The following is a 57,671-nucleotide window of genomic DNA, read 5'->3' as shown; positions in this document are numbered from 1 at the left end:
CAAGCACTATATTAAAATTATAAAATCTGAATATAAAGGGTATCTTATTTTTTCCATATTAAATACTCAATTACAATGATTCAAATTCTATTTATCATAATTTTCTCTTTTTAAATAATTCAGATCTAGTTATAAATATTAAAAAAGACCTGCAATCTCTTCTCCCAATGCATCAATTTTCTAACATTCTTCGCCACTGAGTATATTTACTTGCAAATTAATTCTATAATGATGATGTCATTCAATTTGCAGCTGATTTGTAATTGATTTGCAGCTGATTTGTAGTTGATTTGCAACAGATTTGTTGTTGATTTGCAGCTGATTTGTTGTTGATTTGCAGCTGATTTGTAGTTGATATGCAGCTGATTCGTAGTTGAATTTATTCTTAATAAAGTCTCAATTTAAATGCTAATATATCCAAAAAAGCCTCAATAGAAATACGAATATATCCTAAAAAGTCTCAATCATAATGCGAATTTATTCAATAAAGTCTCAATTCAAATACGACATTCTTTTATTTGTTAAAATGCTAATATAATCAATGAATATTCCGAAAGAAAATCTTCGAAAGATTGTAGAAGAGCAATATACCATGATTATCCATAAGCCCGTTGGGATTCCGCGTGAAGAATTATCAGCAATTAAAGAAAAAAAGAAATTATCACATGTAATTGTCATAACAGGGCTCCGTAGGTGTGGAAAATCTACTTTCTTACGGCAAATCATGCATTTTTATTATCAGGATCAGAATTTTTACTATCTTAATTTTGATGATGAACGATTGGCAGGTTGTAGATCTGAAGATTTTGATATGATTTATGAGGTTTTACTTGAACAATTCGGAGATCATCAAGTGTTTTTCTTTGATGAGATACAAAACGTGCCTAAATTTGAACGGTTTATTCGTCGGTTGCACGATTTAGGAAATAAAATTTATATCACTGGTTCAAACGCTACACTTCTTAGCAGCGAAATTTCCAGTAAATTAACGGGCCGTCATTTAGATATTGAGCTTTTTCCTTTTTCTTTTCGCGAATATCTCAAAATGAAGAATGTAGAAATTAATAATTCTTTACTTTATACAACGAGAGGGAGGGGAAAGGCCATTAAATTATTTGATGAGTATTTGCATAGAGGAGGAATGCCTGAATTTCTAACAACAAATAACTACGAGATATTACAGCGGTTGTATGATGACATTCTTATCAAAGATATTGCTGTGCGCTTTAAAATTCAACATGTCCGTGAGCTCAGCGAAATTGTCAAGTATCTATTTTCTAACATTGGGCAAAAAACAAATTACTCTAGATTAAGTAAATTTGTTAATGTCAGAAGTCCTAACACAGTAAAAAATTACCTATACTATCTTCAACTCACTTATTTAGGTTTTTTAATTCCCAAATTGGATTATAGTGTCAAAAAACAAATTGTTTCAAGCCAGAAATTTTATGCAATAGATTTAGGTATAGTAGAAAATATTTCTGCAAAATTATCTAAAGATCTTGGTTGGGCATTGGAGAATTTAGTATTTCTTTCTTTACGAAAAAGAAATCCTTTATCTAATATTTTTTATCATGATAATGGTTCAGAATGTGATTTTGTGATTCAAAATGAGTTGAAAGTTCAAGAGGCGATTCAAGTTACATATTATTTAGATGAACATAACAGGAAGAGAGAAATTCAAGGGCTTTTAAAGATCATGAAAGATTTTAAACTGAAATCCGGCTTAATTCTTACCTATGAGCAAGAAGAAGAAGTTAACACCCCAATTGGAGTTATTTACATTAGTCCTGTTTGGAAATGGTTATTAAGTTTATAATGATCTTCTATATTACAAATCATATTCCCGCTTTGGCATTATTATTTAAGATTTTTTGAAGTTTTCCATCAAACCCCTCTTCGAAAAAAACTTGATTATGTAAAATATTGTATCGAATCGAATGATTTTTTAAGAATTCTCGATATTCAGGATATTTTTCTCGATATTCTTTATAATAATCATTTGAAATAATATAACCATTGTTCGCTTTGGCAAAACTAAGTATAAACCAATCATCATCTTTTCCTTTAGGCGCCTGATTTACATTTGAATGTTTTAATAAAGAGTTGTAAGTACCGACTTCAATTTCGGCAATATGATGTCGAATTCCTGCTCCAAATAAAATGAAAATTCTATCTTCAGGAATACCTTTTTTAATTAATTCTTGTTTGCATTTTAGAACGTCTGAGATTCTTGCGTATTTTGAATTAGAGTTATTACGGGAAATGTTAGATCCGTCAAGAATAAATGAATAATCCATGTTTTGTGATGAATTTTGAGATTGTGTGAAAGAGGAGGCGAAAGATAAAGTGTGGGATGAACTGCTAGATGAAATGTGTGATGAAGTGTGTGATGAAGTGCGAGATGATGAGGGAGGTGAATAGTTTATTATTTTTTGAGGTATTAAATTGGTTTTATTAAGAGCAAGATCTAGTGTTTTTTCATAAGGATAATTGATTTCTTGATAATATCCAGAAAGATCAACTTGATTATAGAAATCACGGATAATTTCAAAATTATTTTCAAGTATTGTCAATTTTTCAGATGGCCCATTTTTCTTTTCCAAATCAATCGTAGCTTGAAGAGTAGAGTAAATACTTGATAAATCTTCTTTTAGTGGAAGAATATTAATAAATTTTATAATACTTCCATCATCAATTTTCTTTCGCTGAAATTCATATAAATTCATACTGTGTTCATGATCTAATAAAGCATAAGATTCGTCCAAGATTACAATGTTATATCTTGCTACATTGGAAGCAATTGAAATGATTGCTCGACAATAAGCATATGTTTTTTCACCGCTTGAGAAATCATCAAGATCTCTTCGTTCTTCAAATCCTTCATGAGTTTCAAATATAATAGTTTTCTCAGCAATATCAAATCTTTTAATTTTTCGATATTCTTTAAAAACATAGTCAAAAAATTCCTTTTTTCCATAAATATTACGAAAGATCTCATCAAATTGAGAAGTAATTAATGAGAGATTCTTTGAATTCTTTGGTTTTGAACCCTTAATAATGCGTGAAATATCATCTTGAAGACTTTTCAATCTTTTATATAATTCTTCTGTGTTTTTTTGATATTTAGAGAATTTTGATTTAAAACTATTAATAAAATTGAGGAATTCGCCCTTCTTTTTATATCCAAATTTTTCAGATGTAGTCTGAACTTTATTATTTAGCAAACTAATTTTTTCTTTAATTTCTTGAATTTTCTGCTTTTCATCTTCCATTTTTTTCTTATGGATGATAAATTTATCTGATTCTTTTTTTTTACTCATACGGGTATTTTGAATTATTTTTTCACAGATATCCAGTGAATCTATTTCAGATTTTATTTCCTTTTTCTTTAATTCGCTTTTTATACTAATTTCTGTTGGAAATTTTTCGAGTTTTTGTTTTATTTCTTTAAGTTTTTGAATTTCTCCAATTAGTTCTTGTTGCTGAGATTCTAATTCTTTGATACGAGTATGAACTTCCTTTTCTTTAAATTGAAGTCTATTGAATTGTTCCTCCAGGTCTAAATAATCATCAATATTTTTATGAACTCCTTTTTGTTTTAATTTTACAGATTTGATTTCATTCGATATTTTTGAATATTCAGTTAATTTTTCGAGTATATCTTTTTTTGTTCTGATATCATTATTTAGCGATACTATTTGTTCCTGGTATTTTTTAAGAGCAGGTTCTTCTTTAAAGGTCAAGTTAGCGGAATTTACAATGCAGTATAAATCATAAAATGAAAATTGTATTGAATTATCAGGTTGATTAGCATTAGAAAAAGAGAATATTTTTTCATCTTTCATTTCAGTTGTACTAGCTTGGCTACAAATATCTCGCATTTTAGTAATATAAGATTTCATTTGTAATATTCGAGAATTTTCTGAATTCAGTTTTTCAATTTTCTTTTTAGTTGTATTAATTTCAATTTGTAAATCTCGGATATTTTTTGATGTCTGATTTTTAATAATATTAATTTGATCTATTGTGATATTATACTTTAAAGCAAGTATTTCTATGATTTTATTTTGTTTATTTTGTAATTTTTGGATTTTTGTAAGAATATTTTTTTCATTTTTATCTAATTTCTTTTCAAACTCTTGTATTTTCGATTTAATTGCATTTTGTTCACTGTAATCTTTATTTATTTTTTCTTGGATTGATTTTGATTGCTGAATTTTTACATTCAGTGTTTTTTCTATTCTTTCAGGATTATTTTTTAATAAAAATTCTAATTTTTCAAGTAGATTCAATTGTTCTTCTTGAAATTTTATTTTACTTTCACGTGTTTTTATAATTGTCTTAAGATTATCATGTGAATCTAAATGTTCGTTAAATTCTTGTTGTAATTTAAGATATTCTTCGAGGTCTGGTTGATTTGTATTATTTTTAAACCAAATCTCAAAATTTTTCAAGAATTCTAATTTTTTTTCTAATTTTTGAAGTTTTTCATCGATTTTACTTTTAAAAATATCTTGAAAAAACAAGATTTGTTGCTGTAAACTTTCATTTCCCCGAATTGTTCTTAAATATATCATTTTTTTTAAATCTTGAAATGAGATCTCTTCATTATTTTTGTAAAACTTACCTAAAGTAAGCGGGTTAGCTCGATTATACTTTCGATCATATTTCCAGAGATATGGTTGTAAATGAACTTTAAAAATTAGTGATTTTGAAACATGGAACTGAATTTTACATTCTTGAATGATTTGGGATAATTTTAAAAATTGTTCTTCATTTTTAAATGTATATTCTCCTGCGGCAATTTCCATTAAAGTAGATGCCATAGATTTTCCTACACCGTTTTTTCCATGAATTGTTATTATGTTTTCAGGAGAAATCTTAGGGATCGTAGATTTCCCTTTAGTATCTATTTCAATCCCAATCATTTCTGTCATATTCAATCCTCCAATTCTTTCAAGTATTTCATAAATTCTTCATTTGAGGTATTTGAAAAACCATTAAAATCAATAATTGAATCCATAAATTCTTGATAAATTTCCTTTAATTCAAATTTCTTCATTGCGTTTTGAATAAATTGATCAGTAATATCTTCATAATCCAATTTAATCTCACTTTCTTTTATATTTCTAAATCACAATGGTTATTTATAATAATATTTAATCAATTTCGTTTAAAATATATACGTATAAAAAATCAAGATTAATAATTCTACTATTCGGCAATATATTCTTCTGCTTTGAGCGGTAACAATCGATCTTTCTCAATAATGCCTATCTCCCTTGCTTTATGATTGATCATCCATAGTTCTGAATATACTGAAGGTTTCTTTTCCTTTTCATGATATAGAGTTTTTGAAAATGTATCAGGTAAACGAAATTTTCCTTGATTAATATCATCAATTACACCAAAAACAAAATTAGCAGAGATAATTGCGCGTTTTGAACCAAATTTAATCAATTTAAACATATTTTGGTGTTGATATTGATCACATTTATATTTAAAATGAAAAATATGGTTTTCTTCGATAAACATAGGCATACCGCAATACATACATCTTTTTAAATAACCTTTAGGTCGCAAATAACGAATTTCATCAAGTAAGAAATACTTAAATTTTGTATATCCATATCGTAAAGGAAATCCTGATTTACATCGAAATTTTACAATTTCTGGCCTTTCTTTTTCTATTTGTGTAAGATAAGTACTTATTCTATGAATTGATACATCTTCTAAACAAATATTTCCTTTCTCATAAAAAAAATCTGATCGAATATAATCATAAATCTCATATGATGAACAAGGTGAGAATTCTTTCAGAATCGAGAGCAATAAATCTTTCATTATCTCTTCCCTAATTACCAATAAACTCATACCTATATAAATTAGACTTAAGTTCAAATGAGTCTAATCTACACATAACAATGATGTATTCACAAATAAATTGACAGAAACCTTTTTGAATTGACTATTCTTAGTATTAATGAGAACCAAATGGCGATGCTCACACAGTTTATCTTTACTCTTTATCCCCACGAATCGACAGGTCCCTACTTTCTTCAACCATATGCTTATATTTTCCGAGGCATTTTCATGAATTGGCTTAAAGCCTTTAATTCTACTGTTGGTGATGATCTCCACAAAAAGCAACCTAAAGATTCAAATCTCTTTATGCTTGAATATGCTCTTCAACAAGAACTTCACTATGCATTTAGTTCAAATCAAAATCCTACTACGAATTCTTCACGAACCCATCAAAGAAATCGATCTCATTCTCGTCGTTCCATGGTTAATAAAATTATATATAAAATATCTTCATTAGATGATTCTATTTCTCAAGCGCTTCTAAATTTTCTGCTACAACAACGAGACACTACCATTCAGTATGCAATGCAAAAGGCAATAATTGCTCAAGTTGAAATTAGACAGAAAAGCCTTATCGATTTAATAAAAACAGAAAATAGACCAAAATCTTTGAAAATTAGATTTCTTACACCTACTGCTTTCAGTATCCGTGGAAAAAAGACCATGATGCGTTTACCCCTTCCCGAATATTTATTTCCGAATTTAGCAAAGTTATGGGATAGTATTTTCGAAGAGACAGATTATCAAATTCCAGATTCATTTTTTGAATGGGTAAATCAACATGTTTCAATCTCGTCATTTCAATTAAAGACTCACGCTTGGGATATGGGTAAAGACATTAAATTCACTGGCGCTTCTGGCTGGATAAAATATATTAATGACGATTCGGATAATCCATTAAGTGTATGGCTAGATGTTTTAACCAGGTTCGGAGAAGATATGAATACAGGAAATGGCAGGACTGCAGGATTCGGACAATTCAAAGTAATTAATAGTTCTAACTGAATCAGTTGAATCATTCTTTGGGTAATTAGATCAAAAAAGTATTTGGTAATGCGCAGTATTTTGTATAGAATTTTAAATACTTTATATGCCTTTTTTTGATTAATTTTGAACTTTCAGGTTATTGTAATAATTGGCAGTAAGAATTCTGTGTTAAGTTGCTAAGTCTATAGAATTCATGTCTATCTCTAGAAAGTGTGGAACTAGATGTAGGAATGGCAAGGCACTTTTACAAAAAATATAAAAGAGGAACAAAAGAATAGAAAAAACTAATTTACACACAAATATTCAAATCATTTTTTTCTTCAATTCATTTTTTTTTCTTCATTTCATTAAGAGCAAATTGAGCAACTTGGCGATAATACTGTAGAAATTTAATCATATTCATGGGTACTCCTGGAATATCAAGCGGATAAGCCAAAACTTCTTTCCATCTATTTTCCAAGTAGAGCATTCGCATTTCAGATTCGACTAGATTGGGGCATGAAGGGTCTAATTTTTTGATAGTAGAAAGAATTTGCTTAGCTTCAACTATTTTTCGTTGTAATGAAAGGTTAATAAATGAAGAAACTAATAATTTAGCCTTAAATTTTGGTGGAATGTTCTTATTTTTTTTAAGGATATCTTGAATTTTTTTGTTAAACTCTTCGGCTAGTCCATAAAAACCTAATTTATCAGCCAGAATAGCGCCATTATTTAACATTCCCAATTCTTGCATGTTAGATTGAAGAAGTTTTTCCAAACACACTAAGAGTTCATACTGATTTTGTGCAGTGTAAAAAAAACTAGCTAATAAATTCCAATAAATCTGAGGAAGATCTAGTTTTTTCAAATTTTTGGCTTGAAAATCTTTGGAATTTGGAATAAATGCAAAAAGGGGTTCATTATAAATTGGGATAGATTTTATTATTTCAATCCCTTCTGGGACAGCTCCCTGTTGAATAGCAAAAAGCGCATTTTTTGAGGCAAATTCATAATTGTTTTCCTGAAGATATATTTTTGCTAAATAAATAAACGGTATCGCATCAATAATTTGAACATTTATACTTTTTTGAAGAATTTGTTTTGCTTCTGCGAAATTTTTTTGAGAATATTCAAAAACCCCCCAAGCAGTATTATTGAATGGATTTCTGTGATCGATCTTTGAAGCTTTTTTGAAGTAGTTTCGGGCAATTTCTGGTTTATTTTCAAGCGCTGCTAATCGTCCTTTTAATGTGCTAATTTCAGTGAAGATATGAAAAGTCTCAAATAGACCAGGAGTAGGTCCGATAAATTCACCATTTGGAGTATAAAATTCAGTGATTTGATTTATTTGATTATCTACATATTCAAATTGAGCAAGAGATGGAACTATCAATGGTGGATCTAATATCATCATATCTAAACACTTTCGGGCCACTAAATAGTTCCAAGTACAATCAGCAGGTTCAATTTCCAGTGCATTTTTTAAGCATTCAAGTTCTTTATTCGGATTTTGTTTAAATTTATAGTATTTGGCCAAAATATACCACCCATAACTAGCATCTGGGAGATATTTAATGTATAGATGAGCAAACTCAAACATGGCTTCATAATTTTTAAGATGCATCGATACTTTACAAGCAGAATAAAAATAAGAGTTAAGTTTTCGAATTAATCCGTAAGTAAAAAAGAGATTTCGATCAGCAGGATATTTTAATACAAAGGGTTTAGCCCTCAAGATAGTATCCCAAGCATCATGGAAATGGTGAGTCCTCATTTCAATCCAAGCAAGGTTTGAATATGCTTCAACAGATTCAGGATATTTCTCAATAGCTAATCTTAACTGTGCGATTCCTAATTCACCTCGTTTTTCGAATTCTGCACTTTGAAGTTCAATTCCCATTAAGCCATCTAACCATTTTACATATTTTTTATCTGGCTTTGGTTCTAATAATGCAACTTCACTTGTAGCCATTCTCATTCTCAAATCTGCCGATATGGAAACTCTTTTTAATGATTCCTTGAATTCGATCGTTTTTCCCTTTTTATTTTTAGCTGTAAAATAATATTGATATTCATCCTTAAGATTTTCAGGCCTTATTCCACAAATCCACTGATATTCATCCCATATCATAGATTCACGGGACCATTCGGCTGATTCAATTTTTTTATAATAAAGAAATGCATCATGGTATTCCTTTCTAAGGCACATACGGTATTCAAGAATAATTGGTATTGGAGTTGTTTGGACAAAATGAGGGACAGAAATTACTACAACCCCCCTTGAAATTTAATTTTTTTTATATTAGTAATCATCATAATTCCTCGATTATTTAAAAAAAATAGCAATAGACTGCGAATAAGTTTAAGATATGATTTTTGCATTTTGAAGAAAATATGATTAAATATTTCATTACTTTATATAAATATTTTCAAAACAATTCTCAATTTTTCAACAAAATACAAAATAAGATGTAATCATTCTTATATAGTCTTTACATTAATAATAATTTAAGATATGAATGTTTGAGTAATTTTATGGCTTCAACGTCTCAAAACGTTAATTAGATATACCAATTCGGTTCTCATTATCCGTTTTTCAAAAAATTAATTTCTTAAAAAACTTATTCGCACTTGCGAATTCAGTTAGAAACGCGATCGAACTCCTTTTCACTCAACAAGGGTAAAAATGCAGAATAAATGAAATTTTCGCATTGTAATGTTTTTATTGGATATGGGGTCTCTCTATAGGCTACGTATATGAAATGTTAAGCCAGTGGGTAAAGAAATACTTGAACTTTGAACCACTAACATTTAATAATGGCTGAAAATCGAGGGATTTTCTATACTAAACAATTATTAATAATTAATTACATGCCAAACCGAAGTGTAATTGCTTATCTACTAATTGTAAATACCAATATGCAACATAATAATTATCGAAAAAGGCGTGTCCACAATATTTTAAGCCTGTCTCTCATTCCAGTCAATTTACCAGAATTCATTCGATGAATATATTCAATTACTTGTGCTTGTAACTTTGATTCAAAAAGTTTAAAGGATTCTAAATTACCATCCCATCTTTTTAATTCCTCAATAGGATAATTATGTACAAAAGAATCAAGAGCACTCTCTGCTTCATCATGTAAATTAATTTTTTTTAAATTTTGATCCATTAATGCAAAAATCATCAATTCCATTCCCGAATAACTTTTAACAAATACATATATATCGAAGTCTGCAGTGTGAAATGTTAATTCTTGAGAATCTGAGACAAAACTTTCACAAAATGTGTGAATGGCCGAAAGAAATGGCACCATAATATTTTCATTTACATTCTCATCAAATTTTAGAGTGATAAATGGCAATCCAGACTTATTACTGATAACTACTGCTCTTATACCAAAATTAATTGAATCTAATGATGATTGCTTCTCTTTTTCGTGATTTCTTTGTTGTAAATCTGCTTTTATCATTTTATTACTTAAGTTAGGTGATTTCATGATTTTCGATTTATTTGATATATTGGATGATTTTACATTATTTTTAGTTGTGATAATCCCGATTTTTTGAATATTTCGAGTTCTCATATCCACATTTAAATTGGCTTGGCTTTTTATTAGTGGAGATTGATTTATTTGCATAGTATCATGTACTTCAACATATTAAAATATTTAAATTTAAGGGAGAAAATTGCACAACCATATTTATTAATTTTCAGGATAAAATAACCTGCTAAATAAAAAAATGATAGAAAATGTCAAATAAACTTATTCGCCCAAAGAATGAAATTGCAGTATACATCGATCAAGAAATATTTTGTCAATAAATAATTATCCAATAGCAGGAATATAGCGTATTAATTACAAATAGAAAGAAATCGATCTTTATTTTTAAAGAAAAAGTGCGAATAAGTTATTCACTCAGATACTATAAAAAAATGCAATGGATGATTAAGAATATGATTACAATTCAAGTATGAAGTGTACGAGCAAGTGCGAGTAAGTTTTAACAAAAAAAGATCATGAATTATATTTAAAAAATACATCAGAACGAAAAGGTGCGTGATACTCTTTTCTAAGGTGTTTTACGTGATATTCCCCTTCTTTACCCACGTCAATAATTTCAACGCCGCCACAACGAGGACACATTTCGGGTTTATTAGGGAATTCAATTAATATCGAACCGCATCGTGGGCAGAAAAAATGATCATTGGACATAATTCTAGCTAACAATATGATTAATGTTCATATAAATTTGTGCTTTATGAGGAATAAACATATTTGCGGCTAATTTACATTATGGAAATAACGAGAAACATCTCATTTATTCTATATAAGAAATTTTTTCAGAATAAAGACAATTCTGAAGAAAAAATGGGATTTAACTACAAATATAATTAAAAATAGATAAAAAAAAGTAATTAAGAAAGATGAATATATATAAAAAAAAGAAAGATGAAGAAAATTACTCCTTTTGTAGAAAAAAATATTACATAAATCTATCTGATTCGATTTTCCTTTTCCCCTCATTATTACTTTAAATTTTGCTAAAATTAATATTAATTTTGATTCTTTTTGAATAATTTACTCCAAAATTGATGAAAAAAGCCAGTTCCTTCATTCTTTTTCAAATTAGTGGATTTCAAACCTGCAATGTATTGTGACACTTGTTCTTGAAGTTGTTTTTCAAAAGTACGAAAAAGATCTGTATTTCCATCCCAATTTCTAAGAATTTTAGGTGGAAATTCTTTGATAAAAGCATCTAATGCCATTTCTGCTTCTGCTTGAATTTTACTTTTTTTAATTTTCTGATCCATCAGTGAATAAATCATAAGCTCGACATCTTCATATTTTTTCATGAATACGTATAGGTCGATGTCATCTGTTTTAAAATAGAGTTCTTGACTTTTTGCGATAAGATTCGTACAATATGATTGAATAGCAGATATAAAAGGAATCATGATATTTTCATTTAATTCAGAGTCAATTTTTAGAGTAACCAAAGGGATTCCTGAACAATTGCTTATGATCACCGCGCGTATGCCCATTTCTAAAGAGATATTGTTTTTAGAAGGATCAACTGAAGTAAGTTCCATTTATCAAGTTCAAGAGAAAGCAATAGTATTTATTTTTATGTAAACTAATTTACACCTAAACAAATGATAATAGTTGGACTCTAAATTTTTTTTAGTCGACTTGTTAATTAAAATACATAAGCAATAATAATATTGAAAATAATTGTCGAATAAAAATAAAATCAGCGAGGTATCAAAAAAAGAATGCAATTTTGTCCTAACTGCGGAGCAAAAGTTGATGAAATCACCAAATTTTGTCCTTATTGTGGAACTAAACTAAATTTCTCACAAAGTACAACTACAACATCAAGTTCATCAGCCTCATCGATGAATGGAAATTCATCAGAATTTCAAGGAACTTACCAACAACCAATTTCAAACAGTGTTCCCCCAGCAACAGCTTCTTTCGGTGTAGAAAAGAAAGATCGTATAGTAGCTGCACTATTGGCTATCTTTTTAGGAGTTTTCGGAATTCATAAATTCTATTTGGGTAATATCACAATGGGCATTATATATTTGTGTTTATCTTGGACAGGTATAACAGGAATTATTGGATTTATCGAAGGAATTATCTATTTAACAAAAACTGATGAAGAATTCTATCGAGATCACGTATTAGTAATCGAACAAAGAACAGCAAGTCTTTAAACTTATTCGCACAGATATAAATGCTTCATTAAACAATTATTAATTACTTTTTTTAATCTCTTTTTAATCATTTCTTTATGCGAATAAGTGCGAATAAGTTTTCATAATTGCTTTTTCTTGAATGGATAATTAAATTGAATCTAAAATAGAAAAGCAAAAATTTAATTTCTCAATATACTTAATTCCTTTGACTTCGAGAAGGCTATCATTAAAGCAAATTTCGAAGTTAGGTGAGAAAAACAAGTTGTAATAAGAAATATGATAAAATCCTCAAAGATAAATAATCTTTGATAAATCACTAATGTAGCGAGCGTCCATAGTGATCAAAATTTGGAGGAGACCCATATGAAAATGAATTACTTTATTTTACGAAAAGTGGTGGATAACCGCCCAATAGTGGAACAATTTGATGTTACCTTGGACGATTTGCGCGATGGCATGCATCCTGACAGCGTGAAGGAAAAATGCATGTGTTGCTTTTTAGATATTAATTTTGAAGATGAAATTCGTAACATAGAAGATGTAAAAGAGAATGCTGATTTGTTAGATTTAACAGTTCTTTTAGATATTTCTTTAGATACATTAGAAGAAATAATTGAAGATAGCCGCCCGCGCTTAGATGATTATATCTCGTATATGTTAATTTTATTTAAAAATGCAGTAATTCATCCATCTGAGCGAGAAGAAAAGAGGGAGAATCAGATCGGTCTAATTATTTATGAAAATGTTGCAATTTCAATCCATTTAGATGAAGTAATTAATACATCGCGTCTTTTTAATTATTTTCGGAAAAATCCCATGAAACTGATAAAAGGACAAATTACCTATTTAATTTCGCGCTATATGGATTTATTGATTGATCAAACTATCGATGTTATCGATGATTGGCGAAAATTTGCTGAAGAAATCGAATTGCGGATTTTGACCCACCAAAATAGAACAGAGAATGAGATTTTGGATCATTTAATTGGAATTCGTCAATCACTTTTTGATACAGTAAAAATATTACAGGCAGATCGTGAAGTTCTTGTATCTATGACTGATGTATCAATGTCACATTTTGATCCTAATTATATACCTCGAGAATTAGACGACCATATTCGTCATGAAATCGATGAATTAGATATTTTACGACAAAATATATCAGATTTAATGAATCTTTATTTCAATGCTGAATCGAGTAAATTGAATCAAACTTTGGCGCGATTTACCTTTGCTACTTCCGTTTTATTAGTTCCAACGGTAATTTCGGGTATTTTTGGGATGAACAACCCTGGATTTCCATCGATTTCTTTTTGGGTTGCATGCGGTATCATGGCTTTAAGTATGGGAGCACTTTGGGTGTATTTTAAAGTTAAAAAATTATTTTAAAAATCAAATTTCAATCTTTTTCTTTAATGGAATTTTGAAAACTTATTCGCACAATAGCATTTTCTATATTTTTTTTTGCTTTAATCTCGAAATGATTTACGATAATAAAGTTCAATAAATGCCTTAAACTATTTTATTCTGAAGAATCTATGTCTAATACAGCAGAAGCATCAGAATTATCAATCACTGTTGGTTTACTGGGTGCAAATCATCAAATTACCAAATTAGTTGGGGAATCGCTTGGCAGTCCCGGACAGAAGTCTGATTTGCAATTTTATAATCGATTAGATACAAGTCTACAATGTGTGTTTACAGCAGTAGCACCTATTGGATATCCAGATAAAGTTAAGAGTCTTATCCAGACCTGTGCTGAAACAGATATTCATGTTATGTGTGTCGATTGTGAGACAGGAATAACACCAGAAATTGGAGAAATTATGGTAGTGATGGATTTATTTGTTCAATATTATCACATTATGCCTATTGCAATAATAGGGGGAATTACTAAGAAAAATGAATGGCAAAAAGGAAATATCAAAACACAACTGACAAAATTTACAGAACAAACGCATTTGAAAGGAATGAGAATTTTATCGCTGGAGCAAAGACAAGATTATGAACAATTGAAAGAGATATTAATGGAAATGGGGAAAGAAATCGCAGAGACTCGAGCATCGAAATCCTCAGAATTATCGAATGATAAAATAAATGAACCTGTTAAAGTTTTGATTGACCATGTGTTCCCTGTAAAAGGTGTAGGTACCGTAGTGTTGGGTTTGGTAAAGCGAGGAATTGTTCGAATAGGTGAAATGTACGATTTAGCGCCTGTACAAAGCAAAATAATCCTTAGATCGATTCAAAAATTTGATCGAGATTTTAAAACAGCTTATATAGGAGATCGCGTCGGCTTAGCACTTAAAGGAGTAAAAGCAGCAAATTTAGATCGAAATACAGTGTTTTGTTCATTAAATTCAATGGAAAAAACAGCAGAAATAAAGGGCACACTTAATGTATCCCCATTTTTTAAGCCCCAACATCCTAGCGGTTGTATATCCCCTGAAGATACTCGAAATTATCACCTTATAGTTGATTTGGCAATTTCACCCGTAAAGCTCCTTGATGGTGATAATATTGCACCTGGAAAGGCAGGAAAATTGCATCTAAAATTAGATAAGCCGCTTGTTCATGATAAACAAGGACTGCGTGGGATTTTAGCAGAATTTGGACCTTTTCAGAAAAAACTACGAATTGTTGGATATTTTCACCAAAATTAAAATTAATATTAGGACATAATTATTTGATGTATATCACTTATAGCTGTTTTTTTATTGTTTAAATTCTTTACTTTATTAGGAGTTCATAAATGTCCCAGCTAAATATAAGAATAAGTAAAGAAGATCGAGCAATTATAAGCTTAATCGCAAAAAATAGAGGAATATCAGTGGCAGAATTGGTGAGATCTGTATTAATGAAAGAAATATTAGCGGATAAAGTAAATATACTCCTTAATTTAGTAGCAGAAGGAAAACTAAGTAGAAAAAAGGCTTTCCAGCTATCAGGTTTAACATATCGTGAATTTTTAAACGAATGGACAAAAAGAAATATTGAAGAAGTAATTCCTGAAGAAGCATGGAATCGAGGTTTAGAACTGGCACTAAAATTAGATTCTACATCATTTTTAAAAGAAAATAGGTAGAATTCTGGTGTTTTTAACAGATACATGCTTTTGGAATCATATTAGATTTCTTTATCAAGAAACTAATAATAGAATTGATTTTCGGAAAATTATCTATCGGTACCGATGGGGTATTACAAAGGAGATTTTAAAGGAAATTCATAATTTTCAATTAGATTCATTTATTGATATAAAAGAAGCGGTTAAAATAACAATTTCTGAAAATGAATGGAAAATTTTTACACGTAAATACTCATTTTTGACAGATTTAGATAAAGCAGATCAAAGCTTATTATTAGTTGCTCAGCGTGAAAAAGCAGTAATCTTATCCGATGATGGAGAATTATTTTTAGAATCTCAAGCACTAAAGATAGATTGCTTGTTGCTACCATTGTTTCTTATTCACCAAACAAAAATAGGGATGATTTCAAAGAAAACTGGTTATCAATGTCTTCGTTTTTGGGAAAAAAGAAGGAGTTATGCAAAAAAACAAATTGAAAGATGGAAAGGGATACTCTCAAAAATTAACTAATTTCTCTCAGGTTTTCGTGCTACCTAAATTGAAATAATATATCAAATAAAGAAAGTGTATCCCACCAAAGACTAAAACAGGAAGCAATACGGACTTTAATCCTTGAATAACAGCGATAATCAAATCGAGTAGATGCATTGCACCAATTACTACCCATATAATCCAATATTTTCTAAATTCAAGTACTTTTCTCCTTTTCTGCAAGGTTATTTGATAAATTACAACACTTATTACACTCGTTGCAATTATTGAGAGCATGATAATTTCTGCCGTTCTGTTCCCAAACACAGTTGAAAATGGATAAGCATATAATAGAAATAGACTCAAAGGAGAAACCAATAAAAGATCACTTAAAATAACTGCAAAAAATATATAAAGCAAACCGATTGAGATTTTTTCTCCTTTTTTCTCGTAATATTTTCTTCCAATTTGAATGGAGACGGCATAATAAAACATTAAAACGAACCATCCTGCAAAATTGAAGTAAGGAATGCCGTAGAACATATTTTGATAATGAATAGATGGATCCCAAATCCATCTACCTTGAATTGAACTATCAAACACATAGGTATCAGAAACAGCTACTGGATCTAAGGTAAAATCTTGCAGCATTCCAAAGAAACTTACAATAAATGGACGAATCCATTTTTTAAATTGCAGAGATTCAGCAAATAAAGCAGAAGAATAGAAAATTACAGCTTCAAAAAGCGGAATTGAAAGAGGGACGACTCCAACCATCATTAATCTATGTGATGAATAGTTGTATGTTGTGCTAGCGACTCCAAGATTTTCAAAGATAACAGCATATAATACAAATCCACAAATTTCCATTAATCGAATAAATCTTGTGTTCCCGTCATATCTTTTAATAATATCGTAAATAACAGTTATAATTAGGATGAAAGCAAGTATTTCATACACTAACCACGAGATTGGAGTCCTTAACAAATTTAAAATTTCAGGATCGAGAGTGATATTAAAAATCATTTTAATCAATAGAGTTGACAACATATTGAGATATATTGTTCAACATATAGAAAATACAAGCAAGATTATATAAATTTTTTCCAGTGATTCGTGCCTAATTACGGTACCTAGAATATTTATATTGTTCAAGTATCTATCCTTATGTAAGCATGAAAATCAGTCGCCTTATTGTGTTAATTTTTGGGATAGCGGTGCCAATTTATATTTTAATTACATTCCTCACATTTGATTTCCCTTTAGAATGGCTCCCATCTGATTGGGGGTATAACAGTCGAACCATTGATATTATGGTAAATATTGCAGCGCCAATCTTCTACTGCGTTGCTTGGCTGTACTTTAACTTCCTTTTAGGAGATCGAATTGCTCGATCATTAGAAATTATGGAGGGAACATCATCTTCCATTTCTATGCATTATATTATTTTCTATGGAATTAACGCCTTAGTGCTTCTATTTGCATTTTTAATACCTATTTTTACTCCAATAATTGCAATTCTTTCCTTTTCTTCCATGGTATTCAAGATACTTACTTCAAAAACCAGTTGGGAAGATTTGGATGAAAAGACAAAAAAATTCGTGAAAATTGTATCCATTTTGGCAGGAATACCTATTATATTTGTTTCAATTTTTGTAGTTCCTGATTTAATCACGCTTTCAATTTCATATGCTAAAGCTTTTTGGAATGTAGTTGTTAACCCCCTCTTTTGGTTGGTTAAAGCTTTTGGTGCTGCCATACCCATCGGAAATTTTATAAACATTTACCGTCGTGGCGTAGCAGAAGTTGAAGGAAAACGATATGAGCGCTCAAATATCGATATTTTTTTCATAGAACTCGTGATTACTGGATTTCTCTTCTTTTTAGAGTCTCAACAAGTGGAATTTGTGAATTTTCTCTACTATGCAGGTATGGTTTTCTGGATTTTAACATTTTTTATAAATTTAAAGGTAGGTCGTAACCGTGAAGGAAAATTGACAGAAAATCCATTAGGTATAATACTAAACGCAGTATTCTGGGTTGCCTGGTTCATTTTTGGTAAACAAGACCTTGATCCCAGTTTAGATTGGGTAAAATTAGCACTAACAATTCTTTCAGCTGTAATTTTCTTTAGTGCATTTATGCTTATTTTTATCGGTCATCCTGATTTAGATGATTAGGAGGATTAGGCAGATTAGGATCAAATAAAAATATCAAAAAATTTGACAATTAGGTGAATCTTCATATTTTTTTCCCTTTTTAATAATAGACAAACATAGTCTCTAATAGACAAACATTGTCTCATAAAAGAGTAATTTGGGAGTAATTTGGCGGAATTTCTATTTTTGTTCCAATGAAAAGAGAATTAAAATTATTTTATATTTTTTTAAACTTTTATAACATCTAGATGACACACAGATTTAGAATCTTCCCAAAAAATAATTTTAAATAAGGGCGGTTCTACTATGATAGTGTTAAGAAGTACAACAAAGTGAAACACCCGCACCAACAGAAAAAACTCTTGAACGTCAGATACAACGCACGTAAAGAGGTGTCTAATTGACGATTGAAATGAAGACAACTACATTATCAGACATATGCCCAAAATGTGGTTCAAAAATGGTGCCCAGGCGCCGAATCGCCCACAATCGACCAGTCCAAATTCTCCAATGTCGTGTCTGCCGTCATTATGAGGTTATCGATGAAGAGAATTAAGAAAGGTGATTATCCTACTGAAATTTTTTCTTAAAATCATTAAAATAAATATAATCACCATTTTTTATTTCATCTATTGATTCTATAATTGATTTGATTACTTTAGGATTACGTAAATCTTTAGGAAGATTGTTAATAACTAGCTCTTTGCGAGTTTCATAATAAAGATCATGATATTCATTAATTTCTTCAATAATTTCTGGATCGTTAATTGAGGATTTTAAACTTAATAAACTTTCATAAAATTTAATAAAAGCTTTTTGATATGTTTTAAGATCTTTAGAAAATCTTTTTCCATTCAATTTTTTACGCAATAGACTTAAATCGCGATTACTCATCCCTGAACCATATTTATCTTTTAATTTTTTTTGGATCTCACAATAAGAAAGATGATTTTTTAATAATATTAATACAAATTTTTTTTTATCTATTTTTTCTTCTTTTATTAGTTGTTGCATACCATTTTTCACTTTTTTAGTGGTATTTTTTACCTTAAAAATTACCTTAAGGATTATTAACTTTGCTTAAAATTATTTCAGTATACTCGAAATATTTTAATAACTTTAAATATATAAAGTTATTTACTTATTATTATTATTTGGTAATTTTATGGTAATATTTTTAAATATAGATTACCTTTTAAATGCATGTCTTGGAAAATAAGACTTTCTAAAAAATGGCAAAATTTTATCAGAAAATTAGATGAAACCAATCAAAAGATTATTATTCGTGTTTTAGGTGAAATTGAAGCAAATCCTTATGAAAATGATGGAAAAGTTAAAACCAGTGAATTTTCTAAAATTTTTAAAAGAAGAGCAGGGGATTATCGAATTTTATACTTGATAAATAAAAAAATTAAAATTATTGACATTGTTAGGATAGGACATCGAAAAAATGTTTACAATTGAGATCGATGAGATCTCTCAAGGTCTGCTGAATTCTATCCTCAAATAAAAAAAAACCAAAATAGGCTGCAGCAATCAATCAATTCGACAGATCAGTTTTGGTGAAATTATTTCGTAGATTTAACAGCTTAAGAAAATTCACTGCGATTTCTATTGTATCAAAAAGATAATTGTGTTATTCTCTCTTTAATTTCATCCAGTTTCTAACATTATACAACGCGTTATGAAGTGTTCTGTTGAAATATTCACCAATTCAAAAATTTTGGTAGTGGATGATTGCCCATGTCTAAGAAAAATATCCTTTTTTGGAATATTGAACGATTTTGAAAGCACATCTATTACAGATTTATTTGCTTTTCCTTTTAATGGAGGCGATCTAACTGTAATTAGCAGTTCTGAATTTGAAATAATGATTTGGTCTTGACTTGCGTTTGGCTTTACATGAACTTCAAGAATAATATGGTTCAACGCAGATTTAGTTCCTTTTTTTGAAGGATATTTGATAAATTCATAATAATTCTCCGATTTCGTTGCATCTGGGGTGATTTTTTTATTGTTTTGTTTTATTGTTTTTTTTTTCATTAAATCAATCAATCCATTTACTATTCTTTTGTTATTTCTGACCAAATTTGAAATGTATTAACGATTAAATTTCAGCAAATAACTAATCTTCTTGTATTTTAATTTTTCTTATGTATTCATTTCCAAATGATTCAGCGGCTCCTACTAATATCTGATAAGTATCTATATTATCCCAAGGATTAATATAATCAGGAACTTTATTTGCTTTTTGAAGAATTCCCTTAACTTCTAAAATATCGCCTGCTCGGTAGAATCCTACAAATTCGTGCTCATAAACCATTAATCGCTTTACTTGTTTTGCCATTTTTTCCAGATTTGGGGAAGTGTGAAGTACTTTCTTAACCTTTACAGAAAAAAGACCAGGATAATCAAAACCCCATTCATCTGATTCAACCTCAAGTTGAATTCTACACATTCCAAGTGATTCAAACTGAGAAGTAGGAAGAAATAGAGGACATTTTGGCAGATTTTGAAGATTGGGAGCAAATGTAATTGAAATTTTTCTATCTTTATAAAAAAATAGATATGGTTTATAGAATATTTGTTCAAAGCATTCTTCCATGGGGAGCCCAGATTTCAGACTTAATTTTTGCGCGATTGGAAGGATTTCCATTTTGTTATATCTTCTGAGATACGAATTTTCAATTTTTTGAGCATTTCGACCATTTCCATCTAAAGAAGAATATTCTTGATATGAAAAATCGAGGATCTTTCGACAATTTTCATGACCATAAATCATCAAATCTATATCGGATTCAGAATGATGACCTTTCCACAATAAAGAACCTGTTACCCCAATGTTAGAAAGCGAAATATTAAAAATATCACTGATACAGATTGATACTTCAATGCATTCCTTTTCTAAAGAGTCGTAATTTCGTAGTTTTTCCAGCTGTTCTGATAATCCTCCTACAGACCAATCCGTTAATTCATGCAAGCGTTGATCTGGAATCCAGTGTACGGTAATGTCCTTTTTAGGAACCATTATCATTTTTCTTTGAAATATTGTTGAAAATGAAGCATATCTGTTTTCAGCAATATTATTTTTAGCTGAAATGGAGGAATAGTTTGGAAGTATACGATAAAATTGATCTCCAGTATCCTTTTGAATCCAGATACGAAATTTGTGAGGTGATACTTCTTCAAGTGGATTAATTGGAATAAAAACATTATGTTGAATTTTAATTAAATCAGACTTTGACAATCCTTCATTTTCTTTTGATCGGTTAGTAAAAAACTCCGATTTTTCCAGACGACGGTATTTTTCAAGAGCAAAAACACTATCTGACAGATGAATTGAACCAAGAACTTGATAAAGATCTCCATGAACATCTTGGAAGTAATCCCGATCTCGAAATACCATTTTCATCACTGTTTCTTATCTGAATTCTTATTCTTTATTCATAAAAAATTATTCGTTTTAATTTATTCGATTTAATTGGTTATTCTATTCAATAATACATATTAAATTCAGAAAAATCTCGGAGTAATCTTTTTATACTTTATATATTCATCACCATACTGTTCTTCTAACCATATTTCCTCAGCCCATGGAGTAATAATAAAGACCAAGCTTAGTAAAATATTAGTAATCAGCAAGTACAAAGAATTTGCAAGAATAGATAACCCCATAAAAAGAATAATATCTCCCAAATACTGTGGATTTCGTGTAAAGCGATAAGCACCCAATATAATAAATCCATTTTTTATCCCAGATGTGTTGATAATACCAAGTGTTGTTATTCCCCATAAGAAAAGCATGGAGCCTAAAATAATCAAAGGAATGGCAATAAAAAATCTAAATGAACTAGTTATTATCCAATTATTCCAGTCGATAAAAATAAATAATGCATTTATGATGAACACAGCAGTAAATAATATCCATGTGATTAAATATTGTAATGATTTTCTTTTTGGGGGTGGCCATATTCGCTTATTTGGAACTGCTACAGACCAAATAATACCTACAAACAAGATATATAGAAATATTAAATCTATGATAAATAATTCATCTTTAATTTCTTTAAGCAGGAAGATCATAGTATTTTCGCCTATATTCAATAAAAGAATATCGTAAATTAACCGACAACTATAATTAGTTACAAATAAGCTAAAAAAAGATTTTGATTATAATTTAGAAAGATGAATAATTATTTTGTCAATTTCATCATGGAGCCTCTCGAATAAGGTAGAGGGCAAACGCATTCCACCAGCCAACCCATGGCCACCACCATTTCCTCCCAATTTTTGAGTAATTTTTTGAATCACATGGACTGCACCTTTATTATCGTGTTGCTTCATGAATTCAGGGGTGCATCGAACTGAAAGTTTGTATTCTCCTGTATCAGTCAAACCACCAATAAAAAGCATTTTAGAACTGTCATAGATGTGATTTACGGAAGCGAAACTGCCAGTATCACTCCATTGGTTAATTGGTACTTGATCAGTCAGATCAACAAAAATAGCGCAATTTGTAACAATTTTCGGAATTTGAACAAAAGTAGTTAAATTATGAACCAGAGATCCGATATAATTATTATATTCTTGCTTAGCGTCTTGAGTTATTTGAGGTTTTCCAACCATTAAGCGCGCACTTTCTGGATGCTCATGACCTAAAATAGATAAAAGTTGTGCATGCTCAAATGAGTAATGTAATATCCCTTTTTTGGTCGGATATATTAAAAAATCTCCAATTATCTTAATATCTGAAAAATTGCCAGCCAAAATTTCAGCATCTTGCTCAGAACAATCTTCTACCTTTTTACTCGGATCAATAGAAAGAGTTTGCAATATCTGCTTGGCTTTTTTTCTAGAACCCTCCACTACAGGTAGATATGGGAAGATTGAAAAAGCCATTGCACTATCTAAACGGAGATGCTGCCCTCCATAAAGACAAATTCCTTTTTTGATCTGAACTTGTTCTAAATCTAAAGCACTTTCAATAACAATTCGATTATAAGATTGATAATCATCAATATGTGCCAAAGTATCACCTGCAATACCAATAGTGGCAATCCAGGCGTATTTTGACATTGAATCATCCACAGCAGCAGCAAACAGATAGTTCAATGCCGAACCAACTATTTCTTTAAGACCATGAAGCCCAAAAAGTGTAGGATTTGCATTATATACATTTTTTGGAGGTGTTATTTTTTGAGGCCAGGCGAATCTATGATGATCTAAAATGTAAAAATCAGTATTATGAAATTTAAGGGCATTCTTATAAAGTAATTCTCCAGATGGACAAAGATCTGAGAATATAACAGCAGTTTTTTCATCAGATAAAAGGTTAATTTGAGAAAGATAAATCTCCCATGGATGAGTTAAATTAATACATGTTGATTTGAATGGTCTGCGCAATTTTGATAAAAGTTTCTCAATTATTAATCCAGAACATATTCCATCTGCATCAGAATGATAGAGAAGGTGAATCTTATCATATTTTTCAATATTTTCTAAGAATTCTAATGCAATGGTTTCAAGATTGGTGTCAAAGTTTGATTTATTCATTGTAATCAAGCTGAAAATAAATTTTTTCTTCTTTTTATAGAATTAACAAGAGTAATTAAGATTCATCAATGCTTTACCTATTTAATATATGCACCATATTATTTTTTTTAAAGTTAAAATTTTTGAGTACAATTGCATAAAATGAATTGCGATAAAATCAATCAATGATGAGTTATGAAGAAATATACCAAATCACTCTTTTCTCTTTCAGTTTCTTTACTGTTTGCATTTTCCTTAATCACCCAAGCGTTAATACTTGATCTGCACTCACGTACAACCCCCGCAACCTCTGTAATGACAGGAGGGGATCCATCCATTGCTTCTTATTATAATGAATCAAATTCTTCGCACCCAATTCAACCAGTTGAATTAAAAGAAGACAAAATGAACGATTTAGGTCAAATTGAAATATATGGTTTTTCTGTGCGTGAGGAACTTCGACCAACTGCATTTTTCAGAGACGATATACAAAATATTCACTATGATCATGATGTGGAAACTGTAAATCCTAAATTCGATTCCACAATCCGAGTAGCAAGCGCAGTTCATGCTTCTGGGAATACAGATAGTAGAAATAGTTCTGTGGAAATATTGTTAAATGAAACAGTAAAATGGACATATACAGAAAATGCTACTTCTTTTATTGTTGGATTTGCACCTTACGTGCAACCCGCGACATTATTCGCCATGTATTTGAATGGTACTAAGTTAGATTCAACAAACTATAGCATAGAAGAGCAATTTTTAGATGGTATTTACTACAGCTGGTTTTATTATAATTTTACCACTTTATTTAATGCCTATTCTTCAGCTGAATTCTTAATCAAATATCAATATACTGTAGAAATTCCAATATCAAACTGGAAAGTAATTAATCAACCAATTTTACCAGACGAAAATGAAGAATCAAATGAATACCAAAATCCTTTCCAATATATCACTGGAATAAAAAACAACTTTACAATGCCATATGTTTACAATGTTACCTTTGGAAGAGAAGGTTGGTTATATAATGTTACAGCCAAATTTTTAATTACACTTCCTGATTCTGATGACATTTTCGCTGCAGAATTAAAAAGTTATTCCAATCAAGTTATTGATGAATTACCTTTTACTTTAGAGAATAACAGCATAAAATTGAATATTTGGACATTTTTAGATCAACGAGAAACATTAAGTGCAGAATTTAAAGCTAATTTTACGGTTGAAATTTTAGAAAGCATTGATGGAGAACAATTCTGGTGCGAAGATCGCTTAGTAGATGGTACACGTAACCGAGAACGAGATTATAAAATTACTGTTTCAGATGGTCCAGCAGATTTAATGGTAGCTATGTTTGGATTAAACGATACTGGAATCTATTTCGATGATTTAAATGAAGACAGAAACGATCGAATCAAAAGCGCTCTAAATCGTGAAGTGGTAATAATCGATATGAACCGCTCCGAAGGACAACCTTCTGGAACAATAATTTCTGGAAATCAAACTTTGGAATATGTTGATGGAATTTCGATGTTGATTTCAGGAGAATCATATCTATCACCATATGCTTTATTCAAGGGTGAAGTGGATATTATTACAGTAAAATATCGTGCAACTAGAGATCTAAATTTGGTTATTGCGGATAATACAAAAACACCAATTTCTGGCATAAAAGTAAATATCTTTTTTGCCAATCAACCATTTGGATCAAAAATCAGTCTCTATGATAATCTTCCTTATCCTGTTAAAACATCAGACAATAATGGTAGAATCATTATATATGGAGTACCAATTGGAGATTATATCATTGAAATACTGGACAATTCTGGGCACCACCTCCAAAATCTTACAGCTTCTTCATTAATTGATGAAAATTTAATTGTTACTACTATCCCTCACTTTCCCTTAGTAATTATTATTTTTGGAGTAGTAAGCGCAGTGTGTATTGTAACTGGATTGATAATCTACAAGAAGAATCAATAAACATAGAATCGCATCAACATTCAATCCAAAATCATTTACATTTTTTATTATTTTTTTTTCTAATGAAATATTTTTCTATTTTTCTCAAGTTCCATATATTCTTTATTTTTGTCATTATTTCAACATTTATTCTATCTTTAGAATCGTCCATCTATTTCATTCATATTTAATTGTGCTATTTCTCATTAACTCCTTTCCTTTTTTGTAAAAGGAGTATTTTTATTTTGAAAAATCGTAATAGCATCATAGAAGAAAACTTATTCGCACAGAAGGAAATGATCATTTTTCATGATAATCTTTCAATATGATATATTGGAACAATTTTTAAATAAAATGCCCCGTAATATCTCGACTGAAGTATTTGTTCAATATTTAGAGCCGAATCATTCAATGTCCATGCCTGAAAGAGACACTCATCGGATTATATTACAGTTTTTAGGCCATCCTGATGATAACAATCCACATTTAAATGTTCTGCATCAATGCGTAATTGAACTCAAATCTAAGAAAGAACGGGAGGAAATCATAAAAAAAATCGAAAGTGCTTTTGATACTCTAAAGAAATTTAAGATTGTTAGGGGAAAAATCTCAGAAGTGGTTCATTCTTATTAAATTTACCCTATTCTTTTTAATCTTTATCTAATTTCATCAAAATAAAAAAATTGTAAATATTTTTCAAACAACGTATAAATGATCTGTATTTTCAGAGAGTAATTAATTAAGATTATCCAGATTGATTCCATTCTTTTTTATCATTAGGAATATACTGCTCTTTAATAAATATCAATTTAGCAACTTGATTGGTTTTATTTTTTAATCCATGTGGTTCATTTGGATTCAGACGAATCGCAGTTCCTTTGGGGATGTCGATTTCCTCATCCTTCAATACAAATGTGATGGTTCCCTCGATTGTATAAAAGGTTTCAGCCAATTTTTCATGATAATGAGCACCTTTTATCTCTCCAGGATTTAAAGTAATTGTTCCCCAATCAATTGTAGGACCACGAATCATGTAGCGTACCCCTCCTTTATTCAGCTGTTCTTGTTCATGAACAATTTGCATTCATTTTCCTCCAATTTCCATTATTTTGGTTTTATAGCTTTTCATACTTAATATTTTTGAGTTTTATAAAAAAAATCATTACTTAAATTCATGTATACATGATTACCACGCATTTTCTAATAAATGACCAATTTCTTCTGCAGTAGGTTTTCTTGGATTCGAATTTACCGAACCACCTTTAGTATTCTCAACAATCCAATTAAAATCATCCTTTAAAATACCTAAATCACGTAATCTAATGGGGATCTGAACTTGTGCAAAAAGTTCTTTGATCATTCCTGCTAATCGGCGCGCATTTTCAAAATCACTGCAACTGGCTTCATATTTTGTAAATAGATCTAATTGATTTATGACTTGTGCAATTTTGACATATTTTACTGGATTCTCTTCTGCATTATATTCAATCACGTAAGGTAGTAATGCTGCACATATTTTTCCATGAGAAATTTGATATTTATAACCAATTGGGTGGGCTAATCCATGAACCAAGCCCAATCCGACATTAGAGAAAGCAACACCTGCAAAAAATGATCCCAACATCATTTCAGCACGTGCTGCATAATCTTGCCCATTTTCCACTACTCTGCGTAAATTCGGTGCGATGAGCATAATGGCTTGCATTGCATAAATGTCAGCAATTGGGTGGCTTCTCTTTGAAACATAAGCTTCAATTGCTTGCACTAAAGCATCAGCTCCACTTGCAGCTGAAACTTCTGGAGGACATGATAAGGTTAATTCAGGGTCAAGCAGAATATATTTTGAAACAATTTGATTCCCTCTAATACTACGCTTAAACCCACGTAAAGGATCAATTAAGACAGAATTATTTGTTATCTCAGAACCGGTTCCTGCTGTTGTGGGAATTGCAATAAAAGGAAGCCCAGGAACTTCAAAGGGTTTTCCGTCATGATAATCTTCAACTAAACCTCCATTTGTTGCAATACCTGCAATTGCTTTGGCGACATCCAAAACTGATCCTCCACCTAATCCAACAATATAGTGAGGCTTGTTTTCTAATGCTAATTTTACTCCTTTGTTAACCATATCAACTGTTGGTTCACCCTTTCCAATACTATAAACAAAAGTTTCAATTGCATTATTTTTACATGTATCAATTATATGATCAAGTGCTCCATTTTCCTTTACTGCGGTATTTCCAATTACAATCATGGTTTTTGGTTGAGAAATTTCTGCTTTTTTAATATATGGTAACATAGGATCAAGCAATTCAAAGATAGCTTGAGGAACTTCTTTGGAAATACCTTTACCAAATCGAATTTTAGGTGCTGGAAAAGAGAATTTAACATCTTTCCATTCAGTATGGACAATTAATGGTTTTCCAATAAACCCTGAAAGTAAACTGATCTGCCTCTTTTCATCAAATAACGCCTTGGATTTCTTTTCTTCAGAATGGTTTTCCTTAGATTGTTTCTCTCCAGCGATCTTTTCAGCTTCTGGAAAAGAATTTTGATCAGCAGCCCCTTCTTCTTCATTTCTTAAAGATTCAGAAGGAGATTTTTCATCAGAATCCATCTCACTACTTAATACACCGAGATGGCTTTTATTTATTACGGGATCTAATGCATTTTCACAGAAGAGATATCAGAAATTGTTTTTATTTAAAATCCGATATCTTTGACATAATAAATATAAAGTGCATTAATGAATTTTAATAATGCTTAATTTTCATTAAAGTTAAAAATAAAAACCCTAATAATAAAAAGCCTAAAACTTAACTTTACATAATCGCTCAAAATCACAAAATTTCAGTAAATTTCATAAAATTTCACTTACACTAATAAACCATCACCAATAATAAAAGAAATGCTTATGAACAAGCTTTTTTGTGGGATAAAACACTGTTTGATCAGTAATTTCTTGATGTAAAGCTTCTTCAAAAAAATCACCGAATTCTTTTAGAAATTCTTGCATCTTTTGACGAATTTTAGACAATTCAAGCCGAGTAAACACAACCATTAACACATTTTGATACTCTTCAATCAAAATACTCATTTCTTCGCGCTTAATAACTTTTAGAGACTTACGGGAACTCACAATTTCATCTAAAATAGAAGAAACAGTCACTAAAGTCCCACTGAGAAGTTCTTCCTTTGTTTCAGATATTAAGTTTTTAGGTTCTTGGTTTTCCACGCTCGAATTAGAAATTTGGCATATATTCTGGGAATATATCGGTATTCCAGATTTATATAATATGGAAATACGTTGAATTGCATCTTTCCATTCTAATTCCTCCTTTTTTGGCAATGTCTCCTCAATTTGGCTGGTAGTTATTGTTGCGAGTATGAAAAGAAATAGTAATACAACTGTTAAATAAATCGGGTCGGATAAATATAGAGATTCTAAAACAAAACCCAATAAAATACCTCCTAACATTCCTATCGCCGAAAAAATGTAATATACCATCATATAAGCTCGAATATAGCGCTTGTCAGTAAATTCTAAAAAGATTAAGGAATTGCTGGTTAAAAAAAACGTTGTTCCTACACCTAAAATCATTGGAAAAATAATTCCTAATATTGAATCTTTAATTGATATTATTAAAGCAAAAAAAGCAAAGGAAAGAACACCAATTCCAAATAACATTACCTTTTTTCGTCCCCAAATATCAAGTAAAATTCCATTCAAAATTGATCCAATTGCAATTATAAAAAAGAAAATCAAATAAAACTGAGGTAGACTCCATTTAAATTCTCCATGAATAATTAAATTTATTGCGGCATAAAACGGATTGGTTAAAAAGAAACCCCAAAAGAAAGCCATTAGAAGTTTACTCCCAGATTGAGGTTGAACTGAAAATAATTTAGTTTTAAATGGTTGCTGCTTTGGAAATTTATTATCACCATGGCCACTTAAACCCATAGAAATTATCCCTATAATGCTTAATACCAATAGAATAATAAGCAATAGAGGTGATTTCAAAAAAGTGACAATTCCAAAGACTAAAATAATAAAATTCATCGCCATATATCCCAATCCATTTACACGCCCATTATATTTCGGATCAGGAAAAGCTGGGGATAATTGAGTGAACATTACTCCGAAAAAGCTGCTTCCAGATAAACCTATTCCGCCTAAACTAAGCAAAACCAACCAAGAACTATTGGTCAATTGAAGAGCAATTTGAAGGGTTATCTGAAAAATTCCAAACATTGCAATTGAAACAAAAAATATCAAATAATGTGGTATTTTTTGAAAAATCGTCAATGCAAATACTCCACCAATAATGCATCCCAAATAGGACATTCCAACGCTCCACAAAGGAAGTTCACTTTCAATAACTGCTATAAATTCAAAAATAAAATGGCTTCCCCAAAGAATAGTTGCAGCTAGAAAGCATGAAAGGATTGAAAACCAACCTTTTCGAGTGAAAATATCTTTTGGTGGAATTATGCGCATACTTAAAAAATAATTAAATCAAAGGTTAAAATATTTTCACTAATTTGAAGAAGATATAGCATAAATGAATTAAGAAGATATTCGATTTTTTTCCTTCCTCTACATTTAGGTATATATTTTATGTTTTTCTTTTCATGAGGTTTCACAGTAATCTTTCTCTCTCATTTAGCAATCTGATATAATACTGCTCATTTAGATGGTGAAAATTAATTTTTTGAATTAATTCTAAATTATTATAGTTCGAAAATTTATTTTCACTAACTTGCAAGTGAAAATTCAAAGAAAAATTCAAAGAAAAATCCAAAAAAAAGTAAAAGAAATAGTACAACGGCAATAATGATGATTAACATTTATCATTCTAATTAATAAATCATACGAGAGGTATAGATAAAATATCAAAAAAAAATGGATTAATTCATAGCATACTTCTTAGTCCATTCTTTAGCTTTGCTTTCAAATTTCGAATAATTGTGCAATGCTTGGTCACCTGCTTCAAAATTTAACGGGTCACCAGGGTTAAAGAAAGGAGGTTCGCAATGAATCTGCCCTTTTAGCGCTTCTATTACATTTGTAAGAGTTTTCGATGGGGTCCATCCACTTGCACCTGATTTAACATCAACTTTTCCAACAAGTTCAGGATTGATTAGATCAAGACAAATGTTGATTTTACCTGGTGGGATAGAACTATCAATATTCGGATGCCAAATCAATGTATGGCAATAAACGTAGCAAGGTTCAAATGGATAGTTATCACCCATCTTAATTTCAAACATAAAACTTCCACCTTCATAGGGAGTATTTGGTAATCCTTTGATTGTTAACCGTAAATGGTCGTAACTCATACCCCAAGGCTCTAGTTTGATCGTATCATCATTTTTGAAGGCTTCAATGGCTTCTGAATAATCGACTTCTTCTCTAATTTTTAACACCTTCTCATCATGCCAAAATTTGACACTCGGATGTTGATTCGTTTAGATTACTTAATATCAATAGTAATACTATTTACTAAATCTTTGAACTATTAAAATAATTACCTTTACCATATTTCATCAAACGAAAAATTTTTAGGTGAGAGCTAAAAATGAATAAAAAATGGGGATTTTTTTGCAATGTATAAGAAGATTTTTTATTTATATAGACAATTATTTATTATAATATTATTAACTGTGCTTTAATGACTTAACGACAAAGATTTAACATCCTAATGAAAAATAGAGTAATTTTAGCCAGAAATTTATGGATTTAATACATATATAAATTTTGGCAAAAAATTTACGAAAAAGGTATGATTAAATAGTTGAAAAAGAGGAATCATAAAATTAAATAATGAAGCAGGGAAATCGATTAAAAAAATCATAGAAAATAAAGAAATTAAAAGAATAAGTAAAATTAATCAGTATTAAAAAATGATTGATTCTATCTTTTGTAGATTAGTGCAAATAAGTTTATAAATTCGATTTTTGCTTTTCCAACTGCTCGATTTCATGCAATATTTTTTGTTCTTCTTCAGCACTTAAAGAGCCTTCCATCATTCGACGTTCTAATATTGCAATTTTCTTATCAATCTGTGCAACATTAACAGAATGATGGAATTTAGAACGGCGTTTACTTGATTCACGAAAATTTCTTTTTCCCTTTTTTTTATTAGTATTTTTAGGAGAATCATTAAAAAGCGCTCGTGCTTCTTCAAGAGACATTTTTTTACGTTTCTGTGGAGCCATGATTACTGAGCTTTCCGTTAAAGATATGGAAACTAACCTTACAAAATTTAAAAAAATTCCTCTTTCCTATGCAATAAGTTGAAATATTACAAAAATAATTATTTAAACGCATACTTTCTTTAGGTTGAGCAGAACTCATGAAATTCTCTTTTGCACGATATCTGATAGGAATTGGTATTCTTTTACTGATAATTACTGTTGGAGCTTTAACTATTTTTCGCGAAGGATATCTCCGACTTGAAGATCAAATCGATTCATCTGCCCAATATTTAGATGATCCTACAATTTATTCTATAAAAAAAAAAGGAGATATGCTTTTTATTGTAGAAGGTTCCATGGGACTAGAGATTTTAAACATTTCAAGCTATGATCAACCAAAGAAAATCTCTCATTTCTCTTATGATCGTGGTTTTAATTTCTTAACTGTTAATGATACTTTTCTCTATTTAATTAATGATTTAAATCAGATAGTTATTTTAAATGCATCAAATCCAAAAAATCCTGAATATATTACTACTTATTCTCCGCTATTTACTTCGTTTGATCGTATTTATATTTCAGGAAAAAATGGAATTGCCTTTACTGATAAAGGAACAATAGTAATAATTGATTTTTCGGATTTTTCTTCCATAACTGAATATAATTTCTTAAAAACTAATGAGAAATTTGATGAAATCGCAATTTTGAATAATTTATTGATTGGATTAAAAAAAGATGCTGGTATTTCTATATTCAATATGAGTTCTTTTGAATCTGTTCAAAAACTAAGTGAAATCAATGCATCCATTTCTAATTTTAAAGAAATAATAGGAATACCAAAACAAAATTTACTTTGTGTACATTTAGATACAAATTTTCTGATATATGATTTAACAGAACCAATAAACCCTCAAATAATACTAAATATCTCTGATTCTGATGAATCACCAGTATTTTCTCAGATTCAAGCGACTTCAACTAAAATTTTTTTTGTTAATCAATCTGATGGAGGAATTTGGTCGGCAAATATTACTGATTTACTGAGTGGAAAAGAAAAATCCTTCTATAGATTTTATGCTCATATTCCAATTGAAAAAAATCATATAAAATTGTTTGAAAATTTGCTAATTTTTTTCAATCCTAAAGAATTGAATATAGACCTTATTTCATTTGATGCTAATTTTCCCTTTAATTTTCAATATCATAATTCAATTTATTTAGGATTTGGTCAAGTAAACGATGTTATTGTATCAAATTCTCTTGTATTTTATTCAGAAGGAAACAAAGGAATTAAAATTGCGAATTTTTCTGAAAATAAACCATTAAATGAAATAGCTAATTTTTCAAATTTAGGGTATTATACTCGGATTTTTCATTATCAAAATTATATTTTTGCTCAAAATTCTCTTAATACTCTAGAATTGATTGATATTTCAAATACATCTCATCCAATTCTTAAGCGCACATTGACTATTCCAGCAGACCAAATAACTGATTTGGTATTTTTTCAATCGTGGGCTTTTTTTTCGACAGGTTATGATGGAATTTTCATTTATAACCTATCAAATCCTGAATCACCTCAATTATGGGGAAATATTAGCACAATAGGAGCAATTTTTGATTTAGAGATTGATAATAACTATCTTTTTGCAGCAGCTGGTGATTTAGGTATAAAGATTTTTGAGATCAAAAACATTAGCAATATATCTCAAATTGCTGTTTATATAGACAATATTTGTAAAAAAGGAGTTACTAATCTGCTACTAGCAAATAACAATATATTTGCTTATGGTACTTTTTCAGGAGTAGTAATTATTGGCGTAGATCATCCAATTAATCCTGTTTATCTTAATTATTATAATCCCGAATATGGATATGTTTCTTGTCTTTCAGTTGAAAAAGGATCAGCATATATTGGATATGAAACAGGATATGTAGAATTTGCCAATATTACAATGATTAATGATATTTATTCAATTAAGGTTTTTAAAACAAAAGATATGGTCTCATCTATTTATATATTACCAGATTATATTATAGTTGCTAACAATTACCATGGATTACTGTTTCTTCGAAGATCTTTTACTTATTCTCCTTCTTTAATTGGAAGTATCATTATTTCAATTACATTTAGTCTTGGAATGATCATGATGGCAATTGGAATGTTTATTCTCTATAGAACTAGAGATTTACGATATAAATTAGATGAATTAATGAAAAATTATCGATATACCCTACATGGGATTCCTCGTGAACGCCTACTAGAAGTATGCCGTATTATCATTCCATTTTTAGAGAAATTTGATTTTACCAAGTACAGTACGGATATAATTTTAGAAATTGATCAAATTATTCAAGAAGGATTTATAGAAGAAGAAAATAATCCACGCCTTAATGAAAAATTGGATGAATTATTTCATTATTATGAAAATTCGACATTATTATTAGCAAGTCAGATTTGCCAAGGTAAAAATTTATCTGAAAAAGAAATGGAAAGGATACTACACGAAGGTAGTTTTCAAGAACGTCAAATCTTGGAGAATGTACTCCCATCCCACCATTTTTTGATTTATGGTCTTAATAGAAAATTAAAAATAACAAATCGCGAAGGTTTTGACATTTTTCGCTAATATAATGCATATATGGTGTTGTAACATGAATTTTTATTTAGAAATATAGACAATATTTGATTAGAATAAAAAATTATTTGATATAATTAAAGAAGTAATTTAGTATATAAACTATAAATTCTCAGGTGAAATAATTGGAAGTGAAACGCTCCAATCGATTTGCAACAATAGATTTCCTACGCGGAATAGCGATTTGGATGATGCTTCTGCTTCATCTATTGATGCGAGTCTATGATAGGTCATGGGTTGATGATCCAACTCAAATGGCGCAAGCGCGTGTAATTGTCATAGTGATTTTAGTTTTTGCATTATATTTAGGTGGATGGTGCGGTTTTTTTTTACTCATCTCTTCTATTGGAAATATGATCTCTATGCAGAAGCAACTAGCTCGTGGTAAAACAGTGGGTGAACTGGTGCTCAAACAAGTAATTGGTGGATTTATTCTCTTATTCTTCGCTTTTCTAACTGAATCGATAATTGGATATCATGCATGGTTAGGAGAATTACCTTGGGGAACAGAACCATTAATTGACCATCTTTACAGGGCATTTCATATGGAGACTATACACACAGTTGCGTGGTGTGTTATAATCAATGGAATTGTTCAAGGTTTTCTTTCAATGAATGGTGGGTATAAAAAAATTAGACGTAATATGTTAATTTATGCAATTTTATCAATAATAATTATTGCAGCGACTCCATTAGTATGGAATTTTGCTTCTAGAATAATCCCCGGATATCCATTTGCACAGCCAGATGGACGACCTTATATTGTTCAATATCCAATAATTGGTCAGAGTACAATAGGAGATTATATTAAACTATTCTTTTTGTTACCATTAGCGGGTCATCCAGAACCAATCTTTCCATTTTTATCTGTTTCCTTTATTGGAAGTATTATTGGATTATTATTAACTGAAGAACATCCTTCTATTAAATTATTGTTTTATGGAATAATTATAAGTGGATTGGCAGTTTTAGTAGGAATTGGAGGCTTCGGTTATGCTATTGCAATTGGACAACAAGATATTGGTAATTTTCTCGGTAATACTTGGAATATTCCTGGATTAGATTCATGGCTTTGGTGGTTCTTAATTTTAACAGGAAGTCAAGTCTTTAGTACTCTAATAATACTTCGAATGATCGAATTTCGCGGAAAAGCGGTACCTTTTGCAAAGAAAACAACATATTTTCGAAGATTTGGCTTAATTGCATTTTCAGTTTACAATTTCCAATTTATTGACTTTATCCCTCGATATATACTCACGAAAATAACAGGAATCGATGCATTACATTCTCGGGTTAATGGTAATTTATGTTTAATTTTAATGGTAGGAGTATTTCTGACTTGGGCAATTGTAATGTGGTTATGGGAAAAAGTAAATTACATTGGTGGCATGGAATGGATGATTTCAGTAATTGCTAAGTTGATCTTACCGGGAAAAGTGAAATCTAAGAGCACGCAAGCAAATCAAGTCCAAGAACAAGATAATTTTTCTCAAAATCAAAAGAGAGTCCACAAAACACCATGGTGGAAAACTGATAGAATTAATATACAAGGAACTCTGTATGATGCAAATTTTATAAATATTGTACCCCCAGAAAAAGTAGATCATAAGAATTTGAAGGATTCGAAATTAGCATTTCAAATTTCGCTTCTCAGCCCATTTCTTTTGATTGGAAGCATATTTGCTTTAGATATTGCGATTGAATCTATTGCCATAGAAGGTAAAAACAAGTACAATAAATGGGCAATAGCATTATCTATCTTAGGTATTGTGATTTTTATAGCGGGATTTATTTCCCTCACATTTATGTCTGGGTTGGCACTGTAAATTAATCCACACTAATCTATACGAATAATTATTTGTTTCAAATTGTATTTTTTACTTTTTTCTGATAAAAATAACTTTATGAATTTTCCATTCCACAATCTTTTTGGGCAAACTACAAATAATTTTATAATTGCCTTCAAAATTTTTGGCAAGAATTATTGGTGTTAATTTAAATGGAAAAGAATAGTAAGAAAACAATCAATTTTATGGAATATAGGGTAATTCTATGCAAGTATAACGAATTAGTATTAAAATCCTCCGCATATCAAACTCAACTACTAACTATATTAATAAATTCCATTAAAAAGATATGTAAACGTGAAAATCTGACATTACAATCCATTATTAATTTACCTGGTCGAATTTTGTGTTTTTTCCCATCTCAAGAGATTTATAAAGCAACTTTAGTATTTAAATATATTATTGGAATTCAATCTTTTGCCCCAGCCATCTCTTCAGCTCGTAAATTGGCGATCCTTTCTCAAAAATGCATCGATTATCTTTTAAAATTATATCATATTCATCCTTTTTCGAGTGTTATGATTGTATTTAAAGGAAATAAGAATCTTATTAAAAATTTCACTGCATTTTCAATTGAATTAAGGCAAATTCTTGAAATGTATTTCCAAAGGACCAATGTACCTATAAATCAGATTAATTTTTCAGAAAATTCTCCTGATATCATTTTGAAGGTTGATTTAAGGAAGAAAGGAATATATTTATATCACCTTGAATATCCAACGCATTTTGCAGGGTTTCCTATTGAATCAAAAAAAGCATTTCTTTTACCATGGACAAATTCTCCTGAAGAATTTCTTGCTGCAATGTTAATAATTAGGAGGGGGGCAATTGTTGTTCCAATTTCAATCATTCCGTTTGATATTCAATCGAATCATGAGACAAAAAAATATTATCAATGTAATGGTTATAAATTAAATAAATCTATTGAAAAAAATCTATTGTGCGAAATTTCAAAATATTATGCAGATCCCATACCTTGGTTAAAAATTCCAAAAAATGAAATAAATAAAATCAGAATGATTGATAACTTGCCAAAATACACACAGTGGTTAATATTTTTAGAAAAATTATGTTTTCTAAGTATAGAACGCGCTTTTATTCACATGGGAAATCGTAATCTTCATTTTAAAGGGATAATACTACCAAATTTCGTCAATCCAGAAAGTACTACTGAGAGTCATCAATTTCCAATCTTGAATATTCCTGTATTTTATCCTTTAATGGGAATTCCTTATAAAACAATCGAGAAGGTATTTCAAAATTATGAAAAAAATCCATGCAATTTTTCATTTCATAGAATAATTTCACAAAAAGAATGGAAACCTTCAATTTCTTCACCAACAAGAAAGGTTGAATTAGATATTCCAAGTAGAGACATCAATTTGCAACTCAAAATGCAACTAGATTCTCATAATCATGATATAAAAGCATTTGATTTAGTGATTTCAAAGATCAGTTCAAATTTGCAAGTGGAACTCATTAAAGAAAATATACTGAAGGAAAGTACGTGATAGAGAATTAATAAAATATTTTTGAATGAATATGCAATACAAAAAAAAATAATCAAAGAAATATATCAAATAGTGTCTGAAAAGATGATTTGAAGTCTTTTTCTTTCAAATTCTATATTTTTTTTTATAATTATGAATTTGATTTCAATAATCTTGGTTTTAAGCCTAATTTCTAACTGAATGGTATATTTCATTTTTGGGCCAACCAATAATTTATAGGTGAGAAATTAGATCTTCTTCTTAACCTTTTAGGGTTATGGAGTTGAAAAAATGAAGCGAAGAAATTTATCACTTCTTATAGGATTTGTTCTCTCCTTTTCGATGTTCTTTATCGGAACACCAACTTTTCTTGGAAACGGGACTGAAAGCACGTCAATTATTCCTGTTCATGCAGGAGGTTCCAGTATTTCAAGCATTGGTGTAGTGGAAGGAGATATTCTCTATTATCATTTTATGAATGAATATAGCGATCCTAGTGAAGAACAGAATAATGACGACATCAATAATGGTATACTCAAAGTAGAGGTTAAAGAGATCAACACAAGCAAAAATATGATCTATTATGACTTCTACCTTGCAAATAAAAGTGAAAATGATATCGAATGGCATTGGGATTATATGAATGCTATAATGGAAAATGATTCAGAACGCTGGTTGGTTGATGATTTTAGTTATAGCGCATTTAATCATTCTATTGTATTTCCCAATAATATAACTGATATGCAAGCAGTAAATGCCACTGAAAACATTGATCAATTACTTATGGATACTTTTAACGCAACTCTGATATATTCAGAATATTCAGATGCTGCAAGTGAATGGAACACTGTTTACTTTGAAATTTATCCTAATGATAATACAACTAAGGTCTCAGTAACTGCATATATTAATAAAACTACAGGATTAATGACTTATTACGAAGAAACAGAAGGAAATCATACAACAATATTAGAACTTGTAGGATTTGATCTTTTATCGTATAATTTTGAAATTCCTGATAGTTTTGGTGTTGTTCCAGGCGATTGGGTAGATCGATTTGTACCAGAACGAAGGGATAATAACGATGGAAGTGATGAGAAACATGCATTTTATCCAGATTGGTTGGAGCCAAATGATAATTTTTATGACTCATTTGATCTAAATATGGAATTTGGTGCTGGAGCAGGTGTATGGCATGAACTAAATACATTTGAAAATGATGACTATTATCAGTTTCATGCTAATAGTGGAGATAATATTGAGGTCTATGTTAACTATGAACCTTATGCAGATGTTGTTCTATATACAATTGATTCACTTAATGGATCTGTTATTGAACAAACAATTGGAGAACAAGATAGTGGATGGGAAAGCATCACTTGGACAGCTGCTTATACTGGAATGTACTTCATTAAAATAAATGGTTCAACTGGATTCTATGGAGATATTTATGAATTTGGGATAATCATCAATGGTGATTGGGACGTTCCACATTATGGCACTGAAGAATCTCCTAATTATGATGACCATAATACTGATAATGGTGTTTGGGTTCATGAAACTGTTGAATTTGTGTTTACCAATCCCTATACACAAGAAGATGTGATTATTGTCAACAATGGAATCTATAAATTACCAACAATGTTGTCAGAAGATTGTATAAATATTGAGTTAATGCGTGTTGTAGCCCGTGTACCTACAGATAATCCTAATATTGCATTAGGAGAAGGTTGGTTCCATAAAGATGTTGATTTTTCAACAAATGATTTCCTAAATTGGTTTGATTTAAACTTTATACAAGGAGATAATGATCTTAACCTTACTTCATACACAATAACAAGCGATACAAACTGGGTCAAGGTGGTTGGTATATTGAATGGAACAGCAGATAAATATTATTTCTTCGCTCAAAAGTTACCCGGTTTAGGAACAGTTCAGTTTTACACATCATACATTGAATCTGCTGATAACCCAGAACGAAAATACCTCGATATGAGTATGGCTATCGATTGTTCTGTTTCTGGAGTAATTAAAGAATCAGATCCAACTTTAGGTGTCTCTGAAGGTGATTGGTGGACTTATATAATACAGAGTGAGTCACGATATGATGAATGGGGTCCAGATTTCAATAATAATTATTATGATGAGAGTGTAATAATGGCAACATTTACTGTGACACATATCTTTGCATTGAATCTTACCACAATGGGTGTTGTCGGAAGTATGGAAATTCAGATCATTCATAATGATGGATCGATTGAACCTGAAATGCATGTTGAAAATTTCGCACCATTATTGGTTTATGATACAAATAATCCCGTCTCGTTCTTAACAATGGGTGGTTTAGGTCAATTAGATGGCCCTCCTGTTTTATTACCACAAGTTGCAGATTGGACCACACAAGAAACAGCAATGCTTAATATGCTTAATAATATGCCAAACGGCCCTGGTATGCCCATAGCATATAAATTCCAAGAGAGTACTATTAGATTCCGATTTGATGGTCATTTTGATGATACATGGTCTCAAGATGGAGGAATAGTTACAGCACATCGAGATTGGCAACAAAATGTAGTCTTGGATGTAAATGACTATGGAATGACAACATATCTAAAACAAGAGCAACATGCCCATGAAGAGTGGAATTATGTCAATGGAGGAGAAAGTGTATATGGGGGTAAAAATAACGATGAAAGATTCGTTGCCTTCATGATAAATGGTTCAAAAGGATGCGAGTATGAATCAGATATAAGTTCGATTACTGATTTACAACCTCTAGACACTTTAGTTTGGGAACGAAGTGAATTCCGACCTGCAGGAGAATGGGGTCCTGATGATCCTGGAAGTGACCCAGCAGATAAAGCTTTTGAGAAATTTATCATTGGAAATATTGTTAAAACTTGTGATAACTACGTAGTCTTCTTAGGGGCTCAATTCTGGAAAGGCCCAGGTGAATCAGTCTTTCATCCTCGTGAATGGAACTTAGAAACTCCTGAAGGAGATCCAATTACAGGAAACTATTGGTTTTTAGGTTCTATTCGTAAAAATGATATATGGACTTGGATTGAATCCAATATTTTCGATATGAGTATAACTGATTTTGCTCCACATGTCAATGATATTGTAGAAATATTAAATTATGCATTCGCTCCTAAAATGCATATTACTTCCGCTGATATAACTACAGATGGAAGATCTTTTACAGTTAATGCAATGGATGGAACAATTAAACATGTATTCAGACTTGCTGTTAATAATAAAGGTATAATGCAGGATATGCTTATGGGTGAATATAATACATCAACGAACACTTGGATTAGATGGGAGCGTAATGTCTTGGTAGAAGCACCAACTGGATATGAAGTGGGAGAATTCTTCATGGATGACATTCCGCCTAATTATGTACCTTCTTCAGCTTATAATGCCCCTACAAATACAACCACAGATGATACAACCACAGATGATACCAGTACGGATGATACAACCACAGATGATACAGCAACAGATGATACAGCTCCAGCAAATCCTTTCGAAAATATTCCTGGATACACCACTAGCGCTGTTTTAATTTTCTCATTAATCGGTGTCGTGGCTCTTACTTTGAGAAAAAAAAGATAAATCCATAAGTCTATAGAAACGCCACTTTTTTCTTTTTATTTTTTTTTATGACCTTTTAAATTAACCTTTGTCATTTAATTCCAATGTCGTTTATGGTGCGAATAAGTTTTGTCATCAGTCAAATAGAAGAAAAAGATTACAGTGAAACTCATGCTTTTTTTTAATTTAGCTTTTTTAAATTGTAACAATTTTTCTTTATTTTGCATTTTTCTTGATTTCTAATTTTTAATAAAATCATCATCAACGAATTCTTTTGAAGATGAGAGATTTATGTGTAAATTAATATTAATTATGTGACATTTTTCCGTCATTTGATAATCCTTTTTTGTAATATTACGACGCATTACAAACATTTAATTATCATTTTACATTTATTCATTTGTTGTTTTTTTTAAATAATTATTCATATGTCTTTAATTTTCAAGGCTAAGGTGAAAAAAATGAAAGAAACAGATGTTCTTGTGATAGGCGGTGGTCCTGCGGCTGTGATCACTTCAGTGGTTGCAGCTCAAATGCATCCAAATAAGAAAATAATAACTGTTCGAAATTTTCCCACAGTTCCCATTCCTTGTGCAATTCCATACAGTTTTGGACAGCTTCAAGGGATTGACAACAATTTAATGCCCGATAAAGGCTATCATGCCAATCATATTGAGTTGATCATCGATGAAGCCATAAACGGTGATCGAACTGAAAAAGTAATTGAATTAAAATCAGGTGAAAAGATTAAATACGATAAGTTAGTTCTTGCAACGGGTTCAAAACCTATTATTCCAACCTTTATTCCAGGATATGACAAACCTCATGTATACATTGTTTCTAAAGATAATGAATATTTAAAAGAAGTGTATAATGCCAGCAAAACAGCAAATAAAATTGTAATAATTGGAGCAGGATTTATCGGAATGGAATTTGCAGATGAATTCCTTCGACTAAATAAAGATATCACTATTGTTGAAATGCTTGATCATGTTCTCGGCAATTCATTTGATATGGAGTTTAGTAACCAAGTTGCTGAGAAATTTACAGAAGCTGGAGTAAAAGTATTAACTGGAAAGAAAGTAATCGCAATTGATGATAATTATGTCCAATTAGAATCTGGTGAAAAAATTAATGCAGATATGGTATTAGTTGCAATTGGAGCAGTACCAAATACAGATTTAGCATCAAAGCTTGGCTTGAAACTAGAGGAAAAAGGAATCTGGGTTGATGAATATTTACGAACTTCTGATGATGACATCTTAGCTGTAGGAGATTGCGCTTCAAAAATCGATTTTTTCACCAGAAGACCCACATATGTAATGTTGGCATCGACTGCTTGTGCAGAAGCACGGATAGCAGGTGCAAATCTTTTTGGATTGCAAGTTGTTCGTGAAAACAAGGGCACAATAGGTGTTTTCTCAACTAATCTTCAAGGTCTTACATTAGCTACAGCTGGTCTTACAGAAAATATTGCGCGAAAATCTGGTTTTGAAGTAATTACAGCAACAACGACCTCACCTAATCGACATCCAGGGAAGTTTGGCGATACCTCAAAAATTACAGTTAAATTGATCTTTGCAAAAACATGCGGTAATTTACTTGGAGGGCAGATAATTTCGGGTGGAAAATCAGTAGCAGAGATGATTAATGCGATTGCAGTAGCGATTCAACAGAAAATGACTGTTACTGAATTGTTTACATTGCAATTTGGAACACATCCATTAGTCACATCGGCACCAACAACTTATCCTCTGATTACTGCCGCCCAAGCGGTTCTTATGAAGTTAAAGCATGAGAAATAAGAAAAAAGCACGCTTAGTTTCAAATATACTAATCTACATACAAATATACTATTTTTTTTCGTTATTCTTTGAATCTTTCTTATTTTCATAATATATTATCTTAAAGATTTTGGTAAATTTTATTACCTTAAATGGACGTCTTATTTTTATTTTACCATGTAATAAAGCTTTGACGGGATTGACTTTTCCTACAGCAAGCTTTAAGAAGGTGGTTATATCTGTGGTGATACGAGCTTTTATTTTTTGTTTTACTGGTTTAAGTTCATCTGGTTTATTTTTTACCTGTTCTACAGATATAACACCATTTTTTATTCGAACTATTGCAGAGCGCCTATCATCAACAGCAATTAACAACACATTTAATTTCTGATTTCCAAATTCTTGTTTAAATCTTTCGGAATTGTTAAGTATTTTGACTTGATTCCAGATGATTGAGGGAAATCCCCTTAATTTTTTCCTTTTTTCATCTTTAACTGTCGAACTTTCATCTTTATTTATCTTTTGAGAAGAATCTTTTGCGGATACATCTGAACTTGGTTCCATAAAAAAAAGAATTTTTATAGCCAAATAAAATTTCTTAGAAGTATGCTATTTACTGTTAATAAAAAAAAAAAAAATATCTTTTGAAAAGGATATTTATTGGTAGATATATTTAAATGGTTAAGGATAATTTAATGAATAATATTAATCAAATTGAGAGTTATGAAGAAAATAATCCACCCGATATCTCAATAGATGAATTTTTATCTCTTCTGCATCATTATTGGAAAGATCTTCAAAAACAAGATATAAAATTCCATTATCATGGTACCTACAACGTATTTTTCATCCAGATAAATGATAAATCAGAATACATTCTTCGTATTTCTGATCAAGATCTCCGAAATTTTAATGGAGTTGCGCTCTTGCATTCTGAAAAAGAAGTACTTAAGACTCTTCAGAAAGTGTGGTTAAAATTTAAAAGTCAAACTTATTCGCACTTATTCAGACAGCAACCACTTGAAAATATTATTACCTCAACCTCTCTATACTCATCTTGAACTTCCAATCCCTTATATGCTATATCCAAAAATTCAAAGAATTTCACTCAACCAAGTATTTTTCAGCCTTTCTGATTTTCAAATGCAAAATATTGCTCGTGAAATCCGTCAATTCTTAGATTTTTTACATTCTCCTGAATTATATAGTATTTTTCAATCACACTTTTCTCAACAAATATCTTTTTCACCATATAGATATTTGCATTTTTGGGAAAAAAAATATGAATTCATACAAGAAAAGATATATCCTATCTTAACAACGGAAGAAAAATCATGGTTATCACATCTCTTTGAAGATTTCTTGAATCACACCGAGTATTTTAGATTTCATCCTACAATAACCCACAACGATTTCGACACCAGTAACATTCTTATTTCGCAAGATTTTGAACATGTATCAGGGATCATCGATTTTGAAGAATGTGCAGTAGGAGATCCTGCTGCAGATCTACTTTTTTATAGAGAAGGAAAAGGCTTTCAAGAAACTATAAGGAGGGGAAGCAGTCGCGTTAAATATGATTCTTATTTAGAAAAACGTTGTAAATTCCTTTACTGTCGCACTTGTATCCCTTATTTAGAATGGGGGTTGGAACACGAAAGAACAACTATGATAAATTACGGAAAAAGAAGATTACACTTTCTTATGAGCAAATTTTAAATATCTATTTCAATTCATACCAAAATTTTAAATTATTAAATAATCACAATGAAAATAATGAAAGTATAAAAAATCCAGATAATAATGAGACGAGATGGCATTTGAATTCAACATTCAGCGACCTTACAAACGAGATAAGCTCCCTCAGAAACAACTTGAAAATAATGATTTTTTCCCTGCTTTTAAAAGAGGATTTCAAAATAATAACCCGAAAAAGGAATTTTTAATAGTTTCACTAGTTGTGGCCATAATATTTTGGATTATGATGAATCTCTTTTTTTCTAATTTCTGGAACTCTCACTCAAAATTTAATTTCGTTTTTCTGGTATATATTGCTTTTTTAGCTTTTATGCTCATTCTGGTGTATTATTCAGAACAAAACAAAGAGAACAAGAACACACTACACACAATGTTCTACTCAGTGTTGGAACGACAATATTCATCTCAATTAATTGATTCAAATCAAAATACTTTAGACTTTTCTTCTGCAAAACAATTGCAATCTTTTCCTAATTTTTGCCCACATTGTGGAGTTCGAATAAGTAATTATTCATATTTGGAAAATCCAGATGAACCACCAAAATTTTGCCCTTTTTGTGGAGAATCTCTTTAATATTCATTATTAAAACATAAATAAAAGTGCTCAACAGAGAATTTTTATTGAGCATCTGGTATCTATTATGTACAGAAGTTAGAATAGAGAATAAAGAGAAAAAGAAATTCATCACAAAAGGTGTGTTTATGAAATCACATAAATCATTAAATTTAACAAATTTACCAGAATGGCAGGATTTGCAAAAACATTATGAACAAATCAAAGATTTACATTTGCGTTATTTATTCGCCCAAGATTCAAAACGAGCTCAAAAATTTTCCATTCGTGCAGGAGATTTATTAGTAGATTTTTCCAAACATCGTATTAACGAAGAAACACTTAAATTACTCTTGAAATTAGCAGATCGATGTAATTTAAAACAAGAAATCGAAAAAATGTTTACAGGAGAAAAAATAAATTGCACAGAACATCGTGCAGTGTTGCATGTTGCTCTCAGAAATTTGGCAGGAAACCCAATTTTTGTAGATGGCAAGGATGTGATGCCTGAAGTTAAACGAGTTTTGAATCAGATGAAACACTTTGCGACACAAATCCGTTCTGGTGAATGGAAGGGTTTTTCTGGAAAATCAATATCTAATATAGTAAATATCGGTATAGGAGGCTCAGATCTTGGCCCAAAGATGGTAACTAAAGCATTAACACCATATCATCAGCGTTCTCTTCATTTTTTTTTCGTTTCTAATGTAGATGGAACCCACATTTCCGAAACACTACGCAACTTAAATCCAGAAGAAACATTATTCATCATTGCCTCAAAATCTTTCACAACTCAAGAAACAATGACAAATGCTAATACAGCGAAAGACTGGATCGTAAATTATTTCAAAAACAATGAAGCAGTAGCCAGACATTTTGTGGCTATTTCTACAAATTTAACTGGTGTCTCAGAATTTGGTATTAATCCCGAGAATATGTTTGAATTTTGGGATTGGGTTGGCGGTCGCTATTCGTTAACATCTGCCATCGGTCTTTCCATTATGATTGCCATTGGACCTGAGAATCATCACAAATTGTTAGAAGGTTTTCATGCAATGGATCAACACTTTCGCACAACACCATTTGATCACAATATTCCTGTAATATTAGCCCTTTTGGGTATTTGGTATAATAACTTTTTCCATGCAGAAACGCATGCAATTTTACCTTATTCCCAATATTTGGAAGATTTCCCACGCTATTTCCAGCAAGGAGATATGGAATCAAATGGAAAATCGGTGGACAGAGAAGGTAATTATATAAATTACCAAACCGGGCCGATAATTTGGGGAGAACCAGGTACCAATGGACAACATGCTTTTTATCAGTTGATTCATCAAGGGACCAAATTAATCCCTTGTGATTTTATCGGATTTGCAAATTCCCACAACCCAATAGGTGATCATCACATAAAATTGATGGCAAACTTCTTTGCGCAACCTGAAGCCTTAGCATTCGGAAAGACTGCAGATGATTTAACCAAAGAAGGAATTCCACAAGATTTAATTCCACATAAAACATTTAAAGGAAACCGCCCAACAACATCTATTTTGGCGCCAAAACTGACCCCATACGTCTTAGGACAACTGATTGCTATGTATGAACATAAAATTTTCGTACAAGGAGTGATTTGGAACATTTTTTCGTTCGATCAATGGGGTGTTCAGTTAGGAAAAGTTTTAGCCAAACAGATTTTACCAGAATTAACCTCAACAGACCCACCATCGCATGATAATTCCACCAATCAGCTAATTGAACATTTCCGAAAGTTTTTTCAAATTTAAAATGAAATTGGACAGATTACCAATTTCAACATTTTATTCGAGGCAAAAAAATTGTATATCGGAGTAAAAGATCAAAAAATTGTGTTTATGCAGATGGAATTGGGGGATTTTTTTAACAAAACCACTAAAAAAATCTTCGATCTAAAAAAACCTAAGGATTATCGAAAAGCATCTATAGTTTTGAAGCCAAAAGGATTAACCAGATTCAATAAAAGACGAAAAAGAGAATTGAGGGCAAAAATTAAAGAACAATTTCAACCCCGTTTTATTACAGTGATAAATAAAGAAAATCCTACAATCACTATTACTACGAATTTAAATAAAGAAATTGAGCAGAAAAGAAAAGCAAAGAAGAAAATTGAAAAAATAGAAAGAATGAAAAAGAGAATTAAGAAAAATCAAAAAATTAACCAAGATAATAGATCTAATTCACAATATCGGGATCTTTTAGCTTTTTCTTTTTCAAAATCTATATCAACTATTTCTTTACAGTCAACACCATTGCATAAATCAGAAGAAACTAACAAAAAACAAGAGAAACCAACCCAAGTCACCCAAAAAGAAATAGAAGAACAAAAAAAGCCGCTAAAACTTTCATCTCCCATTGAATATACAATACCAGATAATATAATTAGAAAATTTGGTCACACAGGAGACATTCCTATTCCATGTCCCTATTGCAATGAAGAAATTTGGTTCTTTCCTGAAGATCTAGATAGTATTCATTTCCATTCTACCAGACTTTGTGATTGTGGAGCAATTGTGCGAATTTCTACGAGAGAATATTATAAGAAAATATTCTCAAATCTTTTTAATAAAGATAAATCTCAAGAAAAAAATTTAGACCTTGAAATTCTAGCCACAACATTGCATGATAATGAAGGAAATACAATATACAGTTATGGATTCAAACCAACAGAGTGAATTGCCAAATAAAAATTTTAGAATTAGACTTTATCGCCATCCTTGGATAGACCAAGTAAATTTTTCAGCCAAATTCATCCGAATTTCAACTTTATTCGCAAAAGTAAACCCTGTGATAAGAGAATGAGCACGATTATCTTTTAATTTTTCATGATTTTTTATGGGTCGATGAATAACATCTAAAGGTTGAACAGAACGAACCTGAAACACCTCGCTCTGAATAACACCATAATTTGTTGATTCTTTTTCACCACGTTTAAGGGTTTCTTCAGCTGTTGAATAACGATCCCAATCTACAGAAACACCATCCCATTTTGCAAGATATTCTTCTTTCCAAGATTTTTTAGGTTCATTGAAAACATTTTGAGGTACTTTTTGCATATTGGGGAATTGTGAATCATTTATAACAAAATTCTTATGGATTCTTCGAAAAATAAAATTATCATCTGGAATTATCTCAGTTTCCCATTCTTCACAATTATTCATTAGTAAATCCCCAAAAATTTAATTAGAATTGTCAAAAACTTTAGAAATCCAATCAATAATTGAACTTTCAATAGCACTTTCAGATTCAATTTTTAAAATGTTTTTAAGAAAAGGGCTTTTTCCTACAGCAATAATAAGGTCAGATGATGATACATGAATTACCAAAAATATACTAGAATTTCGCCAAGTAATGTCAATTGTGCCATCTGAAACAGGAAAAAGTGAAGGAACTGGAAGAAAATATAATAATTGCAATAGATTTTGATTAATTATCTCTAAATATATGTGAAAGATGATTTTTTTGGTTAATATGAAAATTTTTGTATCAAATGCTGGTGCGCCTTGTTCATCCCAATTTTTTTTTAATTGTTTAAGATTTTCAATATTTTTTGACACATGGAGATTTACTTCATATAGACGATGATTATAATAATTAATATCTTCTTGAAAATCAGAAATATCATTGGATTGTTCCCAAGAAGGAAAAATGGGATATTGTTGATAACTCTTAAAAGAATATTCAGAGCCAGAGTCAGTATATAACATATTAAACCAATTTATCTTTTTATAGGCGATAAAATTATCTTGAATCTTTGAATTTACATTTTTTTTAAGATCAAGCATCATATTTCATCTCCTTGCGTAAATTATCAGTTATAAGTGATTCAAATTCATTAATTATATTTGTATGTAGTATTTCAAGCCTTTCTTCAAAGAACCTTGGTTGGACTTTTAATGCAAAGGAATCAAAATCAAGGAAAAATAAATCAAATTGCTGTTTATCAGGTTTGCTATATTGAAATGCATATTGAATTGTTAAAATTGTATTATCTGTACATTTTTTTCGTATTCGAATTCGATTTTCGACTAAATGTTCGATAGGATATTTTTCTATATTAAAAATAGGAATAAAAAGTGATTTAAAGGATGAACTATCAATATTATTAAGAAACTCCTTCTTATTTATATATCTTAAACCAATTCTCTCAAATCGAGGAATTAGCCATATTTTCTTAAAATTATCAATTAAGCTAATTATTTTTGATTTAAATCCAATTTTTCTTTGATGATTTTCCCATGAAAGGTAATTGGATATTTTTAAAGTGATTTTATTTGAAAAAATACTTATTTCATCTTCGTCATCATTTGAAAACCGCCAAATTATTTCAGATTCGCGAGGTATATCACTTATATCACCCATTCTTCCACTTTCTGAAATTAGAAGAAATTGTGATGCAAAAACTTTATGAGCGTATGGATATTGATCTTGGATTACTTCTTGAAATTCTGCAATTTTTTTTTTTATATTCAATATCAAAGGATAACGAGCTTCAAAAATAACTTCATGCAATATTGATTTTTGATAAACAAAATTTGATTCTTTGCTCATTACTCATAACCTTCCTTAATGAAATATATTAAATTTAGGAAGAAAAAGGTTTTGCATTATTATTTTTAAAAACTAATTTGCACTATTAATATGCAATAATATTTTTTAAAATATAAAAGAGTCAAAGACTATTGTAAATAAAATAAGGAGATATGGAGCCAGGTATGAGATTTGCACTCATGTAAAGAGGATATCCGCAATACATACACGTATCCTGCAGTCCCCCGCCTTAACTACTTGGCTAACCTGGCTTGTAATTAAAAAAGTTTGAAACCCGTACTGATACAAAGTGGCGTGAATTTAAAATTTTATGAATTTGATGCTTGATAATATACTAATCGACATTAAATTTCACAGAGCGTAAACTTCAATTAAGATATCGTACTAATCCACCTAATGATAACCATCTATGACGATCTTATAAACGATTTTCGGGAATTTCACCCAATTCGCAACGGTTTCGTCACTATGTATGTTTGCGGGATTACAGCTTACGATTCACCCCATATTGGGCATGCAAGGTCTGCTGTAGCATTTGATATAATTCGTCGATATTTAGAATTCCACGGCTATGAAGTGAAGTATGTGATGAATTATACAGATGTGGACGATAAAATGATTCAACGAGCAAACGAAGCGGGAACAACCATTTATGAAATTGCTGAAAAATACATTCAAGAATATGAACGCATGCAAAAAGCACTTAGAATAAAGATACCTACAGTTCGACCCCGTGCCACACAAGAAATTCCTGATATGATAAAAATGATCCAAATTTTAGAAGGAAAAGGATATACATACGTTTCTGAAGGTAGCGTTTATTTTGATACATCAAAAATGGAAGGATATAAATCGCTGTTTCGAAAAAAAGAAGTGGAAGGGGATGAATCTGAATTTACACAATCAGAATTTGCCGAACAAAAGCGAAATATTGAAGATTTTGTACTTTGGAAAAAGGAGAAACCAGGAGAACCATCATGGGATTCTCCATGGGGTAAAGGTCGACCAGGATGGCACCTTGAATGTTCAGTAATGGCTCAGAAATATTTGGGCTCAACTATTGATATTCATGGCGGAGGTAAAGATCTTAAGCGCCCTCATCACCAAAATGAGATTGCCCAATCAGAATGTGCAAACAACCAGAAATTCGTCAATTATTGGATGCATAACGGCTTTTTAAACATTAATAACGAAAAGATGTCAAAATCATTGGGAAATTTTATTCCATTAATGGAGATGCTTGAAAAATTCCCTGGAACTTTAATCCGTTATTATTTTGCCACATCTTACTATAAACGACCTATGGATTTCAGCATGGATAAGTTGGAAGAAGCAAAGAAAAATTTGGAGAAGATCCAAAAATTCTATCAACAATTGAAATCATATCCAAATATAAAAGATCTTCCTGGAGATGATCCAGAATTAGTCCTTCAACAAGAGGAGTTAAAAAAATTTGAGGATAATTTCCTCGAAGCTATGGATTATGATTTTAACACAGCAAAGGCTATGGGATTTTTCTTTTCCATGATGAACTTCTTCCAAAGAAAGATAATAAACGCGGGAAAAGTATTAAATACAAGTGTTCAAGAAGATTTAATCCGATTTTTAAATGATATCGACCAATTTTTTCAATTTATAGTTGTTGAAGATCAATCCAGAACCGAATCTTCAAAATGGAAAGATAAAATGGATGAATTAGTCGAGAGTATTCTGCAATTACGTAAAACAATGAAAAAGGAAAAAAAATATGATATTGCAGATAAATTGCGCGATCTGTTAATAAAAAATAATATAAAAGTCGATGACAAGGGTATGGATTACAGTTGGGAATATTTAAACTAATTCGCACTAATCTACATTAAATGATATTAAACTTATTCGCAGTCCTTTTTTCTTTATTCTACTTTTTCTCTTTAATCAATCATTTATTCCTTATTGAATCATTTACTGGATATAAATAAAATCTATAACTGAATGACATATGATATCACTTTTTAGATTTCTTTTTCGATTTCTTTTTCGATTTGGATTCATTAAATAACCGTTTAGCTTCTTCTAATTTTATTTTAGCTTCTTCATTGGATGGTGAAATATCCAACACTTTTTTAAAACTTAAAATTGCAGGTTCATACCGTCCTAATTCAATATTTATCAAACCAATAAAGAACCATGGTTCTGTGGCATCTTCCTTTAGTTTTAATGAATGTATGAAAAAATCTCTTGCCTTATCAAATTTCTTTTCTTTAAAATACACTTTTCCATATGATATATCGCTTAAATAGCGCTCGTTTATAGCTTGCTTTTTTTCTTCCTCTTTTTTGTAATCAAATTTAATTGGTTTTTTCTTTAGTAAATTCTCTTGCAAATTTTTACGATAGACTAAAAATGCTAAAAGGAGAAGTATAAAGAAAGGAACCATTAAATTTCCTAATGTAGATATTAGCAAAGAAAGCAGTAGAAATAACAACGATAAACCCAATAAAGATAAGGCAATAATTTTATTCTGCTTTGAAGTTAAATAAATTCGAATTTGACGATAAATAATCCATAGTAAAATTCCACCTAAAAGGCTAATTACATTTATCCAATTAAAAGTACTAAAATCGATGAAAATCATAAAGCTCATAAAAAATAATGATGGTTAAACTAAAAATTTGGCTAAATTATAAGAATGATTTTGGGGCAAAGATGAAATATATTTAATCATTATCAAATCAGAATTCATAAAATCGAACAAAATTCTTATAAGGATCAGTTGCAGATATTATTACTAATGAGTTGTTGAGGGAAAAACGTGGCGATCGCATACTATTTGAACGATGATACTGATACTCCCGCCCACATGCAGACAGTTGAAGGTATATTTAAACGCTTTCATAGCTCATCGGAGGGACTATCAACAGAAACAGCAAATTTACGTTTAAAGAAGGCGGGATCGAATAAAATACCCAAGCGAAAAAAAAGTTTTTATCAGAAATATATAAAACCTGTTGTAAATTTGATGATGTTGATTCTGTTTATTGCCGCACTGGTTCAAATTTTCTTTTATTACGAATATAATGAAGGATCACTATTTGGACCCGTGGTTATTATATTTATTTTACTTCTTAATTTAATTATCGGAATGCGACAACAATATAAAGCTGAAAAGACGTTGGATGCTTTAGAAAAATTAACTGCTTTCAAAGCCAAAGTATTAAGAGACGGACATATCATAGAGATATCTACAGATCGAATAGTTCCTGGAGATATTATGATTCTTTCTCAAGGAGATTTTATTTCAGCAGATGGCAGATTAATAGAAGTGAATGATTTTTCTGTAAATGAATCAATTCTGACAGGAGAAACAAATCCAGTAAACAAAATTGTAAAAAGATTGGATAAACGAGATTTGGCACTTCAAGAACAGATAAATATGGTATTTAATTCGACATTTGTTGCTTCAGGAAATGCAAAAGCAGTGATAACTGCAACAGGAATCCATACTGAAATCGGGAAAATATCGAAAGGTATTGTACAAAAAGAGAAACGAGACATTCCATTACAGCACCAAATGAACAAATTGGCAACAGGATTGGGTTTGCTTGTTTTAGTAATTATAGTTCTTTTGTTTTTAGTTCAATACTTGCAACACGGAGTAACAGATCTAATCTCTGAAATAAGTTGGTTGATATATTTAGCTGTAGCTGCGATTCCTCTTAATTTTCCGATTATTACAACATTAATTCTACTTACAGGGGTAATTCAACTAGCTCGAAAACAAGCAATTGTCAGAAACTTAAATTCTGTAGAAACTATGGGAAGATTAACCTATATCTGCACAGATAAAACTGGAACATTAACAAAAAATGAAATGACTGTTCAACAGATTTATCATGATGGCAAAATCTATCATGTTGATGGAATTGGTTATAAAGCAGAAGGAAAAATCACCTTAGATAAGAAACCTATCGATATTATGCAAAAGTTATATCTTTGGAAATTAATTAGTATTGGAGCAGTTAATAACAACGCACAATTTCAAGAAGAAACAATTAAACTCAAGAAAGGAAAAACATCTCAATTGAAAGTTCTTGGAATGCCAACTGAAGGTGCATTATTAATTCTAGCAGAAAAAGCAGGAATAAAACCAGAAGTAGAACGATCAAATCATGAAATGATCCGTGAAATTAGTTTTAGTTCAGAAAGAAAATGTATGACGAAGATAATAAAACAGGAAGATCAAGTTCAGGCAATAACCAAAGGCGCTGTTGAAGTTTTACTTTCCTTAAGTTCTTTTACAATTGTAAATGGAGAAATTCAACCTTTAACTGAAGATATAAGACAAGAAATTCTTAAATGGACCCAAAATTTCGCTAAAAGTGGATTACGAACTCTTGGTTTTGCCTATTCTACATTACATGCCACAATAAATTATAAAGAAATAGAACCTAAATTAGTAGAAAAAGATTTGATATTTCTTGGATTCGTTGGAATTTTAGATCCACCTCGTGAAGGTGTTCCAGAAGCAGTAAAAATATGCCAAGATGCAGGAATAAAAGTTGTAATGATAACTGGAGATCACCCAATGACTGCATTAGCAATCGCAAAGAAAACTAATATTTATCATGAAGGTGATTTAATCGCCAGTGGCCATGAGATTAGAAATATGGATATTGATGATATATTGAAAACTACTGTCTTTTCAAGAGTTGCACCAGAAGATAAAGAAATCATTGTAAAATCGCTTCAATCGAAAAATCAAATTGTTGCAATGACAGGTGATGGAGTAAATGATGCTTTAGCTCTTGAAAACGCAGATGTTGGAATTGCCATGGGATTAAAAGGAACTGATGTGGCGAAAAATGCTGCAGATTTAGTCCTTACAGATGATTCATTTAAGACTATTGAAACTGCACTTTATCATGGTCGGGGTTTGTATAATAATATTCGATCAACGATTGTATTTCTTTTAATAGTTGATTTGATGGAGTTATCAGTTTTAACCACAATTTCTTTATTATTTGGTGGAGAATTCCTAAACTCATTCCAATTATTAATCTTATATGCATCTATACACTTTTTCCCACCAATTGGATTAATTTTTGATAAATATTCTTTAGATTTAATGAAAGAGCCACCAAAAAAAGTTGGAGAGCCCCTTATCACGCGTTCTTATAAATTTATGATGTTTATTCAAATTATATTTATTGCTCTACTCCTTATCGGAATTTGGCATGCAGTTTATAAAGGAGTGTTACCACTAAATTCAGAGAATTTAACAGATGTAATATTTACAAATCCAATTACTAACGAAATTCATACGGGATACACGTATAGAGGAGATAGAATAATATATGAACCTGGTATCAACGATGATCTCTTTCGTTTATTTAAAGCGCAATCCATGTGTTTTATTTCACTATTTATGTGTGAAATTTGGGTAGCATTGGAATGTAATTCAAATAAACGGAGTCTATTTAAAAATCAATTCAATTTTGTAATGAATATTTTACTTTGGTTTTCTATTGCAATTCTTATCTTTTTAACTCAAAATCCAGTTGCACGTGCATACCTAAATATTGTACCTTTAAGTAAGATGGATTGGATTATAGCGATAGGATCTTCTTTTATATTTTTGTTTTTTGTTGAAATTATAAAAGCATTTTTACGGAAAAATCAAAAATAAAAGCATATACTCCAAATACTCCAACATCTTTTTTTTTCTTTATTCTTTTATCTGTCTTTTTGTTTTGGATAAATAGTATTCAAAAAAGAACAAAAAAAATTGCTACTAAAATAGAATATCAAATAGTGAAGTCCAGAAGAAAATCATTAAAATTCGTTTTTCAATTTCAGAAAAGTATCGAGCTGGAACGTTTTTTTTATATGATATATATTTTTCTTTGAATTTTGGAATTAAAATTTTTTGTTCTTCAACAACTCCATTAATAGATTGAATTATAACTAAAATTATCCCAATACTGAGAAAAATTAAAGATCCTGTAATACACCCAAAGAATAATCCATTTATCATAAACATTCCATACATTGGATGACGAACTTTCTCATAATATTTTTCAATAAGCAATTCATTAGGTAAACGGCTATTTTTATCAATTACAGATCTATTTTGCACAGAAATTCTAATTATTCGTAAATTTGCATAGATATAAAGGCTAATTGCTAAAATATATTGAAAAATATCCAATATAGTAAAATTAAGTTCATACCACCATTTTTTTTGCGGAAATGCAAGTTGATAAAAATTTTGGGTGAATATTGGAATTTGAGAAATTAAAATGAAAAATAACCCCACAATAAAACCGATAATTACAAATAACATAAGATTTTTTTTTTGAGAAGAAAAAAAATCTCTAATTTCATCTGAAAGATAAGATTTCATAGCAGATAGAGATAATATAAAATAGTATAAAAGATTTTTCAAATCTACATGAGTTTGAGCAAGAAGTGGTAAAAAATTTAACCGATTTTAAAAATGGATTTAGCAAAATTATAGTTCCCACACAATATCATAGTTGGAAAAAGTAGTGGCATTATAGTTGACTTTTTAGATAATTGCACTGATATCTGAGTCAATTAGTCGTTAAAACGTTAGTCTAGGGCGGGCAGATGTGAAATAGGTTTATAATCAAATCCAAAATGAATATAAAATTACAAAATAAGATATTTTAGCAGTTTTAGATTATACTACGAAAAGCATTCGTGAAGAGAAGATTTTTAGAATTGAAGCTTAATAGAAAAGATGATTGGGATGAATTTCAAATGAATACTTTTAGATAATCCTAGAAAATCTTTAATATTAAATCAATTGAAGGGCTTTTTTCATCAATTTTAAAGTTGATTTATCATATCTTTTTTCAATTTCCCATAATTTCCAACACTTATGAAATTTATTTTTCGTCAACTGATTCTCTTTAACTAAACGCAGGCAAAATGACCACAATTGAAATGTAGGTATTTTTAAAATTGTGCTCTGATAAAATAGATCCCGATCATCGGTGACTATGGTTACTTTATCTCTTAAGCCGATTATTACGAGATCTTGATCAGCAGAATCGAATGGTTCAAGCAGGTACTTTGATATTTTTGAATTTCTTTCTTCTTCAGTAAGAGGGATGAAAATAAAAGGGAAATTAAAGAAATTTTCCAGATTGTAATTTGAATATTCATTCATTAACTCATTGGTCCAAACAATTCTAAAATCTTCCAAAATTGGGCGTAAATCAACATGAAGTTTATTAAATATATTTCTAATTCGAAGAAGGGAACATGTATCAAAGGATAGCAACATTAAATTCAACCAATTGACTTTTTTTTATATTTATATTTTATTTAAATTTTTGTAGAACCTAAGTTTTTTGATCGATTTTTATCTTAGAAATTCTTCCCGTAAATGATTTTTATACATGAAAATTAGGACGATGTGAATAATTAGTTAAAAATTGATCTCAAATCTATTAATTT

General features: G+C 30.3%; 50 protein-coding genes (1 of these 50 running past the window's edge). 25 read left to right on the top strand and 25 right to left on the bottom strand.

Annotated elements, in window-relative coordinates:
- On the top strand, positions 1–23 hold the 3' portion of the coding sequence (locus tag ACXLDF_RS00460; RefSeq protein ID WP_457556513.1) for a hypothetical protein. 2,422 nt of this gene lie to the left of the window's left edge; the window shows 23 of its 2,445 coding nt (coding positions 2,423–2,445); its start codon lies off the left edge, out of view; its stop codon occupies positions 21–23.
- A 518-nt stretch (positions 24–541) separates the two neighbouring features.
- The gene (locus ACXLDF_RS00455; RefSeq protein WP_457556512.1) at positions 542–1,819 is read left to right on the top strand and encodes an ATP-binding protein; all 1,278 of its coding nucleotides are present in this window, start codon (positions 542–544) and stop codon (positions 1,817–1,819) included.
- A gap of 19 nt (positions 1,820–1,838) precedes the next feature.
- On the opposite strand, the gene ACXLDF_RS00450 is transcribed toward ACXLDF_RS00455, so the two are convergent.
- From ACXLDF_RS00450 to ACXLDF_RS00440, 3 genes are all read right to left on the bottom strand, one after another.
- Positions 1,839–4,940, bottom strand: coding sequence for an NYN domain-containing protein (locus ACXLDF_RS00450; RefSeq protein ID WP_457556511.1), 3,102 nt, complete (start codon positions 4,938–4,940; stop codon positions 1,839–1,841).
- A gap of 2 nt (positions 4,941–4,942) precedes the next feature.
- Entirely contained in the window at positions 4,943–5,107 is a 165-nt protein-coding gene (locus tag ACXLDF_RS00445) for a hypothetical protein (RefSeq protein ID WP_457556510.1), read from the bottom strand.
- 110 nt (positions 5,108–5,217) lie between these two features.
- Complete coding sequence (locus ACXLDF_RS00440) at positions 5,218–5,847, bottom strand: hypothetical protein (protein ID WP_457556509.1); 630 nt, start codon at positions 5,845–5,847, stop codon at positions 5,218–5,220.
- 150 nt (positions 5,848–5,997) lie between these two features.
- Between ACXLDF_RS00440 and cas6 the strand changes: the two genes are divergently transcribed.
- Positions 5,998–6,873 carry a CRISPR system precrRNA processing endoribonuclease RAMP protein Cas6 gene (gene cas6, locus ACXLDF_RS00435; RefSeq protein WP_457556508.1) on the top strand — a complete coding sequence of 292 codons (876 nt, stop codon included), beginning with the start codon at positions 5,998–6,000 and terminating at the stop codon, positions 6,871–6,873.
- A 307-nt stretch (positions 6,874–7,180) separates the two neighbouring features.
- Here cas6 and ACXLDF_RS00430 read toward each other — a convergent pair whose 3' ends face one another.
- The 4 genes from ACXLDF_RS00430 to ACXLDF_RS00415 form a co-directional block, all read right to left on the bottom strand.
- Positions 7,181–9,043 (bottom strand): tetratricopeptide repeat protein, encoded by a 1,863-nt coding sequence (locus tag ACXLDF_RS00430; protein WP_457556507.1) that lies wholly within the window; start codon positions 9,041–9,043, stop codon positions 7,181–7,183.
- Positions 9,044–9,767: 724 nt separating this feature from the next.
- Entirely contained in the window at positions 9,768–10,475 is a 708-nt protein-coding gene (locus ACXLDF_RS00425) for a hypothetical protein (protein ID WP_457556506.1), read from the bottom strand.
- A gap of 378 nt (positions 10,476–10,853) precedes the next feature.
- Positions 10,854–11,051: a hypothetical protein gene (locus ACXLDF_RS00420; RefSeq protein ID WP_457556505.1), complete on the bottom strand. Its 198-nt coding sequence runs from the start codon at positions 11,049–11,051 to the stop codon at positions 10,854–10,856.
- Positions 11,052–11,392: 341 nt separating this feature from the next.
- Positions 11,393–11,929, bottom strand: a complete 537-nt coding sequence (locus ACXLDF_RS00415; protein ID WP_457556504.1) for a hypothetical protein — start codon at positions 11,927–11,929, stop codon at positions 11,393–11,395.
- A 183-nt stretch (positions 11,930–12,112) separates the two neighbouring features.
- Here ACXLDF_RS00415 and ACXLDF_RS00410 point away from each other — a divergent pair, with 183 nt between their 5' ends.
- The 5 genes from ACXLDF_RS00410 to ACXLDF_RS00390 all read left to right on the top strand — a co-directional run bounded on the left by ACXLDF_RS00410 (position 12,113) and on the right by ACXLDF_RS00390 (position 16,134).
- Positions 12,113–12,556: a TM2 domain-containing protein gene (locus ACXLDF_RS00410; protein WP_457556503.1), complete on the top strand. Its 444-nt coding sequence runs from the start codon at positions 12,113–12,115 to the stop codon at positions 12,554–12,556.
- Positions 12,557–12,901: 345 nt separating this feature from the next.
- Positions 12,902–13,927 (top strand): magnesium transporter CorA family protein, encoded by a 1,026-nt coding sequence (locus ACXLDF_RS00405; RefSeq protein WP_457556502.1) that lies wholly within the window; start codon positions 12,902–12,904, stop codon positions 13,925–13,927.
- A gap of 149 nt (positions 13,928–14,076) precedes the next feature.
- Positions 14,077–15,201, top strand: a complete 1,125-nt coding sequence (locus tag ACXLDF_RS00400) for a hypothetical protein (RefSeq protein WP_457556501.1) — start codon at positions 14,077–14,079, stop codon at positions 15,199–15,201.
- An 89-nt stretch (positions 15,202–15,290) separates the two neighbouring features.
- The gene (locus tag ACXLDF_RS00395) at positions 15,291–15,623 is read left to right on the top strand and encodes a hypothetical protein (RefSeq protein WP_457556500.1); all 333 of its coding nucleotides are present in this window, start codon (positions 15,291–15,293) and stop codon (positions 15,621–15,623) included.
- Between the two features lie 7 nt (positions 15,624–15,630).
- Complete coding sequence (locus ACXLDF_RS00390) at positions 15,631–16,134, top strand: hypothetical protein (protein WP_457556499.1); 504 nt, start codon at positions 15,631–15,633, stop codon at positions 16,132–16,134.
- 6 nt (positions 16,135–16,140) lie between these two features.
- Here the strand turns inward: ACXLDF_RS00390 and ACXLDF_RS00385 are convergent, their stop codons facing one another.
- Positions 16,141–17,121: a carotenoid biosynthesis protein gene (locus ACXLDF_RS00385; RefSeq protein WP_457556498.1), complete on the bottom strand. Its 981-nt coding sequence runs from the start codon at positions 17,119–17,121 to the stop codon at positions 16,141–16,143.
- A 149-nt stretch (positions 17,122–17,270) separates the two neighbouring features.
- Between ACXLDF_RS00385 and ACXLDF_RS00380 the strand changes: the two genes are divergently transcribed.
- A complete protein-coding gene (locus ACXLDF_RS00380) occupies positions 17,271–18,275 on the top strand; it encodes a hypothetical protein (RefSeq protein ID WP_457556497.1) in 1,005 nt (334 codons plus the stop codon).
- Between the two features lie 379 nt (positions 18,276–18,654).
- Positions 18,655–18,810, top strand: coding sequence for a hypothetical protein (locus ACXLDF_RS00375; RefSeq protein WP_457556496.1), 156 nt, complete (start codon positions 18,655–18,657; stop codon positions 18,808–18,810).
- Between the two features lie 14 nt (positions 18,811–18,824).
- Here the strand turns inward: ACXLDF_RS00375 and ACXLDF_RS00370 are convergent, their stop codons facing one another.
- Positions 18,825–19,268 (bottom strand): hypothetical protein, encoded by a 444-nt coding sequence (locus ACXLDF_RS00370; protein ID WP_457556495.1) that lies wholly within the window; start codon positions 19,266–19,268, stop codon positions 18,825–18,827.
- Between the two features lie 189 nt (positions 19,269–19,457).
- Between ACXLDF_RS00370 and ACXLDF_RS00365 the strand changes: the two genes are divergently transcribed.
- On the top strand, positions 19,458–19,718 hold the full coding sequence (locus ACXLDF_RS00365) for a type II toxin-antitoxin system RelE family toxin (protein ID WP_457556494.1): 261 nt from the start codon (positions 19,458–19,460) through the stop codon (positions 19,716–19,718).
- 189 nt (positions 19,719–19,907) lie between these two features.
- Here the strand turns inward: ACXLDF_RS00365 and ACXLDF_RS00360 are convergent, their stop codons facing one another.
- From ACXLDF_RS00360 to ACXLDF_RS00345, 4 genes are all read right to left on the bottom strand, one after another.
- Positions 19,908–20,297 (bottom strand): DUF167 domain-containing protein, encoded by a 390-nt coding sequence (locus ACXLDF_RS00360; RefSeq protein WP_457556493.1) that lies wholly within the window; start codon positions 20,295–20,297, stop codon positions 19,908–19,910.
- 82 nt (positions 20,298–20,379) lie between these two features.
- Entirely contained in the window at positions 20,380–21,660 is a 1,281-nt protein-coding gene (locus ACXLDF_RS00355) for a hypothetical protein (protein ID WP_457556492.1), read from the bottom strand.
- A gap of 107 nt (positions 21,661–21,767) precedes the next feature.
- Positions 21,768–22,337: a methyltransferase family protein gene (locus tag ACXLDF_RS00350; protein WP_457556491.1), complete on the bottom strand. Its 570-nt coding sequence runs from the start codon at positions 22,335–22,337 to the stop codon at positions 21,768–21,770.
- Between the two features lie 87 nt (positions 22,338–22,424).
- Positions 22,425–23,807 carry a hypothetical protein gene (locus ACXLDF_RS00345; RefSeq protein WP_457556490.1) on the bottom strand — a complete coding sequence of 461 codons (1,383 nt, stop codon included), beginning with the start codon at positions 23,805–23,807 and terminating at the stop codon, positions 22,425–22,427.
- A 174-nt stretch (positions 23,808–23,981) separates the two neighbouring features.
- Here ACXLDF_RS00345 and ACXLDF_RS00340 point away from each other — a divergent pair, with 174 nt between their 5' ends.
- Both ACXLDF_RS00340 and ACXLDF_RS00335 read left to right on the top strand, forming a co-directional pair.
- Complete coding sequence (locus ACXLDF_RS00340; protein ID WP_457556489.1) at positions 23,982–25,772, top strand: hypothetical protein; 1,791 nt, start codon at positions 23,982–23,984, stop codon at positions 25,770–25,772.
- A gap of 288 nt (positions 25,773–26,060) precedes the next feature.
- The gene (locus ACXLDF_RS00335; RefSeq protein ID WP_457556488.1) at positions 26,061–26,384 is read left to right on the top strand and encodes a hypothetical protein; all 324 of its coding nucleotides are present in this window, start codon (positions 26,061–26,063) and stop codon (positions 26,382–26,384) included.
- Positions 26,385–26,496: 112 nt separating this feature from the next.
- Here ACXLDF_RS00335 and ACXLDF_RS00330 read toward each other — a convergent pair whose 3' ends face one another.
- From ACXLDF_RS00330 to ACXLDF_RS00310, 5 genes are all read right to left on the bottom strand, one after another.
- Positions 26,497–26,835: a cupin domain-containing protein gene (locus ACXLDF_RS00330; protein WP_457556487.1), complete on the bottom strand. Its 339-nt coding sequence runs from the start codon at positions 26,833–26,835 to the stop codon at positions 26,497–26,499.
- A 102-nt stretch (positions 26,836–26,937) separates the two neighbouring features.
- On the bottom strand, positions 26,938–28,368 hold the full coding sequence (locus tag ACXLDF_RS00325) for an iron-containing alcohol dehydrogenase family protein (protein ID WP_457556486.1): 1,431 nt from the start codon (positions 28,366–28,368) through the stop codon (positions 26,938–26,940).
- Positions 28,369–28,641: 273 nt separating this feature from the next.
- On the bottom strand, positions 28,642–30,252 hold the full coding sequence (locus tag ACXLDF_RS00320; protein WP_457556485.1) for an MFS transporter: 1,611 nt from the start codon (positions 30,250–30,252) through the stop codon (positions 28,642–28,644).
- Between the two features lie 410 nt (positions 30,253–30,662).
- Positions 30,663–31,181 (bottom strand): ubiquitin-conjugating enzyme E2, encoded by a 519-nt coding sequence (locus tag ACXLDF_RS00315; RefSeq protein WP_457556484.1) that lies wholly within the window; start codon positions 31,179–31,181, stop codon positions 30,663–30,665.
- 516 nt (positions 31,182–31,697) lie between these two features.
- On the bottom strand, positions 31,698–31,973 hold the full coding sequence (locus ACXLDF_RS00310; RefSeq protein WP_457556483.1) for a hypothetical protein: 276 nt from the start codon (positions 31,971–31,973) through the stop codon (positions 31,698–31,700).
- Positions 31,974–32,110: 137 nt separating this feature from the next.
- On the opposite strand from ACXLDF_RS00310, the gene ACXLDF_RS00305 reads away from it, so the two are divergent.
- The 5 genes from ACXLDF_RS00305 (at position 32,111) to ACXLDF_RS00285 (ending at position 43,330) form a co-directional block, all read left to right on the top strand.
- On the top strand, positions 32,111–34,582 hold the full coding sequence (locus ACXLDF_RS00305) for an LVIVD repeat-containing protein (protein ID WP_457556482.1): 2,472 nt from the start codon (positions 32,111–32,113) through the stop codon (positions 34,580–34,582).
- 134 nt (positions 34,583–34,716) lie between these two features.
- Positions 34,717–36,417, top strand: a complete 1,701-nt coding sequence (locus tag ACXLDF_RS00300; protein WP_457556481.1) for a hypothetical protein — start codon at positions 34,717–34,719, stop codon at positions 36,415–36,417.
- A 173-nt stretch (positions 36,418–36,590) separates the two neighbouring features.
- Positions 36,591–37,949, top strand: a complete 1,359-nt coding sequence (locus tag ACXLDF_RS00295) for a tRNA sulfurtransferase (protein ID WP_457556480.1) — start codon at positions 36,591–36,593, stop codon at positions 37,947–37,949.
- A gap of 270 nt (positions 37,950–38,219) precedes the next feature.
- Positions 38,220–41,546: a hypothetical protein gene (locus tag ACXLDF_RS00290; RefSeq protein ID WP_457556479.1), complete on the top strand. Its 3,327-nt coding sequence runs from the start codon at positions 38,220–38,222 to the stop codon at positions 41,544–41,546.
- A 440-nt stretch (positions 41,547–41,986) separates the two neighbouring features.
- Positions 41,987–43,330 carry an FAD-dependent oxidoreductase gene (locus tag ACXLDF_RS00285; RefSeq protein ID WP_457556478.1) on the top strand — a complete coding sequence of 448 codons (1,344 nt, stop codon included), beginning with the start codon at positions 41,987–41,989 and terminating at the stop codon, positions 43,328–43,330.
- A gap of 48 nt (positions 43,331–43,378) precedes the next feature.
- Here ACXLDF_RS00285 and ACXLDF_RS00280 read toward each other — a convergent pair whose 3' ends face one another.
- Complete coding sequence (locus tag ACXLDF_RS00280) at positions 43,379–43,873, bottom strand: SCP2 sterol-binding domain-containing protein (protein WP_457556477.1); 495 nt, start codon at positions 43,871–43,873, stop codon at positions 43,379–43,381.
- Between the two features lie 113 nt (positions 43,874–43,986).
- Between ACXLDF_RS00280 and ACXLDF_RS00275 the strand changes: the two genes are divergently transcribed.
- The 5 genes from ACXLDF_RS00275 (at position 43,987) to ACXLDF_RS00255 (ending at position 48,328) form a co-directional block, all read left to right on the top strand.
- Positions 43,987–44,370, top strand: a complete 384-nt coding sequence (locus ACXLDF_RS00275) for a hypothetical protein (RefSeq protein ID WP_457556476.1) — start codon at positions 43,987–43,989, stop codon at positions 44,368–44,370.
- The gene (locus ACXLDF_RS00270; protein ID WP_457556475.1) at positions 44,330–45,028 is read left to right on the top strand and encodes a phosphotransferase family protein; all 699 of its coding nucleotides are present in this window, start codon (positions 44,330–44,332) and stop codon (positions 45,026–45,028) included. The genes ACXLDF_RS00275 and ACXLDF_RS00270 overlap by 41 nt, the downstream gene beginning before the upstream one ends.
- 94 nt (positions 45,029–45,122) lie before the next feature.
- Positions 45,123–45,641: a hypothetical protein gene (locus ACXLDF_RS00265; RefSeq protein ID WP_457556474.1), complete on the top strand. Its 519-nt coding sequence runs from the start codon at positions 45,123–45,125 to the stop codon at positions 45,639–45,641.
- 128 nt (positions 45,642–45,769) lie between these two features.
- The gene (pgi, locus tag ACXLDF_RS00260) at positions 45,770–47,404 is read left to right on the top strand and encodes a glucose-6-phosphate isomerase (RefSeq protein ID WP_457556518.1); all 1,635 of its coding nucleotides are present in this window, start codon (positions 45,770–45,772) and stop codon (positions 47,402–47,404) included.
- A gap of 51 nt (positions 47,405–47,455) precedes the next feature.
- Positions 47,456–48,328: a hypothetical protein gene (locus ACXLDF_RS00255; protein ID WP_457556473.1), complete on the top strand. Its 873-nt coding sequence runs from the start codon at positions 47,456–47,458 to the stop codon at positions 48,326–48,328.
- 30 nt (positions 48,329–48,358) lie between these two features.
- Here ACXLDF_RS00255 and ACXLDF_RS00250 read toward each other — a convergent pair whose 3' ends face one another.
- The 3 genes from ACXLDF_RS00250 to ACXLDF_RS00240 are packed head-to-tail and all read right to left on the bottom strand — an operon-like array spanning position 48,359 to position 50,204.
- On the bottom strand, positions 48,359–48,814 hold the full coding sequence (locus ACXLDF_RS00250; protein ID WP_457556472.1) for a hypothetical protein: 456 nt from the start codon (positions 48,812–48,814) through the stop codon (positions 48,359–48,361).
- Between the two features lie 18 nt (positions 48,815–48,832).
- Positions 48,833–49,441, bottom strand: a complete 609-nt coding sequence (locus tag ACXLDF_RS00245; RefSeq protein WP_457556471.1) for a hypothetical protein — start codon at positions 49,439–49,441, stop codon at positions 48,833–48,835.
- Positions 49,431–50,204 carry a TIGR04255 family protein gene (locus ACXLDF_RS00240; protein WP_457556470.1) on the bottom strand — a complete coding sequence of 258 codons (774 nt, stop codon included), beginning with the start codon at positions 50,202–50,204 and terminating at the stop codon, positions 49,431–49,433. Before ACXLDF_RS00240 ends, ACXLDF_RS00245 begins: the two co-directional genes overlap by 11 nt.
- Before the next feature lie 396 nt (positions 50,205–50,600).
- Here ACXLDF_RS00240 and cysS point away from each other — a divergent pair, with 396 nt between their 5' ends.
- Positions 50,601–52,046, top strand: a complete 1,446-nt coding sequence (gene cysS / locus ACXLDF_RS00235) for a cysteine--tRNA ligase (RefSeq protein WP_457556469.1) — start codon at positions 50,601–50,603, stop codon at positions 52,044–52,046.
- A gap of 145 nt (positions 52,047–52,191) precedes the next feature.
- Here the strand turns inward: cysS and ACXLDF_RS00230 are convergent, their stop codons facing one another.
- A complete protein-coding gene (locus ACXLDF_RS00230) occupies positions 52,192–52,830 on the bottom strand; it encodes a tetratricopeptide repeat protein (protein ID WP_457556468.1) in 639 nt (212 codons plus the stop codon).
- A 168-nt stretch (positions 52,831–52,998) separates the two neighbouring features.
- Here ACXLDF_RS00230 and ACXLDF_RS00225 point away from each other — a divergent pair, with 168 nt between their 5' ends.
- Positions 52,999–55,872 carry a cation-translocating P-type ATPase gene (locus tag ACXLDF_RS00225; protein WP_457556467.1) on the top strand — a complete coding sequence of 958 codons (2,874 nt, stop codon included), beginning with the start codon at positions 52,999–53,001 and terminating at the stop codon, positions 55,870–55,872.
- 105 nt (positions 55,873–55,977) lie between these two features.
- Here ACXLDF_RS00225 and ACXLDF_RS00220 read toward each other — a convergent pair whose 3' ends face one another.
- On the bottom strand, positions 55,978–56,589 hold the full coding sequence (locus ACXLDF_RS00220; RefSeq protein ID WP_457556466.1) for a methyltransferase family protein: 612 nt from the start codon (positions 56,587–56,589) through the stop codon (positions 55,978–55,980).
- A 417-nt stretch (positions 56,590–57,006) separates the two neighbouring features.
- The gene (locus tag ACXLDF_RS00215; protein WP_457556465.1) at positions 57,007–57,498 is read right to left on the bottom strand and encodes a hypothetical protein; all 492 of its coding nucleotides are present in this window, start codon (positions 57,496–57,498) and stop codon (positions 57,007–57,009) included.
- Positions 57,499–57,671: the final 173 nt, after the last annotated feature.

This window comes from Candidatus Harpocratesius sp., from assembly GCF_054039255.1.
The sequence above is the reverse complement of the archived record's forward strand: the minus strand, read 5'-3'. Positions and strand labels throughout refer to the sequence as shown.

Bases quoted from the DNA above. Each gene is read 5' to 3' on its own strand.
- ACXLDF_RS00455 (WP_457556512.1), top strand. From the start codon at position 542: ATGAATATTCCGAAAGAAAATCTTCGAAAGATTGTAGAAGAGCAATAT.
- ACXLDF_RS00450 (WP_457556511.1), bottom strand. From the start codon at position 4,940: ATGACAGAAATGATTGGGATTGAAATAGATACTAAAGGGAAATCTACG.
- ACXLDF_RS00440 (WP_457556509.1), bottom strand. From the start codon at position 5,847: ATGAAAGATTTATTGCTCTCGATTCTGAAAGAATTCTCACCTTGTTCA.
- cas6 (WP_457556508.1), top strand. From the start codon at position 5,998: ATGGCGATGCTCACACAGTTTATCTTTACTCTTTATCCCCACGAATCG.
- ACXLDF_RS00430 (WP_457556507.1), bottom strand. From the start codon at position 9,043: ATGTGCCTTAGAAAGGAATACCATGATGCATTTCTTTATTATAAAAAA.
- ACXLDF_RS00425 (WP_457556506.1), bottom strand. From the start codon at position 10,475: ATGCAAATAAATCAATCTCCACTAATAAAAAGCCAAGCCAATTTAAAT.
- ACXLDF_RS00420 (WP_457556505.1), bottom strand. From the start codon at position 11,051: ATGTCCAATGATCATTTTTTCTGCCCACGATGCGGTTCGATATTAATT.
- ACXLDF_RS00415 (WP_457556504.1), bottom strand. From the start codon at position 11,929: ATGGAACTTACTTCAGTTGATCCTTCTAAAAACAATATCTCTTTAGAA.
- ACXLDF_RS00410 (WP_457556503.1), top strand. From the start codon at position 12,113: ATGCAATTTTGTCCTAACTGCGGAGCAAAAGTTGATGAAATCACCAAA.
- ACXLDF_RS00405 (WP_457556502.1), top strand. From the start codon at position 12,902: ATGAAAATGAATTACTTTATTTTACGAAAAGTGGTGGATAACCGCCCA.
- ACXLDF_RS00400 (WP_457556501.1), top strand. From the start codon at position 14,077: ATGTCTAATACAGCAGAAGCATCAGAATTATCAATCACTGTTGGTTTA.
- ACXLDF_RS00395 (WP_457556500.1), top strand. From the start codon at position 15,291: ATGTCCCAGCTAAATATAAGAATAAGTAAAGAAGATCGAGCAATTATA.
- ACXLDF_RS00385 (WP_457556498.1), bottom strand. From the start codon at position 17,121: ATGATTTTTAATATCACTCTCGATCCTGAAATTTTAAATTTGTTAAGG.
- ACXLDF_RS00380 (WP_457556497.1), top strand. From the start codon at position 17,271: ATGAAAATCAGTCGCCTTATTGTGTTAATTTTTGGGATAGCGGTGCCA.
- ACXLDF_RS00370 (WP_457556495.1), bottom strand. From the start codon at position 19,268: ATGCAACAACTAATAAAAGAAGAAAAAATAGATAAAAAAAAATTTGTA.
- ACXLDF_RS00365 (WP_457556494.1), top strand. From the start codon at position 19,458: ATGTCTTGGAAAATAAGACTTTCTAAAAAATGGCAAAATTTTATCAGA.
- ACXLDF_RS00360 (WP_457556493.1), bottom strand. From the start codon at position 20,297: ATGAAAAAAAAAACAATAAAACAAAACAATAAAAAAATCACCCCAGAT.
- ACXLDF_RS00355 (WP_457556492.1), bottom strand. From the start codon at position 21,660: ATGGTATTTCGAGATCGGGATTACTTCCAAGATGTTCATGGAGATCTT.
- ACXLDF_RS00350 (WP_457556491.1), bottom strand. From the start codon at position 22,337: ATGATCTTCCTGCTTAAAGAAATTAAAGATGAATTATTTATCATAGAT.
- ACXLDF_RS00345 (WP_457556490.1), bottom strand. From the start codon at position 23,807: ATGAATAAATCAAACTTTGACACCAATCTTGAAACCATTGCATTAGAA.
- ACXLDF_RS00340 (WP_457556489.1), top strand. From the start codon at position 23,982: ATGAAGAAATATACCAAATCACTCTTTTCTCTTTCAGTTTCTTTACTG.
- ACXLDF_RS00335 (WP_457556488.1), top strand. From the start codon at position 26,061: ATGATAATCTTTCAATATGATATATTGGAACAATTTTTAAATAAAATG.
- ACXLDF_RS00330 (WP_457556487.1), bottom strand. From the start codon at position 26,835: ATGCAAATTGTTCATGAACAAGAACAGCTGAATAAAGGAGGGGTACGC.
- ACXLDF_RS00325 (WP_457556486.1), bottom strand. From the start codon at position 28,368: ATGGATTCTGATGAAAAATCTCCTTCTGAATCTTTAAGAAATGAAGAA.
- ACXLDF_RS00320 (WP_457556485.1), bottom strand. From the start codon at position 30,252: ATGCGCATAATTCCACCAAAAGATATTTTCACTCGAAAAGGTTGGTTT.
- ACXLDF_RS00310 (WP_457556483.1), bottom strand. From the start codon at position 31,973: ATGGCTCCACAGAAACGTAAAAAAATGTCTCTTGAAGAAGCACGAGCG.
- ACXLDF_RS00305 (WP_457556482.1), top strand. From the start codon at position 32,111: ATGAAATTCTCTTTTGCACGATATCTGATAGGAATTGGTATTCTTTTA.
- ACXLDF_RS00295 (WP_457556480.1), top strand. From the start codon at position 36,591: ATGGAAAAGAATAGTAAGAAAACAATCAATTTTATGGAATATAGGGTA.
- ACXLDF_RS00290 (WP_457556479.1), top strand. From the start codon at position 38,220: ATGAAGCGAAGAAATTTATCACTTCTTATAGGATTTGTTCTCTCCTTT.
- ACXLDF_RS00285 (WP_457556478.1), top strand. From the start codon at position 41,987: ATGAAAGAAACAGATGTTCTTGTGATAGGCGGTGGTCCTGCGGCTGTG.
- ACXLDF_RS00280 (WP_457556477.1), bottom strand. From the start codon at position 43,873: ATGGAACCAAGTTCAGATGTATCCGCAAAAGATTCTTCTCAAAAGATA.
- ACXLDF_RS00275 (WP_457556476.1), top strand. From the start codon at position 43,987: ATGGTTAAGGATAATTTAATGAATAATATTAATCAAATTGAGAGTTAT.
- ACXLDF_RS00265 (WP_457556474.1), top strand. From the start codon at position 45,123: ATGGCATTTGAATTCAACATTCAGCGACCTTACAAACGAGATAAGCTC.
- pgi (WP_457556518.1), top strand. From the start codon at position 45,770: ATGAAATCACATAAATCATTAAATTTAACAAATTTACCAGAATGGCAG.
- ACXLDF_RS00250 (WP_457556472.1), bottom strand. From the start codon at position 48,814: ATGAATAATTGTGAAGAATGGGAAACTGAGATAATTCCAGATGATAAT.
- ACXLDF_RS00245 (WP_457556471.1), bottom strand. From the start codon at position 49,441: ATGATGCTTGATCTTAAAAAAAATGTAAATTCAAAGATTCAAGATAAT.
- ACXLDF_RS00240 (WP_457556470.1), bottom strand. From the start codon at position 50,204: ATGAGCAAAGAATCAAATTTTGTTTATCAAAAATCAATATTGCATGAA.
- cysS (WP_457556469.1), top strand. From the start codon at position 50,601: ATGATAACCATCTATGACGATCTTATAAACGATTTTCGGGAATTTCAC.
- ACXLDF_RS00230 (WP_457556468.1), bottom strand. From the start codon at position 52,830: ATGAGCTTTATGATTTTCATCGATTTTAGTACTTTTAATTGGATAAAT.
- ACXLDF_RS00220 (WP_457556466.1), bottom strand. From the start codon at position 56,589: ATGAAATCTTATCTTTCAGATGAAATTAGAGATTTTTTTTCTTCTCAA.
- ACXLDF_RS00215 (WP_457556465.1), bottom strand. From the start codon at position 57,498: ATGTTGCTATCCTTTGATACATGTTCCCTTCTTCGAATTAGAAATATA.